57 protein-coding genes, 1 tRNA gene and 2 pseudogenes (2 of these 60 cut by a window edge) are annotated in these 55104 nt (G+C 63.2%); 37 read left to right on the top strand and 23 right to left on the bottom strand.

Features of this window, described 5'->3' with window-relative positions; translation table 11 throughout:
- Positions 1 to 520 carry the 5' portion of an invasion associated locus B family protein gene (locus FJ867_RS23265; RefSeq protein WP_140498608.1) on the bottom strand. The gene continues 110 nt to the left of window position 1, outside the view, so the window shows 520 of its 630 coding nt (coding positions 1-520); the start codon lies at positions 518 to 520; the stop codon falls past the left edge of the window.
- Positions 521 to 745: 225 nt separating this feature from the next.
- Between FJ867_RS23265 and FJ867_RS23260 the strand changes: the two genes are divergently transcribed.
- From FJ867_RS23260 to mgtE, 4 genes are all read left to right on the top strand, one after another.
- On the top strand, positions 746 to 2566 hold the full coding sequence (locus tag FJ867_RS23260; protein ID WP_140625139.1) for an extracellular solute-binding protein: 1821 nt from the start codon (positions 746 to 748) through the stop codon (positions 2564 to 2566).
- Between the two features lie 61 nt (positions 2567 to 2627).
- The gene (locus FJ867_RS23255) at positions 2628 to 3308 is read left to right on the top strand and encodes a DsbA family protein (RefSeq protein ID WP_140818718.1); all 681 of its coding nucleotides are present in this window, start codon (positions 2628 to 2630) and stop codon (positions 3306 to 3308) included.
- 615 nt (positions 3309 to 3923) lie between these two features.
- Positions 3924 to 5828 carry an ABC transporter ATP-binding protein/permease gene (locus FJ867_RS23250; protein WP_181165342.1) on the top strand — a complete coding sequence of 635 codons (1905 nt, stop codon included), beginning with the start codon at positions 3924 to 3926 and terminating at the stop codon, positions 5826 to 5828.
- Positions 5829 to 6118: 290 nt separating this feature from the next.
- Complete coding sequence (mgtE, locus tag FJ867_RS23245; protein WP_140648958.1) at positions 6119 to 7483, top strand: magnesium transporter; 1365 nt, start codon at positions 6119 to 6121, stop codon at positions 7481 to 7483.
- Between the two features lie 52 nt (positions 7484 to 7535).
- Here the strand turns inward: mgtE and gor are convergent, their stop codons facing one another.
- From gor to rpiA, 3 genes are all read right to left on the bottom strand, one after another.
- Positions 7536 to 8927: a glutathione-disulfide reductase gene (gor, locus tag FJ867_RS23240; RefSeq protein ID WP_140818716.1), complete on the bottom strand. Its 1392-nt coding sequence runs from the start codon at positions 8925 to 8927 to the stop codon at positions 7536 to 7538.
- Positions 8928 to 9045: 118 nt separating this feature from the next.
- Positions 9046 to 9642, bottom strand: coding sequence for a DUF2059 domain-containing protein (locus FJ867_RS23235; protein ID WP_140525199.1), 597 nt, complete (start codon positions 9640 to 9642; stop codon positions 9046 to 9048).
- A gap of 21 nt (positions 9643 to 9663) precedes the next feature.
- The gene (rpiA, locus tag FJ867_RS23230) at positions 9664 to 10359 is read right to left on the bottom strand and encodes a ribose-5-phosphate isomerase RpiA (RefSeq protein ID WP_140498616.1); all 696 of its coding nucleotides are present in this window, start codon (positions 10357 to 10359) and stop codon (positions 9664 to 9666) included.
- A 387-nt stretch (positions 10360 to 10746) separates the two neighbouring features.
- On the opposite strand from rpiA, the gene FJ867_RS23225 reads away from it, so the two are divergent.
- The 5 genes from FJ867_RS23225 to FJ867_RS23205 all read left to right on the top strand — a co-directional run bounded on the left by FJ867_RS23225 (position 10747) and on the right by FJ867_RS23205 (position 13455).
- Complete coding sequence (locus FJ867_RS23225; protein WP_140498617.1) at positions 10747 to 11430, top strand: phosphoglycolate phosphatase; 684 nt, start codon at positions 10747 to 10749, stop codon at positions 11428 to 11430.
- 375 nt (positions 11431 to 11805) lie between these two features.
- Positions 11806 to 11880, top strand: a tRNA-Val gene (locus tag FJ867_RS23220).
- Positions 11881 to 12076: 196 nt separating this feature from the next.
- The gene (locus FJ867_RS28830; RefSeq protein WP_181165341.1) at positions 12077 to 12250 is read left to right on the top strand and encodes a hypothetical protein; all 174 of its coding nucleotides are present in this window, start codon (positions 12077 to 12079) and stop codon (positions 12248 to 12250) included.
- A gap of 304 nt (positions 12251 to 12554) precedes the next feature.
- The gene (locus FJ867_RS23210) at positions 12555 to 12812 is read left to right on the top strand and encodes a PepSY domain-containing protein (protein ID WP_140818714.1); all 258 of its coding nucleotides are present in this window, start codon (positions 12555 to 12557) and stop codon (positions 12810 to 12812) included.
- 166 nt (positions 12813 to 12978) lie between these two features.
- Entirely contained in the window at positions 12979 to 13455 is a 477-nt protein-coding gene (locus tag FJ867_RS23205) for a hypothetical protein (protein ID WP_140674673.1), read from the top strand.
- 4 nt (positions 13456 to 13459) lie between these two features.
- Here the strand turns inward: FJ867_RS23205 and FJ867_RS23200 are convergent, their stop codons facing one another.
- Positions 13460 to 15355: a murein L,D-transpeptidase gene (locus tag FJ867_RS23200; protein ID WP_140818712.1), complete on the bottom strand. Its 1896-nt coding sequence runs from the start codon at positions 15353 to 15355 to the stop codon at positions 13460 to 13462.
- A 224-nt stretch (positions 15356 to 15579) separates the two neighbouring features.
- Between FJ867_RS23200 and FJ867_RS29145 the strand changes: the two are divergent.
- Together FJ867_RS29145 and FJ867_RS23190 are read left to right on the top strand one after the other, a co-directional pair.
- Positions 15580 to 15759 (top strand): annotated as a pseudogene (locus tag FJ867_RS29145) (TetR/AcrR family transcriptional regulator); the annotation flags it as partial.
- Positions 15760 to 15831: 72 nt separating this feature from the next.
- The gene (locus FJ867_RS23190) at positions 15832 to 16233 is read left to right on the top strand and encodes a rhodanese-like domain-containing protein (protein ID WP_140498621.1); all 402 of its coding nucleotides are present in this window, start codon (positions 15832 to 15834) and stop codon (positions 16231 to 16233) included.
- A 7-nt stretch (positions 16234 to 16240) separates the two neighbouring features.
- Here the strand turns inward: FJ867_RS23190 and FJ867_RS23185 are convergent, their stop codons facing one another.
- Complete coding sequence (locus FJ867_RS23185; RefSeq protein ID WP_140498622.1) at positions 16241 to 17152, bottom strand: alpha/beta fold hydrolase; 912 nt, start codon at positions 17150 to 17152, stop codon at positions 16241 to 16243.
- A gap of 47 nt (positions 17153 to 17199) precedes the next feature.
- On the opposite strand from FJ867_RS23185, the gene FJ867_RS23180 reads away from it, so the two are divergent.
- A complete protein-coding gene (locus FJ867_RS23180; RefSeq protein WP_140632782.1) occupies positions 17200 to 17652 on the top strand; it encodes a MarR family transcriptional regulator in 453 nt (150 codons plus the stop codon).
- A 21-nt stretch (positions 17653 to 17673) separates the two neighbouring features.
- Here FJ867_RS23180 and FJ867_RS23175 read toward each other — a convergent pair whose 3' ends face one another.
- Positions 17674 to 18285: a pyridoxamine 5'-phosphate oxidase family protein gene (locus FJ867_RS23175; protein WP_140498624.1), complete on the bottom strand. Its 612-nt coding sequence runs from the start codon at positions 18283 to 18285 to the stop codon at positions 17674 to 17676.
- A gap of 63 nt (positions 18286 to 18348) precedes the next feature.
- On the bottom strand, positions 18349 to 18702 hold the full coding sequence (locus FJ867_RS23170; protein ID WP_140818710.1) for a DUF971 domain-containing protein: 354 nt from the start codon (positions 18700 to 18702) through the stop codon (positions 18349 to 18351).
- 197 nt (positions 18703 to 18899) lie between these two features.
- On the opposite strand from FJ867_RS23170, the gene moaA reads away from it, so the two are divergent.
- The 13 genes and pseudogenes from moaA (at position 18900) to FJ867_RS23105 (ending at position 28067) form a co-directional block, all read left to right on the top strand.
- Positions 18900 to 19895: a GTP 3',8-cyclase MoaA gene (gene moaA, locus FJ867_RS23165; protein ID WP_140515385.1), complete on the top strand. Its 996-nt coding sequence runs from the start codon at positions 18900 to 18902 to the stop codon at positions 19893 to 19895.
- 54 nt (positions 19896 to 19949) lie between these two features.
- Positions 19950 to 20423, top strand: coding sequence for a hypothetical protein (locus FJ867_RS23160; protein WP_140818708.1), 474 nt, complete (start codon positions 19950 to 19952; stop codon positions 20421 to 20423).
- Positions 20424 to 20542: 119 nt separating this feature from the next.
- Positions 20543 to 20902 carry a hypothetical protein gene (locus FJ867_RS23155; protein ID WP_140498628.1) on the top strand — a complete coding sequence of 120 codons (360 nt, stop codon included), beginning with the start codon at positions 20543 to 20545 and terminating at the stop codon, positions 20900 to 20902.
- 119 nt (positions 20903 to 21021) lie between these two features.
- A complete protein-coding gene (locus FJ867_RS23150) occupies positions 21022 to 21942 on the top strand; it encodes a DMT family transporter (protein ID WP_140498629.1) in 921 nt (306 codons plus the stop codon).
- Between the two features lie 42 nt (positions 21943 to 21984).
- Positions 21985 to 22077, top strand: a pseudogene (locus FJ867_RS29390) (molybdenum cofactor guanylyltransferase MobA); the annotation flags it as partial.
- 76 nt (positions 22078 to 22153) lie between these two features.
- Complete coding sequence (gene mobB / locus FJ867_RS23140) at positions 22154 to 22663, top strand: molybdopterin-guanine dinucleotide biosynthesis protein B (protein ID WP_140525211.1); 510 nt, start codon at positions 22154 to 22156, stop codon at positions 22661 to 22663.
- Between the two features lie 159 nt (positions 22664 to 22822).
- Positions 22823 to 23608, top strand: coding sequence for an ABC transporter substrate-binding protein (locus FJ867_RS23135; protein WP_140498631.1), 786 nt, complete (start codon positions 22823 to 22825; stop codon positions 23606 to 23608).
- A 74-nt stretch (positions 23609 to 23682) separates the two neighbouring features.
- On the top strand, positions 23683 to 24399 hold the full coding sequence (locus tag FJ867_RS23130) for an ABC transporter permease (protein WP_140525212.1): 717 nt from the start codon (positions 23683 to 23685) through the stop codon (positions 24397 to 24399).
- On the top strand, positions 24396 to 25220 hold the full coding sequence (locus tag FJ867_RS23125) for an ABC transporter permease (protein ID WP_140584428.1): 825 nt from the start codon (positions 24396 to 24398) through the stop codon (positions 25218 to 25220). The genes FJ867_RS23130 and FJ867_RS23125 overlap by 4 nt, the downstream gene beginning before the upstream one ends.
- 110 nt (positions 25221 to 25330) lie before the next feature.
- On the top strand, positions 25331 to 26200 hold the full coding sequence (locus FJ867_RS23120) for an NAD(P)-dependent oxidoreductase (RefSeq protein WP_140686411.1): 870 nt from the start codon (positions 25331 to 25333) through the stop codon (positions 26198 to 26200).
- A gap of 7 nt (positions 26201 to 26207) precedes the next feature.
- Positions 26208 to 26912, top strand: a complete 705-nt coding sequence (locus tag FJ867_RS23115) for a DNA alkylation repair protein (protein WP_140648943.1) — start codon at positions 26208 to 26210, stop codon at positions 26910 to 26912.
- Positions 26872 to 27450 (top strand): GNAT family N-acetyltransferase, encoded by a 579-nt coding sequence (locus FJ867_RS23110; RefSeq protein WP_140525214.1) that lies wholly within the window; start codon positions 26872 to 26874, stop codon positions 27448 to 27450. The genes FJ867_RS23115 and FJ867_RS23110 overlap by 41 nt, the downstream gene beginning before the upstream one ends.
- Positions 27451 to 27497: 47 nt before the next feature.
- A complete protein-coding gene (locus FJ867_RS23105) occupies positions 27498 to 28067 on the top strand; it encodes a DUF3299 domain-containing protein (RefSeq protein WP_140498637.1) in 570 nt (189 codons plus the stop codon).
- A gap of 46 nt (positions 28068 to 28113) precedes the next feature.
- Here FJ867_RS23105 and FJ867_RS23100 read toward each other — a convergent pair whose 3' ends face one another.
- The 4 genes from FJ867_RS23100 to FJ867_RS23085 all read right to left on the bottom strand — a co-directional run bounded on the left by FJ867_RS23100 (position 28114) and on the right by FJ867_RS23085 (position 30618).
- The gene (locus tag FJ867_RS23100; RefSeq protein ID WP_006205209.1) at positions 28114 to 28605 is read right to left on the bottom strand and encodes an Lrp/AsnC family transcriptional regulator; all 492 of its coding nucleotides are present in this window, start codon (positions 28603 to 28605) and stop codon (positions 28114 to 28116) included.
- Between the two features lie 108 nt (positions 28606 to 28713).
- On the bottom strand, positions 28714 to 29331 hold the full coding sequence (locus FJ867_RS23095; RefSeq protein ID WP_224518976.1) for a uracil-DNA glycosylase family protein: 618 nt from the start codon (positions 29329 to 29331) through the stop codon (positions 28714 to 28716).
- 2 nt (positions 29332 to 29333) lie between these two features.
- Positions 29334 to 29945, bottom strand: a complete 612-nt coding sequence (locus FJ867_RS23090; protein WP_140498639.1) for a glutathione S-transferase — start codon at positions 29943 to 29945, stop codon at positions 29334 to 29336.
- A gap of 49 nt (positions 29946 to 29994) precedes the next feature.
- A complete protein-coding gene (locus tag FJ867_RS23085; RefSeq protein WP_140498640.1) occupies positions 29995 to 30618 on the bottom strand; it encodes a thermonuclease family protein in 624 nt (207 codons plus the stop codon).
- 73 nt (positions 30619 to 30691) lie between these two features.
- Here FJ867_RS23085 and FJ867_RS23080 point away from each other — a divergent pair, with 73 nt between their 5' ends.
- Positions 30692 to 32212 (top strand): HAMP domain-containing sensor histidine kinase, encoded by a 1521-nt coding sequence (locus FJ867_RS23080; protein WP_140498641.1) that lies wholly within the window; start codon positions 30692 to 30694, stop codon positions 32210 to 32212.
- Positions 32213 to 32249: 37 nt separating this feature from the next.
- Here FJ867_RS23080 and FJ867_RS23075 read toward each other — a convergent pair whose 3' ends face one another.
- Positions 32250 to 33248, bottom strand: coding sequence for a nicotinate-nucleotide--dimethylbenzimidazole phosphoribosyltransferase (locus FJ867_RS23075; RefSeq protein ID WP_140498984.1), 999 nt, complete (start codon positions 33246 to 33248; stop codon positions 32250 to 32252).
- A gap of 160 nt (positions 33249 to 33408) precedes the next feature.
- Between FJ867_RS23075 and FJ867_RS23070 the strand changes: the two genes are divergently transcribed.
- Both FJ867_RS23070 and FJ867_RS23065 read left to right on the top strand, forming a co-directional pair.
- Positions 33409 to 33642, top strand: coding sequence for a DUF1289 domain-containing protein (locus tag FJ867_RS23070; protein ID WP_140498642.1), 234 nt, complete (start codon positions 33409 to 33411; stop codon positions 33640 to 33642).
- Between the two features lie 13 nt (positions 33643 to 33655).
- A complete protein-coding gene (locus tag FJ867_RS23065) occupies positions 33656 to 34360 on the top strand; it encodes a TIGR02281 family clan AA aspartic protease (RefSeq protein ID WP_140498643.1) in 705 nt (234 codons plus the stop codon).
- 17 nt (positions 34361 to 34377) lie between these two features.
- Here the strand turns inward: FJ867_RS23065 and dusA are convergent, their stop codons facing one another.
- Positions 34378 to 35376, bottom strand: coding sequence for a tRNA dihydrouridine(20/20a) synthase DusA (gene dusA / locus FJ867_RS23060; protein ID WP_140498644.1), 999 nt, complete (start codon positions 35374 to 35376; stop codon positions 34378 to 34380).
- 456 nt (positions 35377 to 35832) lie between these two features.
- The gene (locus tag FJ867_RS23055; RefSeq protein WP_140498645.1) at positions 35833 to 36135 is read right to left on the bottom strand and encodes a DUF982 domain-containing protein; all 303 of its coding nucleotides are present in this window, start codon (positions 36133 to 36135) and stop codon (positions 35833 to 35835) included.
- A 328-nt stretch (positions 36136 to 36463) separates the two neighbouring features.
- On the opposite strand from FJ867_RS23055, the gene FJ867_RS23050 reads away from it, so the two are divergent.
- Positions 36464 to 37921 (top strand): NCS1 family nucleobase:cation symporter-1, encoded by a 1458-nt coding sequence (locus FJ867_RS23050; RefSeq protein ID WP_140498646.1) that lies wholly within the window; start codon positions 36464 to 36466, stop codon positions 37919 to 37921.
- Between the two features lie 53 nt (positions 37922 to 37974).
- Here FJ867_RS23050 and FJ867_RS23045 read toward each other — a convergent pair whose 3' ends face one another.
- From FJ867_RS23045 to tpiA, 5 genes are all read right to left on the bottom strand, one after another.
- Positions 37975 to 38526 carry a DUF1697 domain-containing protein gene (locus tag FJ867_RS23045; protein ID WP_140557176.1) on the bottom strand — a complete coding sequence of 184 codons (552 nt, stop codon included), beginning with the start codon at positions 38524 to 38526 and terminating at the stop codon, positions 37975 to 37977.
- 26 nt (positions 38527 to 38552) lie between these two features.
- Positions 38553 to 40190, bottom strand: coding sequence for a CTP synthase (locus FJ867_RS23040; RefSeq protein ID WP_140525222.1), 1638 nt, complete (start codon positions 40188 to 40190; stop codon positions 38553 to 38555).
- Between the two features lie 212 nt (positions 40191 to 40402).
- Positions 40403 to 41527, bottom strand: coding sequence for a L,D-transpeptidase (locus FJ867_RS23035; RefSeq protein WP_140560957.1), 1125 nt, complete (start codon positions 41525 to 41527; stop codon positions 40403 to 40405).
- A gap of 330 nt (positions 41528 to 41857) precedes the next feature.
- Positions 41858 to 42334 carry a preprotein translocase subunit SecG gene (gene secG, locus FJ867_RS23030; protein ID WP_140525224.1) on the bottom strand — a complete coding sequence of 159 codons (477 nt, stop codon included), beginning with the start codon at positions 42332 to 42334 and terminating at the stop codon, positions 41858 to 41860.
- Positions 42335 to 42505: 171 nt separating this feature from the next.
- On the bottom strand, positions 42506 to 43273 hold the full coding sequence (tpiA, locus tag FJ867_RS23025; protein WP_140557173.1) for a triose-phosphate isomerase: 768 nt from the start codon (positions 43271 to 43273) through the stop codon (positions 42506 to 42508).
- 143 nt (positions 43274 to 43416) lie between these two features.
- Here tpiA and FJ867_RS23020 point away from each other — a divergent pair, with 143 nt between their 5' ends.
- Genes FJ867_RS23020 through glp form a run of 5 tightly spaced genes read left to right on the top strand, consistent with a single transcriptional unit; the run spans position 43417 to position 48841 of the window.
- Positions 43417 to 45309: a SurA N-terminal domain-containing protein gene (locus FJ867_RS23020; RefSeq protein WP_140557172.1), complete on the top strand. Its 1893-nt coding sequence runs from the start codon at positions 43417 to 43419 to the stop codon at positions 45307 to 45309.
- Positions 45306 to 46316 carry an anthranilate phosphoribosyltransferase gene (trpD, locus tag FJ867_RS23015; protein ID WP_140515367.1) on the top strand — a complete coding sequence of 337 codons (1011 nt, stop codon included), beginning with the start codon at positions 45306 to 45308 and terminating at the stop codon, positions 46314 to 46316. The genes FJ867_RS23020 and trpD overlap by 4 nt, the downstream gene beginning before the upstream one ends.
- A 4-nt stretch (positions 46317 to 46320) precedes the next feature.
- Entirely contained in the window at positions 46321 to 47133 is an 813-nt protein-coding gene (trpC, locus tag FJ867_RS23010) for an indole-3-glycerol phosphate synthase TrpC (RefSeq protein WP_140515366.1), read from the top strand.
- 2 nt (positions 47134 to 47135) lie between these two features.
- Positions 47136 to 47636 carry a cyclic pyranopterin monophosphate synthase MoaC gene (gene moaC / locus FJ867_RS23005; RefSeq protein ID WP_140498660.1) on the top strand — a complete coding sequence of 167 codons (501 nt, stop codon included), beginning with the start codon at positions 47136 to 47138 and terminating at the stop codon, positions 47634 to 47636.
- Entirely contained in the window at positions 47636 to 48841 is a 1206-nt protein-coding gene (glp, locus tag FJ867_RS23000; protein WP_140498662.1) for a gephyrin-like molybdotransferase Glp, read from the top strand. Before moaC ends, glp begins: the two co-directional genes overlap by 1 nt.
- A 15-nt stretch (positions 48842 to 48856) precedes the next feature.
- On the opposite strand, the gene FJ867_RS22995 is transcribed toward glp, so the two are convergent.
- Complete coding sequence (locus FJ867_RS22995) at positions 48857 to 49687, bottom strand: alpha/beta hydrolase (RefSeq protein WP_140498664.1); 831 nt, start codon at positions 49685 to 49687, stop codon at positions 48857 to 48859.
- 167 nt (positions 49688 to 49854) lie between these two features.
- On the opposite strand from FJ867_RS22995, the gene FJ867_RS22990 reads away from it, so the two are divergent.
- Both FJ867_RS22990 and kynA read left to right on the top strand, forming a co-directional pair.
- The gene (locus tag FJ867_RS22990) at positions 49855 to 51480 is read left to right on the top strand and encodes an AMP-binding protein (protein ID WP_140818706.1); all 1626 of its coding nucleotides are present in this window, start codon (positions 49855 to 49857) and stop codon (positions 51478 to 51480) included.
- Positions 51477 to 52313, top strand: a complete 837-nt coding sequence (gene kynA, locus FJ867_RS22985) for a tryptophan 2,3-dioxygenase (protein WP_140498668.1) — start codon at positions 51477 to 51479, stop codon at positions 52311 to 52313. The genes FJ867_RS22990 and kynA overlap by 4 nt, the downstream gene beginning before the upstream one ends.
- A gap of 63 nt (positions 52314 to 52376) precedes the next feature.
- Here kynA and kynU read toward each other — a convergent pair whose 3' ends face one another.
- Together kynU and FJ867_RS22975 are read right to left on the bottom strand one after the other, a co-directional pair.
- The gene (kynU, locus tag FJ867_RS22980) at positions 52377 to 53624 is read right to left on the bottom strand and encodes a kynureninase (RefSeq protein WP_140498670.1); all 1248 of its coding nucleotides are present in this window, start codon (positions 53622 to 53624) and stop codon (positions 52377 to 52379) included.
- Positions 53621 to 54298, bottom strand: coding sequence for a TetR/AcrR family transcriptional regulator C-terminal domain-containing protein (locus FJ867_RS22975; protein WP_181168419.1), 678 nt, complete (start codon positions 54296 to 54298; stop codon positions 53621 to 53623). The genes kynU and FJ867_RS22975 overlap by 4 nt, the downstream gene beginning before the upstream one ends.
- Before the next feature lie 466 nt (positions 54299 to 54764).
- Here FJ867_RS22975 and lexA point away from each other — a divergent pair, with 466 nt between their 5' ends.
- Positions 54765 to 55104, top strand: partial view of a transcriptional repressor LexA gene (gene lexA / locus FJ867_RS22970; protein ID WP_140498674.1) — the start only. The gene runs 404 nt beyond the window's last position; only the first 340 of its 744 coding nucleotides appear in the window; the start codon lies at positions 54765 to 54767; its stop codon lies beyond the right edge, outside the window.

The raw sequence follows: 55104 nt of genomic DNA, 5'->3' as shown, positions 1-55104 counted from the left end.
ACTGCTGCAGCGGCGGGCCGTCATAGGCGCCGCTGAAGCCCTGCAGCGCGACCTTGATCGGATTGGGCTGGTTCTGGAAATTGATCGAGGTCAAGGTGAGCGCCTGGCCCTTCTTGAAGGAGGCGACGAGCTGGTCGGTCAGCGGCACTTCCGCCACGCAGCGGTCGGGGAAGCAGACCACATATTCAAGCTTCTGCGTTTTGCCGGTATCGATCTGGAGGCCAATGCCGGCACCAACCAGACGACCGGTCGGAACCGTCACCTGGAAGACCTTGCGGTTCACCTTGCCTTTCAGCTCGATCAGGCTCACGCCGGTGACCAACTGGCCGTTGCCGGCGGTGGTGATGTTCTGCACGTTGCAGATGTCGACGTCTTCCTGCTTTGTGCAAGCCTTGAACCAGCCCTGCGGGATCTGTTGTTGCTGCTGTGCGGAAGCAACGGGAATTGCCGCGCCCAGAAAGCCGATCACGCCAGCGGCCATGACCGACAGGCGGTACGCATTGCTGTTCAGGCTCGTCATGTCGTGCACTTCCTCTCAAATGATCCCGGGGACCCGCTTCTTCGCGCCGTGTGGTCCAGCTACCTGTTGCCGAAATGAGGCAACAGAATGACTTCGGACGGCGTGTTACACTGCAAGCGGTGCCGAATCCAGCCCGCAATCTGCGATTCTTGGCAACGAACATTGGCGGTGCCCCATGCTAGTGTGCGCACCGAATCATCAAGCCGACCCGGTAAGGAGACGGTCATGGGCCGCGTTCTCGTTTGGCTGATCACCGCGACATCATTTTTCGCCCTTTCGCCCCTGCCGGCGGCGTCGGAACCCAGATATGCAATTGCCATGCAGGGTGAGCCGGCCCTGCCGCCCGACTATGCGCATTTCGACTACGTCAATCCCGACGCGCCGAAGGGCGGCAGCATTACCTATTGCGTCGTCGGCAGTTTCGACAATCTCAACCCCTTCATCCTGAAGAGCCTGCGCACCACGGCGCGCGGCATGATGGACACGATCTTCGGCAATCTGGTCTTCGAGCCGCTGATGCAGCGCAATGCCGACGAGGCCTTCACGCTCTATGGCTTGCTTGCCGAGTCGGCCGACATGGATTCCGAGCGCAAGAGCATCGAATTCCATCTCAACCCGAATGCCAAATGGTCGGACGGCCAGCCGGTGACGCCGGAGGACGTGCTGTTCACCTACGATGCCTATACGCAGAAAGGCCGTCCGCCCTACAGCGACCGCATGGCCAGGATTGCCAAGCTTGAGAAGACCGGCGACCACAGCGTGCGGTTCACCTTCAACGACAAGGCCGATCGCGAATTTCCGCTGATCATCGCGCTGACGCCGATCATCCCCAAGCACGCCTTCGACATCGAGACTTTCGACAGGACGACGCTGAAGCCGTTGATCGGCAGCGGCCCCTACAGGATCGCACAGGTGACGCCCGGCCAGCGCATCGTTTTCAAGCGCAACCGGGACTATTGGGGCAAGGATATTCCGGCCAAGCGCGGCTTCGACAATTACGACCAGATCACCATCGAATATTTCCTCAACGCCAATGCCAAGCTCGAGGCGTTCAAGAAAGGCCTTTGCGCCATCGACGACGACAGCGATCCGGTGAAGCGCGAACGCGATCTGGATTTTCCCGCTTTCCATAGGGGAGAGGTGGTTGCCGAAACTTTCGACACCGGTATTCCACCCGTCGTGACCGGTTTCCTGTTCAACACGAGGCTGCCGAAATTCTCGAACCCCGTGGTGCGTCAGGCGCTCGGCATGCTCTACGACTTCGAATGGGCCAACAAGAACCTGTTTGGCGGCAAATACGCGCGAACGATGAGCTACTGGCAGAATTCCGAGCTTTCGGCGCTCGGCCATCCGGCCGACGACAGGGAAAAAGCGTTGCTGGCGCCCTACCCCGGCCGCGTGCCGGCCGACGTCATGGACGGAACCTGGCGGCCGCCGGTGACCGATGGCTCGGGCCAGGACCGAAAGGTGCTGAAAGCGGCTTTCGATCTCCTGAAAAGCATCGGCTACCACCTGCAGGGCGGCACGATGCTCGACCCCGAGGGCAAGCCCTTCGGCTTCGAGATCCTGACCGCCTCGCAGGACGAGGAGCGTCTCGCCGGCATCTACCAGCGCACGCTGGAAAAGATCGGCATCGATGTCTCCATCCGCAGCCTCGACGGCGACCAGATACAGTCGCGCAAGCAGCGTTTCGATTTCGAGGTGCTGATCGGCTCGAGCGGCTTCAACAATTCGCTCTCGCCCGGCATCGAGCAGATCGGGCGTTGGTCATCCTCCGCCGCCAAGGCTGAAGGTTCGTTCAACCTCGCCGGCGTCGCCGATCCCGCGGTGGACGCTGCGATCGAGGCCATGTTGCGCGCCCGCACCAAGGAGGATTACGTCGCCGCCGTGCGCGTTCTCGACCGGTTGCTGATCTCCGGCAACTACATGGTGCCGATGCAGCACAACACGCAGCAATGGATCGCTTACTGGAATTATCTGGACCATCCGCAAAAGACGCCCATATTCGGTTACCAGTTGCCGACCTGGTGGCGAAAGCCGAACTGAGCATAGGCCCAGGAGTGGAAGCCCGGTAAGTGCACGGCGCCCGAACGTTCAGGAGATCGAGATGAGCCAAGCGAATACGATCACCATAGACGTGGTGTCCGACGTCGTGTGCCCATGGTGCTTCATCGGCCAGAAGCGGCTGGATAAGGCGGTCGCCGCCGCCGGCGAGGTGGATGTGCATATACGCTGGCGGCCGTTCCAGCTCGATCCGACCATTCCGCCGGAAGGCAAGGATCGCCGCGAGTATATGCTGGCCAAGTTCGGCAGCGACGAACACATTCGCCAGATCCACGCCCGTATCGAGCCGCTCGGTGAAGCCGAAGGCATTTCCTTCGCTTTCGGCGCCATCAAGGTCGCGCCCAACACGCTTGATGCCCATCGCGTCATCCGCTGGGCCGGTGCGGCCGGGGAGGACGTGCAGAACCGGCTGGTGCGCCGCCTGTTCCAGCTGAACTTCGAGGAGGGCGCCAACATCGGCGATCACGCCGTGCTGGTCGAGGCGTCGCGCGAGACCGGAATGGACGCATCCGTTGTCGAGACGCTGTTGCCGACCGATGCCGATGTCGAGGCGGTTCGCACCGAGATCGCCACCGCGTCGCGCATGGGCATATCAGGCGTGCCATGTTTCCTGCTGGAGGGCAAATACGCGGTGATGGGCGCGCAGGACGTCGACACGCTCGCCGACGCCATCCGCCAGGTAGCCGCCGCCAAGGCGCGTGGCGAACTGGAAAAAGTCGACTGAACCCGACCTTCAACGCAGGATTTTCAAGCAGCCCTCCCCGGGCGTGAGGCAACGCCTGGCCCCGGTGGGTTCCGCGATCGTTGGCTTTGCCGGCGTCGCGGCCTGCCCTGACGCCGCCGGTCCGGTCGATCGATGGTTTGCCCAGCGTCTCAGGTCATTTCCGGACCTCCGGCGTGGACATGCCGGCGAGGAATCAGGCGTCCAGGGCGACGTGTTTTCCGGAATTTGATTAGCCTGCAATGAAAAGCCGGGTTGCCGGGCAGGCCAAGCGGGTCACAAAATCGTGCGAACGCTTTCCCTAGGGGAAGGTAGAGACGTCGCGCCCTGATGCCGCGTAACTAGCTGACATCGTTAGGGTAAATCCGTTGTTCGTCGGCTTTAGCGCGACGCTCGGAAGGCCGGACCTGTTGCCCCGCAGCCACGGCATCCACTTCAATCCCGCTGCCCCCCTATAAAAATTAATGGAAAATGATCAATTGGTGTTACCATCCGTAACAATACTAAAAAGGTTTGGGCGGGATTGTGATTCGGGTCGACAGACCACCGCAACTGTCAGGAACAGATGGACTACACAGCGATGCCGCAAGGCGGTCGCTTCTGACCCCGGTTTCCTCGATGCGCAGCTTCTGGGGCCTGATGCGGGCCTACTGGGTCTCGGACCGGTGGAAGGAGGCCTGGACGCTGACGCTGGTGATCGCGCTGCTCACCGCTCTGTCCAGCAAGGCCGGCGTCTGGTTCGCAGAAGCGTCCGGAGAACTGGTCAACTCGATCGCCTTCTTCCACGACGCCGCCAACACCACCCCTCTCCAGACGCTTTTGGCCAATGCCGGTATTTTGGTGCTGCTGGTCGTGCTCAAGGACGCCGGCTTCACGGGCATCCGCAATCTTGTCTCGGCAACCTTGCACCGCAAATGGCGCGGTTGGCTCGACAGCCGTTTCAACGAGGCGCTGCTGGACGGCAACCACACCCATTTCCACGCCCAGCATGCCTCGACCGGCAATGGCGCGCCGGCCCCCGACAACATCGATCAGCGCGTCCAGGAATCGATCAAGGACATGACCGGTGGCGCCATCGGTCTGGCCATGGGCGTGCTGGGTGTCGCCACCTCGCTCTATTTCGTCGGCCAGAAGCTGCTCGAGACCTCCGTCGAGGTAAAGGGGCTCGAATTCCTCGGCAGCTATGGCAGCGCCATCCTCGCCCTCCTTGCCGTCGCCATCTATGTGCCGCTCAACACTTGGATCGCGGTAAAGCTCGGTGGCATGCTCGAGCGTCTCAATGTCAGGATGCAGCAGGCCGAAGGCAGTTACCGTGGCGAGCTGACGACATTCCTGCGCCGCAGCTTCCATGTCGCGGCCTCGCGGGGCGAAAGCGTTCAGAGGACCATGCATGGCCGCCTCTATGGCGATATTGACGGCACATGGACGCGGCTCAACATCGTCAACACCGTCTACATGTCGTTCGAGCTGATCTACAATTTCATCGGCGCCCGCATTGTCGCCTATGGACCGGGCCTTGTGCCGTTCATCCACAACGGCTTCGACCTGAAGGGCTACATAACCGGCTCCGAACTGGTCAATTCGCTGATCGGCCAATGTTCGTGGTTCATCCATGTCATGCCCGCCATCGCCACCCTGCGCGCCAACAGCCAGCGTGTCACCGAGTTGGCCAATGCGATCGAGAACGTTCAGCACCCCCAGGAATTCTACAGCCAGAGCGGCCGTTCCGACTTCCGCTACGCCAGCCAGAACCCGGTTTTTGGCTTGACCATCCAGAAGCTTGAACTGGCGCATCAGGGCGAGGACGCAACGCCTTTCCTCGTAGCGGCGAACCTGCGCTTCCGGCGCGGCGAATGGACCTTCCTGAAAGGCGAATCCGGCTGCGGCAAGACCTCGCTGATCAAGGCCATCAACGGCCTGTGGCCCTACGGCCGCGGCACCATCGTCTTCCCCGAAGGGGTGAAGAGTTTCTATGCAGCCCAGGAGGTCAAGCTGCAGCAGGTGACCCTGAAGCAGCTGGTCTGCCTGCCGGGCTCCGAGCACGACCATGGCGACGCGCAGGTCGCGTCCGCGCTGCACAAGGCGGGTCTGGGCGACTTCATCGAGAATATGGGCGACGAAAGCCGCGAAGGCAAAAGCTGGGATCAGGTCCTGTCCGGCGGTCAGAAACAGAAGCTGGTGGTGGCCCGCATCGTGCTCCATCAACCCGGGCTACTATTCCTGGACGAGGCGACCGGCGCACTCGATCCGGAGGGCAAGGTTGCCTTCCACCAGGCGATCAAGGACAACTGCCCCGATGTAACGGTGATCAGCGTCATGCATGAAGCGGTGGCGCCGCGATCGGTCACCGGCGCCGAGTTCTACCACTCGATCGTCGCGATCGCGGACGGCGTCGCCACCAAGAAGCCGCTGGTGCCGAGCCTGCCTCCCGAGCTCACCACCATTCTCGCACAGCCGGGGCCGGTGCCAAGGCCGGTCGACGACAAATGGCTGCGTTTTCCGCGCCGGCTGAAGCAGAAGTAGCCGGACTCGCCGCGGCATAGGCCGTCCAGCCATTTTACCGTTTCGGCGCGATACGCTTCAGCGATCACAGTCTCGCGACTGGGGCATGTTGCCCGCATTTTCCTCGATCACCTCGATTGACAGGGCAAGGCGAGCTCCTATGTTGCGCCCGCTCGCAGACATCAAACTCGAACCCGCGAGCGGAAAGGTCACCGCGCCATGCCTGGCGACAGTCACAGTCGAACGCAACCGCCGTCCGCCCTGACGTGACCTCGACGGTTCACGTCTTGCCGGACGGCAAGGAGTGAACCATGAACGATTTTTCCCCCGTAGCGGACGACGAGGCCGTCGCCATCGCCCGCATCCTTGCAAACGACCATGTCGCAGACGTGGTCGAAGCGCTCAACCGCGAGTCGCGCGAAACGGCGACCGAGCTGCTTTGCGAAGTGCCGTTCGAACGGCTGGTCGAGATCTTCGACCAGCCGGAGCTCGAGGGCGCGCCCGAGCTGGCGGAGGCCTTGCCTCGCGCCAAGGCGGGCAAGCTGCTTACCGCCATGTCGGTCGATCGCGCTGCCGACATCCTGCGCGATCTTGACGAACCCGCCCGTTCCGAGCTGCTCGGCGTGCTGGCGCCCCCGCTGCGCGCAACCCTGCTCTCGATTCTCGGTTACCCCGAAGGCAGTGCCGCTTCGATCATGACGACGGAGTTCGTCAGCGTGCCCTCGGACTGGACCGTCGGCCGCACGCTCGACTACATCCGAAAGGTCGAGCGGACGCGCGAAACCGTCTACGCCATCTACATCGTCGATCCCGAGACGCATCTGCTCATGCGCTCGACCGGTCTGCGCCGGCTCATCACCGGCGAGCCTGACGATTCGATCCTGTCGGTGGCGCCGGACCGCGTGCCGGTGACCGTCACGCCTTTGACCGATCGCGAAACCCTGGCGCAGACGATCTCCAAATACGATTTGCTCGCCGTTCCCGTCGTCGATCACGGCAAGATCCTCGGCATCGTCACCATCGACGACATCATCGACACGATGATCGAGGAGACGACGGAGGACGTGCATCGCTTCGGCGGCATGGAGGCTCTGGACGAGCCCTACATGAAGATGAGCTTCCTCGCCATGATCCAGAAGCGTGCCGGCTGGCTGTGCGCGCTGTTCATCAGCGAGATGCTGACGGCCAACGCGATGCAAAGCTACGAGAGCGAGCTGGAAAAAGCGATCGTGCTGACGCTCTTCATTCCGCTGATCATGAGCTCCGGCGGCAATTCCGGCTCGCAGGCGACCTCGCTGGTCATACGCGCGCTGGCGTTGCGCGAGATCGGCCTGCGCGACTGGTGGCGGGTGGCGTTGCGCGAATTGCCCACCGGCCTCCTGCTCGGGGCGATACTCGGCGTCGTCGGCATCTGCCGCATCGCGCTCTGGCAGTATTTCGACTTCTACAACTACGGCCCGCACTGGCCGTTGATCGCCGCGACGGTCGGAGCGGCATTGGTCGGCATCGTCACCTTCGGCTCGCTGTCGGGTTCGATGTTGCCGTTCGCCTTGAAACGCGTCGGCTTCGACCCGGCCAGCGCGTCGGCGCCATTTGTCGCCACGCTGGTCGATGTCACCGGGCTTGTCATCTATTTCTCGGTGGCGCAGGTGATCCTGCGCGGCACGTTGCTGTAGCAGCTCTCCTAGCTGCGTCGCGGCAAGCACCTTGCCGCGGCGCGTTTGTCCGTCAGTCTACGCGCTCGCCATCCTTCACTCGGTAAGTCGGCTTGTACATGGTCACAAGCTCTTCCGCGGCCGTCGGATGCACGGCCATGGTGCGGTCGAAATCATCCTTGACCAGCCCGGCCTTCAGCGGAATGGCGAGAAGCTGCGCCATCTCGCCGGCATCCGGCCCCAATATGTGCGCGCCGAGTACCTTCTTAGACGCGCCATCGACCACCAGCTTCATCAGCATCTTTTCGTCGCGGCCGGACAAGGTGTGCCGCATCGGACGGAATGCCGCGCGATAGATCTCGATGTCGGGGAAGCGCTTGACCGCCTCGTCTTCCGACAGGCCGACCGTGCCGATCTCCGGCTGCGAGAACACGGCGGTGGCGATCGTGTCGTGGTCGGGCGCGGTCGGGTTGCCCTTGAAGGCGGTCTCGACGAAGCACATCGCCTCGTGGATCGCCACCGGCGTCAGTTGCACGCGATTGGTGACGTCGCCGATCGCCCAGATGTTTTCGACGTTGGTGCGGGAGTACGCGTCGACCTGGACCGCGCCGGTCGCGGTCATCTCGATGCCGATGCCTTCCAGTCCCATATTCTCGGTGTTGGGGATGCGGCCGATGGCGAGCATCACCTGGTCGACCGTCAGCGTCTGGCCGCCGGTGAGCAACGCGTCGAGCCGGCCGTCCGGCCGTTTGCGGATCCATTCCGAGACGGCATGGCAAAGGATCTTGATCCCCTTCTTCTCCATCGTTTCGTGCAGCATGCGCCGCAGGTCCATGTCGAAGCGGCTGAGGATCTCCTTGCCGCGATAGACCAGCGTGGTGTCGACGCCCAGGCCATGGAAGATGTTGGCGAATTCGACCGCGATATAGCCGCCGCCTTCGATCATGATCGACTTGGGCAACTGCTTGAGGTCGAAGGCCTCGTTGGAGAAGATGCAGTGTTCGTGGCCGGGCAATGCCGGGTGCGGCGCCGGACGGCCGCCGGTGGCGATCAGGATCTGGTCGGCGGTGACGGTACGGTCCTCGTCCAGAAGACGTACCACATGCGGGTCGACGATCATGGCGCGCGTGTGAAAGGCCTCGCCGCCGGCGCCCTCGACGTTCCTCTTGTAGATCGCCTCCAGACGGCTGATCTCGCGGTCCTTGTTGGCGACCAGCGTGGGCCAGTCGAAACTGGCTTCCGGCACCGTCCAGCCATAGCCGGCGGCGTCGGCGAAATGCTCGGGAAATTGCGAAGCATAGACATAGAGCTTCTTCGGAACGCAGCCTCTGATGACGCAGGTGCCGCCGAAGCGATATTCCTCGGCGATGCCGACGCGCTTGCCGAGCGCTGCGGCGACGCGCGCCGCCCTCACCCCGCCCGAACCGCCGCCGATAACGAAAAGATCGTAGTCGTAACCGGCCATTGCGCGGCTCCTTGAGCTTCGGAAAATGTGAGTGACAGGTAGGCCGCAAACCATCAAAAGAAAAGCCCGGACGAGCCGGGCTTCACAGATGGCCGCAGGGCCGTTTGGAATGGCAGGATCAGTTCTGCGTGTCGTCGGCAGGGGCCGACCCGTCGGCGGGGGCGGCGCCATTCGCAGGCGCAGCCGCATCGGCAGGCGCTGCCGGCGCTTTCGCCTTGGCCGCCGCGGCCAACGTTTCGCCGACCTGCTGGGCGAGGTCACGAGCAAGCCCGTTCTGCCAGATATCGGCCGCTTTCACCAGGTCGCGCGTCACGGCCGGGCCGCTCTCGAGGAGCTTCTTGCCGGAGTCCGAATTGTAGAAGGTCGCGATGTCGTTGAGTTCCTGTTCGGAAAACACCTTCGCATAGGCAAGGGCTGCTTCCTTCTCCAGGTCGGCCCGGCGCGAGGCCAGCGCCAGGGCCTTCTCGCTGATCGTCTTGGCGATCAGCTCCTGCATGTCGGGGTTCTTCTGGATGAGCTGCGATTCGAGGGCGGCGGCGGCTTGCGGCAGGATGTTGTCGAACGGGTCGGTCGCATGGATTGCGGTGACCGCGGCACGCGCCGCCTTCAGGTGCGCTTCCGTGACGTCCTGCGAGAACGCCGGCGAAGAGAAGGCCAAAACGGCCGATGCCGCCAGAAGGACGGAAAAGCGGCGAACCCGGTTATGCAACATCATGGTCGATAGAACTCCCTGTTTTCAGGCGGCATGGACGGTTTGGATGCCATCGCCCCCGGCGATGATGGCCGCTGACGCCAGCCCGATGAAAAGACCGTGCTCGACCACGCCGGGAATGGCGTGGAGAGCATTCGATAGCGCTCTTGTATCCGGAATGCGGCCAAAAGATGCATCGAGGATAAAGTGGCCGCCGTCTGTAACAAAAGCCTGGCCGCCCGTCATCCTCAATGTAACCGGACCGGAAAGGCCGAGCCTTGCAGCCGCCTTGCCGATCGCGATTTCGGTTGCGCGCAGACCGAATGGGTTGACCTCGATGGGCAATGGGAAACGGCCGAGCGTCTCGACCATCTTGGACCGGTCGGCGATGACGATCATGCGAGCGGAAGCCGCCGCGACGATCTTCTCGCGCAGCAATGCGCCGCCGCCGCCCTTGATCAGCGTCAGCGCGGGGTCGACTTCGTCGGCGCCGTCCACGGTGAGATCGAGTTCCGGCGTCTCTTCCAGCGTCGACAGCGGCACGCCAAGTTCGCGGCACAGCGAGGCGGTGCGCTCGGACGTTGGCACGCCGATGATGGTCAGGCCCGTGGCCACCTTGTCGGCAAGCAGCCGCACGAACTCGTCGGCGGTGGTGCCGGTGCCGATGCCGAGCCGCATGCCGTCGGTGACATGGGCAAGGGCCGCCCGCGCGGCTTCGACCTTCAACTGTCTTGCATCCATGCCGCTTTTACCGCCCCGGAACCTGGTGTTTGCGGCTCCTACCATTTTTGCCGGTCCGGTCAAAGCCCTTGCAGCGGCGTAGGTTGATGACGTTCGGCCTCCCGTCAATGGTGTGCCCGCGCGGCCAGCGAGCGATGCGCGAGTAACGTTCATAGGAATTTTTTCTTATATGCCATTGACTGGGTGAAGGCAGTTATGCTACATATTTGCCTATGGTGCAGATTTGCGCCGGGACCCGCCGCACTGGCGGGTTTTTTCATGGCTGGCGGTTCGTCGCGAATGCCCGGTCCGGGGAGCTTGCTTGCCTGAACGAGCCTGCCCGGCGCTTGCCTTGACGCGCCGCAGCCTTTATCGCCTGCCCATTGCATAAACTGCCCAGGATGGATCATGACCCGCCCGATCATCGTGTTTGACCTCGACGGTACGCTGATCGACACAGCACCGGATTTGCTCGACAGCCTGAACCACAGCCTTGCCGCCAGCGCGCTCGCGGCCGTCGACGAAGCCGGCTTCAGGCGCTTCGTCGGCCATGGCGGCCGCGTGATGATCGAACGGGCGCACGCCGCGCAGCAACGGTCGCTCGATGTCGCCGAACACGACCGGCTGCTGAAACTGTTCCTCGACCACTACACCCTCAACATTCCCGGCAAGTCCCGCCCCTACCCCGGCGTCCTCGAGGCGATCGCCCGCTTCGAGAAGGCCGGCTACCTCCTGGCCGTCTGCACCAACAAATACGAGGCCAACTCGCTGGCGCTGATCGAGGCGCTCGGCCTGACCAAACACTTCGCGGCGATTGCCGGACAGGATACCTTCGCCTTCCGCAAACCCGATCCGCGCCACCTCACCGAAACCATCAAGCGCGCCGGCGGCGACCCGCACCGCGCTTTGATGGTCGGCGATTCGCAGACCGACATCGACACCGCGAAAGCCGCCGGCATCCCAGTGGTGGCCGTCGACTTCGGCTACACCGACCGCCACGTGCGCGAGTTCGAGCCCTCGGCGGTAATCTCGCATTTCGACGCGCTGACGCTGGACCTAGCTGAGCGGCTGATCGCCGCGGCGCAACATTGAACGGATAGCGGGCGGCCGGGACAGGTTCAATGACAGTTTCCTGTTTGCGGCGGATGCCTCTAATGATCGAAGTCGGCGCCGCCCCTCATCGCCCTGCCGGGCATTTCTCCCCGCACAGAGACGAGGAGAAGGGTCTGGCCGGAACGCTGGCGCCTCCATTGCAACGTTAAAAATTGGCGAAAACGGCGACACAGCCCCCTCTCCCCGTCTATACGGGGAGAGGATGCCGGCAGGCAGGTGAGGGGCGGCGCCGGCGCTTGAAAGAGTATGACGAAACCTGAAGCGATTGCCCCTTGTGAGAACGCCGGACACCGCCTTGACTTCCCGCACCGCCCTCCCTTATATCGCGGCTCGCTTGGCCTTCGGGCAACGAGCGGGCGATTAGCTCAGCGGGAGAGCACACCCTTCACACGGGTGGGGTCGCAGGTTCAATCCCTGCATCGCCCACCATCCAACTAAACTGATTTGTTGGATGACTAGGCCCCTCCACTTTGTCCAAAAAAGCTACTGGCGCGTAGGCCAAACAGCTTGGCGCCTCGCCCTTATTGATTTTGGGTTTCCGTCACCATCTGTCGGTTTGTTTGTATGCAAATCAGTTGGGCGACGCTATGGTCGCTTCCTCAACGTCAGATTCTCGGGGGAGAACATGGCAGAACACGCCGTTGAAATCGTCAGGGAAAAGTCGTGGTCGGTTCGCGTGACCGTCAATGGCGTCACCACCACCGTCCCATTCTCAGCCGAAAGCTATGCGCGCTCATACGCCGACGGTCAGGCGTTCCGGCTGGGTGTGCAGGTGGCAGAGCTTAAGCGGTCAGCCTGACGCGTGGGGGTTGAGAAGCCCTCCGAAAAATTGCAGGTAGGCGACGAAAGCCGGATCATGTGGGGCGACGGCGAGCGGGCTCGGCCCGTGCGGGCGAGCAGGTATTCGAGAATCGCGATCGATTCGACCATGATCATTCGCCGTCTTGTAGCGCCGGGACAAAGCCGGCGGGGTTGATTGCAAGAAAATCGGGAATTGCTCGAGGGCAGTCACAAAGCCGATGCATAGCCTGGCCATCCATCCCGCCTGGGGAACAAACCTCCCCATCACTGAGTTTCCCCCTGTCGAAACTTGAGGGAAAACCATGACCAGATTTCTCGTGGCGACAAGCGTCGCCGTTCTTCTCGGCTCCGGCCCGGTTCTGGCGGCCGACGAAAAACCGCTGCCGCCGCCCAATGCCAAGAAATTGTCGGACATCATCGACAAGGTCGAGCAGCGCGATGGCTTCCGCTATGTCAAGGAGGTCGACTGGGATGATGGCGCCTATACCGTCACCTACTACACCGCCGACAAGGCGAAGGTCGAAATCACCTATGATCCGGTGACAGCCGAACCCAGATAGCTTCGTCAGGGGAAACCTGCGGGATGGGCAACCCGTTCTACGATCCCTCCCGGCAATGATCACCGGTTCCATCTGAAAATGCCGAGCCTGCGGCGTGAGATGTGCCCGCCCTTGCGCCAATGCACCTTTGATGGCTGATTACAGCGGAGCTTCACGGGGGGTATGCATGGCGACGGCCAGGCATGTGTTGAAACGTATCTTGATGGTGCTTGCCGGCTATCTCGTCGCCGTGCTGGTCGGACTGATTGCCATCGTCGCGATTTACGCTGCGCTGAGCTCCCTGCCCAATGCGCCCCGGTATTTCGACCTCATGGGCGTCTCGCCGATCGCGGCGCTGGTGGTGCCGCCGCTCGGCATGTTCATCTATTTCCTGACGATCGTGCTGACCGGGGCGCAGACCCTGATCTTCGCATTGATCGCCGAATTCTTCTCGTTGCGCGGCTTGCGGCTCCACATGCTCTTCGGCGGTGCGGCGGCGGTCGGCGGCTTTGCCCTGATCTGGCCGAGCGCGCTCGAGGACATGGCCTCGGAGCGCTGGGCCGACATCGGCATCATCGCCGCTGCAGGCCTGGTCGCCGGGCTTGTCTACTGGCTGATCGCAGGGCGCGACGCCGGTTTCCGGCGACCGCTCTCGGCCCGCTGAATTCTCAGCTCGACGGGGAGCGTGCCGCTTCGGTGGCGTCCAGGGCCTGCTTCAACCGCGTGTCCCGGTCGTAGACGTCGTTGAAGTATTCGACCTTGCCGGACATGTCTGGCCATGCGGTGAAATAGGCCACATAGACCGGGATTGTGCGCGTCACATTCTCGGTCGCGTGCCCGTGCTTCAGCTTCTCGGCGATGTAGTCGACCGACGTGCCCAGCACCGCAGCCGCCATGCCGCGCGGGTCCTGCAACCGCACGCAGCCGTGGCTGAGCGCACGCATATCGCGCTGGAAGAACGACTTCTGCGGCGTGTCGTGCATGTAGATGGCGTGCTTGTTGGGGAACAGGATCTTCAATTCGCCCAGCGCATTGGCCTCGCTCGGGAGTTGGCGCACGCTGTAGGGGATGTTCGCGCCATAGCCGCCCCAGTTGACCGCCGAGGATGGAATGCGCTTGCCGCGCGAATCGGTCACCTCATAGCCGGCGCGGTCGAGATAACCCGGATCGCCGCGCAATCTCGGCAGCATTTCGTTGACGATGATCGACTGCGGCACCCCCCAATAGGGATGGAAGTCGACCTGCTTGATCTGGTCGTAGAAGAAGGCGGTCTGGTTGGTGGTCCTGCCGATGACCGCACGGGTTTTCAGCTTTTCCTCGCCATTGTCGATGTAGCTCGCCGTGAAGGCTGGCTGGTTGATGAACACACGCGGGCTGCCGAGGTCGGATGGCAGCCAGCGCAGTTCTTCCAGCGCCACCTGTACCTTGAGCAACCGGTCGGCCTTGGACGTTCCGGCCAGCGACGCGACGGTGCGCGGTCCGATGACGCCGTCGCCCTTCATGCCTGCTTTTTGCTGCACCGCCTTGATGACCGGGACCAGCTCAGGGAGGTAGACGTCGCTGGTGGCGAGCCGCGACAGCACTTCGCCGTAGGCGCCGCCCATCTCGTCGTCGAGATCGCGCGCGATCAGGCTCAGCAGCTTGGGAAGCTCGGGACTGGTTTCGCCCGGCTTCAGCAACAGGTTGGGATCGACGACGATCTCGTTTTCGGCGCTCGCTTGCAGCGACTCCAGCTCGACGCGCAGCGCCTGGTACTCCGGGTTCTGCGGATGCCGCGATTCGAGATAGGTGCGCACTTCCTGGGTGTGCGCCAGCGTCTTCAAAACGCCTTCCATGTCGAGCGGCTTGGCGGGGAAATCATAGTAGCCGGTCATGCGGTTGGGTTCGACGCGGCCGCTTTGGGCATCATGGACATAGCGAAGCACGCGGGCCGACAGCGCCATTTCGAAGCGCACGAACTCCTTCAAACGTGCAGCGGCGTCACCAGTCGGCGCAGCGGCGGTCGGCACGTCGACCGTGTAGTCGGACGGTGCCAGGCCGTAGCTCGCCGCCTCGCCAAGCACCCGCACCGCGTCCTGCGCGCGGCTGTTGGCGTTGGCTCCGGTCACCCAGATGAAATCCGGATTGGCCGAATAATAGGCGATCAGCGCCTTGGCGATATCCGGCTCCGCATAGAGCTCGTAGTCGCTCAGTCCGGCGATTGCCTCGCGAAAGGCGTTGCCGGTGGCTGAGGGCACGAAGGCGGCGTCCTGCGGCGTCGCCGGCTGCGGCGCTGCCGTAAGCGCCGAGAAGTCGACGCGCACGAGCTTGTCGGCTTTGTAGGTGTAGTAGGAAGGGCTGCTGATCTTCACGCTGCCGCCGCCACCACCGCCGGCGGATACGTTGGGGTTCGGCTTGCGCCTTGGTGGCGGAGGAGGAAACTCACCTCGCGGCTCGTGCCTTACGCCGCCGCCGAAAAGCATGTCGAAAAGCCCCTGCGCGCCTGCTTGCGGCGTTCCCAGGGCCAGCGTCGCCACGAGCGCTGCAAGCGGCAACGCGGTAGCTTTGTTTCCCGGCAATTTCATGGTCACCCGCTCCAGCCGCAACCGGCTCCGTTCCGCACGCTCGTGCGTCTTGCCCACCGCATGGCGGATGTAAGACGCGACTATACCGATTCATACCGATTTCGTTAAGCTTTCATAAATTTTGGGGCGGCTGTGGCAGAACGGTTTCACAACATCGTGACGGCCGGAGCGGACACAATCCGCTCTGGCCGTCGAAGCCCAGGGGCGTCGTCAGACCTCGGCGCATGGCCGTGGGCGAATTGCCGAGGAGTTTCGACTGCGAAGCCGCTGCGACCTCTTTCGCGACGGCTCAACACGGCATGTCGATCCAGGCGCGCGACGGTGCTTCGCATGCGGCCCTGCTGGCGACCGCGGAGGGGGCATTGGCGGCCTGGAAGACGATAGCCGGTCCCGACGCGGGATGACAAACGCCGGGCGTTGTGCTCGAAATCCGAACGGACGGAGCGCCAGTCTAAACGGGCCGGGAGGATCGAACGGTGAAAAAGGGTTATCGCGAACTGCTGGACGAGGCGAATGCCGAGATCGAAGTGCTTTCGCCCGAGGAAGCGGCAGCCCTGATCGAGGACGAAGGCACCATCTTTGTCGACCTGCGAGATCCTCGCGAGATTGAACGCGACGGCAGGATTCCCGGCGCGAAACATGTCACCCGTGGCATGCTGGAATTCTGGATCGATCCCGAGAGCCCTTATCACAAGCCGTTCTTCGCTTCGGGAAAGAGCTTCGTGTTCTTCTGCGCCGGCGGCTGGCGTTCGGCGCTCGCCACCAAGACCGCGCAGGACATGGGGCTGTCGCGGGTCAAGCATATCCTTGGCGGCTACACCGCCTGGAAGGCGGCCGGACTGCCGGTGGAACCCGGCGAGAAGAAGAAACAGCCCTGATTGCGGTTCAATGGAGCAGCGACGGCTCCCGCTGCGCGGCCACGAAGCTGACGGCGCGTTCCACCACGCCCTTGTCCGCCAGGATGCGGCGATGGCCGAGCCCTTCGGCCCAGTGGAGCAACACATGGTCACCGGCGCCGGCATAACGCCAGGCATGATCGGCCGAGACTTCGCGATCGTCGGGTGCGTGGATGACCAACGTCGGCACCGGCGCCTGGGCAAGCTGCCGATCGCCGGTGAATTCGTGCAGCGGCCGGCCGGAAAGATATTCGACACGGTCCGCCATGGCGGCCTGCGAGCGCGGACCGACATTGAGCATGCGGCTGAAGTCGGCGAAGATGGCCGGCAATGAACTGGGCGCGGCGATCAGCACCAGGCGCCCGGCCGCCAGCGGCGCAATGTTCCTGATCGATCCGGCGATTGCATTGGCGGCGACGGCGCCGCCGAAGGAATGACCGACCACCGCCGCGAACGGGCCGAACCATTCGCCCGCGATTCGCACCGCATCCACGGCATTGACCATGTTCAACCGCCGGCCATGCGATTGGCCGTGGCCGGGAAGGTCGAGCGAGACGACCCTGTAGCCGGCGGCGCGGTAGCCCTCGATCAGCATGCGCATATATTCGGTGCGCGAGCGCCACCCATGAACGACGAGAACCGTTCCGGCGGACGCCCTGCCTGGCTCCGGACGGAATTCATGCACCATGACGCAGCCGGATCCGGCTTTCAGCCGGTGATGCCGCGCTTCATCCATGAAATCTGCCGCGCGGTCGACGGCACGGCGTTCGCCCTCGCTCAGCACCCTGGCGTTCGGCGTACGGCAGAACAGCTCGAATGCGGCGCGCCCGGTGAGGCGGGGGGCGACATGTTCGGCGGCCCCGAATACACCCCGGATGACCTTCAGTCCGAATGATGCCATAGTGGGAATCCATCCATACGTTCAAGCATGAACATAATAGTTCAAAGATGAACAATAAACAAGAGCTGCCCTGGGACAACCTGCGGTTTCGCAACTGGGTCGCGGTTGCGCGCGCCTGCCATGTGCTGGAGCGCACGCTTGCCGTGAAGCTCGCTCCGCTCGATCTGAAACCCGCGCAGCTCGATGTTTTGATGAATCTCTACCGCCATCCCGGCATGTCGCAGCACGATCTCGCCCGCAAGCTGCTCGTCGGCCGCTCCAACGTCACCATGCTGTTGCCGCAGCTCGAGGCTCGCGGCCTGCTGCGCCGCGAAGGCGACGAGAAGGACAAGCGCATCCTGCGGCTGGCCCTCACCGAAGCCGGCGAGGCGCTGCTGATGCAGGCGCTGAAGGTGCACATGGCGCTGATCGAGAAAGCGATGAGCCAGTCGACGCCGGAGCAGTGCGACATGATCGGCGAGCAGATGCGCAAGATCTACGAGGTGTTGAAGGACGCCTGACCGCCATTGCGGTCCAGCGGATCACCACATCGTCTTTTTTGCCCGCTCCGGCCATTCCTTGTCATAGGTTTCGCCGTCGATGTTCCTGCGGCTGGTGATCTCCAGGATCTTTCCTGGCGTCGGCAGGGACTTCGGATCGACATGCCTTTCCGGGTTCCACAGTTCCGACCGCACGATGGCGCGGGCGCATTGGAAATAGACCGTATCGACATCGATGACGCTCACCGAGCGTGCCGGCCTGCTGTCGACCGTGAACGACGCGCAAAGCGCGGCATCCGTGGTGATGCGCGCGCGGCCGTTGATGCGCAGCGTCGTTCCGGAGCCCGGCACCAGGAACAGCAGCCCGACGCGGGGATCGCGAATGATGTTTTTCAGCGAATCGGCGCGGTTGTTGCCGCGCCGGTCCGGCATCATCAGGGTTTTCGGATCGACGATGCGCACGAAGCCGGCGAGATCGCCGCGCGGCGAGCAATCCAGCCCTTCCGGCCCGCTGGTCGCCAGCGCGACGAAGGGCGAGGCCTCGATGAAGGCGGCGTATTCGGGAATGACGTGGTCGAGTTCCTTGACCACCGAGGCTTCGCCGGGCAGGCCATAGAACGCTTCAAGCTGTTCGACGGTGGTTATGATGGACATTGTCTTGTCTCCCGATCCGCCGCCCCTACTCCCGCTCCATGACATCTTGACGACGCCCGCCGGCTAACGGTCGCGGCTGAGACCCTTTTGTGCCAGCTCGGCAAGATAGGCATTCCAGCGCGCATCCTTCTCGTGGCCCAGCGTGTGCAGGTAATTCCAGGTGAAGATACCGGTGTTATGGAAATCATCGAAGGTGATGCGCACCGCGTAGTTGCCGACCGGTTCAATTTTGAGGATGGTGACATCGCGCTTGCCCGGAACGGTCACCCGCTGGTCCGGCGAATGGCCCTGCACCTCGGCCGACGGCGAGGCGACGCGCAGCAGCTCGGCCGGCAGCTCGAATGGCTGGTGGCCGGGAAAGGTCACGGAGAGCAGTTTGCGGTCTTTGGAGACCCGCAGTTCCTTCGGCGCCGTCATGGTGTTTTCCCGTTTCGAACCGCCCTTCCCTACGCCGCTTCGCCGGATTGGAAAAGCCCGTACCAGGCAGCCGACATCCGGTGTCGGTCGGGGAATGTTACCAAAGATCGAGAGCGGCTATCTTGAACGACAAGCCGGATCGTATCACATAGCGATATATAACGCTGTCGTTCACAGCCACGGGAAACGCTTCACGCATGGACATGATCGATCCTTTCGGCCGCACGATCAGCTACCTGCGGGTGTCGGTCACCGACCGCTGCGATTTCCGCTGCACCTATTGCATGGCCGAGGACATGGCTTTCCTGCCCAAGAAGGACCTGCTGTCGCTCGAGGAACTCGACCGGCTGTGCAGCGTCTTCATCGCAAAAGGCGTGCGCAAATTGCGTCTCACCGGCGGCGAGCCGCTGGTGCGCAAGAACATCATGCACCTGGTCCGTCAGCTGTCGCGTCATCTCGAAAGCGGCGCGCTGGAAGAACTGACGCTGACCACCAACGGCTCGCAGCTTTCGCGTTTTGCTGCCGAGCTCGCCGATTGCGGCGTCAAGCGCATCAATGTTTCGCTCGACACGCTTGATGCCGACAAGTTCCACGCAATCACCCGCTGGGGCCATCTCGGCAAGGTCATGGCCGGCATCGATGCGGCGCAGGCGGCGGGGCTGAAGATAAAGCTCAACGCCGTGGCGCTGAAGGATTTCAACGACGCCGAATTGCCTGAGATGATGCGCTGGGCGCATGGCCGCGGCATGGACCTGACCGTCATCGAAACCATGCCGATGGGCGAGATCGACGCCGACCGCACCGACCAGTACCTGCCGCTGTCGCTGCTGCGCGCCTCGCTGGAGCGCCAGTTCACGCTGACAGACGTCCCGTTCAAGACCGGCGGTCCGGCCCGCTATGTCCATGTCGCGGAAACCGGTGGCCGGCTCGGCTTCATCACGCCGATGACCCATAATTTTTGCGAGAGCTGCAACCGCGTCCGGCTGACCTGCACCGGCACGCTCTATATGTGCCTGGGCCAGGAGGATGCCGCCGATCTCAGGGAGCCGTTGCGTGCGTCCGAAGGCAACGATCTGGTCGGCGCGGCGATCGACGAGGCGATCGGGCGCAAGCCGAAAGGGCATGATTTCATCATCGACCGTCGCACCAGCCGCCCCTCCGTGTCGCGGCATATGAGCGTCACCGGCGGCTGATTTTCCCACGGATCTGGTGCAGGATCGCTTCCGGCTGGCTGCTGGAGGAATGGAATGAAGTGCGCGCGCTCGGTATTGGCATTCGTTGCGGCGATCGCGGCAATCCCCTCGGCCGCCGCTCCTTTCACCTACACCAACGAGCGATTCGGCACGGTCTGCACCTTTCCCGATGATGTTTTCACCGACCGCCAGCCCGAACCGGACAACGGTGACGGCCAGCAATGGCTCGCGCCCGACGGCGCCAGCCTGATCTGTTCCGGCATCCTGAATATCGACAACGACACGCCGAGACACTTCGTCGCGACCGAGAAAGCCAGCACGGAGGCGGGTTACAAGGTCACCTACAGCAGGACGGGAAAGGACTGGGCCGTGCTTTCGGGGCTGAAGGCCGGGAACATCTTTTATGAGCGCCGCCTGTTCGGCAAGGACGGCGTCATCCGCACCGTCTGGATCGAATATCCGCCGGCCGTGAAGCCGAAATACGACCCGCTGGTCGGCGCCATCGCCGCCAGCCTCGAGGGACCGTGACTATTGCGGCCATGCCGCAATAAATCTCCGCCGGCGGATGCCCGCCTGATTTACCCCAGCCGTTTTCGCGCCTAGCCTTCCATCCGGTAGCGGCTTTCGCTCCGTTGGGGGAAAACATTATGCGCAAATTCATCTTTTCTGTTGCCTTGCTCGGCCTCGCCGCCATGCCGGCGGCGGCGCAATCCATCGGCGGCACTTACGATGTCGCCGGCACCAATTTCGATGGTTCGGCCTATGGCGGCGAAGCAACCATCACGCTGACAAGCGGCACGACCTGCACGATCCATTGGGAAACCGGCGGCTCGTCCTCGGACGGCATCTGCATGCGCAACGACAACGCCTTCTCGGCCGGCTATGTCCTGGGCAAGGAGATCGGCCTTGTCGTCTACAAGATGGATGACGACGGCTCGCTGCACGGCCTGTGGACGATCGCCGGCAAAGACGGCAGCGGCACCGAGGTGCTAACGCCGAAGAAGTAAGGCCGGTCATCCGCGGTTGAAATTCTGGGCCGCGATCAAGGCCGTGGCCCAGCCCTTTGTCGTTGCTGTTTCGGTCCCGGCTGCTACAGGCTTTTTTCAAAGCAGAACCGGTAGAGATCTTGCCCCTTTCTCCCAATCTTCGCGGTGCGTTGTTCATGGTGGTGGCGATGGCCGGCTTCACCCTCAATGACGCGATCACCAAATATTCGTCGCAGTCGATGAACATGGCGCAGGTCATGCTGATCAGAGGCGCATTTGCCTCGCTCTTCGTCGGCCTGCTTGCCTGGCAGCGCGGCGCGCTGGTCCGTCCGCGCTCGATGCTGCAGCCGCTGGTGGCACTGCGCGTCCTTGCCGAGGCCGGCGCGACGGTGACCTTCCTGGTCGCGCTTGCCCATTTGCCGATCGCCAGCGTCTCGGCCGTCCTGCAGGCACTGCCGCTGGCCGTGACAATGGGCGCGGCCCTTGTCTTGGGCGAGGCGGTCGGCTGGCGCCGCTGGCTGGCGATCGCCGTTGGATTTGCCGGCGTGCTGGTCGTGGTGCGCCCGGGCTTCGAGGGGTTCAGCATGTTTTCGCTCGTGGCGCTGGCCAGCGTCGCCTGCTGCGCAGTGCGCGACCTCGCCACCAAGCGGATTCCGCAGGCTATCCCCACGCTGCTCGTCTCCACCGCAACGGCATTGGCCATGACCATGGTCGGCGCGCTGCTGCTGTCGCCGATGGGCGGCTGGACACCGATGACGGGAAAAGCCACTGCGCTGCTGGCGCTCGCAGCGGTGCTGGTGCTCATCGGCTATCAATTCATCATCATGGCGATGCGCTCGGGCGAGATTTCCTTCATAGCGCCGTTCCGCTATACGGCGCTGCTCTGGTCCATTGTGCTCGGCCTGCTGGTCTTCGGCGATGTCCCCGACATGACGATGATCATCGGCGCCAGCACAATCGTGGGCTCCGGCCTTTACGCGCTTTATCGTGAGCGCGTCGTCGGCCGGCGCAGGATCGTCGCGGAAAGCACTGGTCCTGCCATGGCCCCGGACGGCATATAAGAGGCTCGCGGGGAATTTTCGCGAAGGCGCACGGGCTCGATGATGGTGAGAGATATTGCGGGATTGATGCTGGCCGGCGTTCAATCCAGACGCAGGGGCGGCGGCGACAAGACCTTGCTGCGGCTCGAAAGCGGCTGGCCACGGCGGCCGATCAACATCAACATGCCCGACGATCTTGCCAAGGCGGCGCGGTTGCTGCAGAGCATCTGAGATGAACAAGCGCCTCTTCGGCATCACCGGCTGGAAGAACTCCGGCAAGACGACCCTGACTGAGAAACTGGTCGCGGAACTCGTTGGGCGCGGCTGGACGGTTTCGACCGTAAAGCACGCCCATCATGATTTCGACATCGACAAGCCGGGCGCGGACAGCTTTCGCCACCGGCAGGCAGGAGCCATGGAAGTCGCCATCGTCTCCGCCAATCGCTGGGCGCTGATGCACGAATTGCGCGGCGAGGATGAGCCGGCGCTGGAAGCGATCCTGTCGCGGCTTGCGCCGTCCGACATCGTGCTGGTCGAAGGCTACAAGCGCGAAGCCCACCGCAAGATCGAAACCCGGCGCCTGGAGGCGAAGGACCGGACGCCGCTTTCGGCGGGTGACCCCGGGATCGTTGCCATTGCGGCCGACTTCGCCATCGAGGACAAAAGCCTGCCGGTGTTCGATCTCGACGACGTGAAATCGATAGCCGACTTCGTCGAGCGCGCGACCGGCCTCGTTGCTTGAGAAGTAACGTAACGGCAGAAGGACATTGCCGATTTTCGTGGTTTTGCAGTTGCTTTTTTCTTGGAAAGAGTGGGAGTATCGGGCCAGCGGGCGGTCAAAAGCACCGCCCCCACAGAGCCGTTTCGGAACGACGGCCGGGACCATAAAGAGAGGATCATTATGCGTATTGCACTGCGTATCGCGCTCGCCGCTTCGGCCGCGCTGCTGACGCTCGGCGTAGCCCAGGCCCAGGAAAAGACCCTGAGGATCGGCACCGAGGGCGCTTATCCGCCCTTCAACAACCTGACTTCCGATGGCAAGCTCGTCGGTTTCGACATCGACATCGCCCAGGCGCTCTGCGATGAGATGAAGGTCAAGTGCACCTTCGTTGCCCAGGATTGGGACGGCATCATCCCGGCGCTGCAGGCGGGCAAGTTCGACGCCATCGTGGCATCGATGTCGATCACGCCGGAGCGTGCCGAGAAGGTAGACTTCACTCACAAATACTACAACACGCCCTCGGCGCTGGCCGTCCCGAAGGATTCGACGCTGAAGGGCGTGACCAAGGAGGACCTCGCCGGCAAGAGTATCGGCGTGGCCACCACGACGACCCATTTCAACTATGCCTCGAAGACTTACACCGACAGCACGATCAAGGGTTATCCGAGCAGCCCCGAGGAACAGGCGGATCTGGCCAACGGCCGCCTCGACGCCATCGAGGATGATATCGTGGTGCTGCAGCAGTGGCTGGATTCGCCTGACGGTGCCTGCTGCAAGATCCTCGGCCAGCCCTCGCCGCAGCCGGTCGAGATTTTCGGACCTGGCGCCGGCATTGCCGTGCGCAAGGGCGAGACCGATCTGGTCAACAAGCTGAATTCCGCCATCGACGCCATCAGGGCCAACGGAAAATACAAGGAAATCAACGACAAGTACTTCAAGTTCGACGTCTACGGCGCCGAGTCCTGATAATCACCTCCAAGGGCGGCAGGGTCTCCCTGCCGCTTTACCCGATCTGGGAGCTCTGGAGATAACACCACTCGATGCCAGCCCAAAGCATATGGACACTTCTCAGTTGGGGACCCAATGGCTGGCTTGACGATATCGCCTATGGCGCGGTGGTCACCATCGCGCTGGCGCTCGCCACGCTTCCGATCGGCCTGACGATCGGCTTTTTCATTGCCTGGGCAAAGCAATCCGAAGAGCCTTCGCTGCGGCTGGCCGCGAACATTTACACCACCATGTTTCGCGGCCTTCCGGAGCTGGTGACGCTCTTCCTGTTCTTCTTCGGCATGCCCATCCTGCTGCAATACATCATCCGCTTCTTCAGGCCCGAGGCGACGATCGATGTCGACAGCTTCATCGCCGGCATGATCGTGCTCTCGTTGATCTTCTCTTCCTATGCCAGCGAGGTATTCCTTTCGGCCTTTCGCGCCATTCCGAAGGGCCAGTATGAGGGCGGCTATGCGATCGGTCTGTCGAAGTGGCTGACCATGCGCAAGGTGATCCTGCCTCAATTGCTGCGCATCGCCTTCCCCGGTCTCGAGAATTGCTGGCTCAGCCTGCTCAAGGACACAGCCCTGGTCTCGGTCGTCAACCTCGCCGAGACCTTGCGCAATGCGGGCGTCGCGGCGCGCGTCACCAAACATTCGTTCCTGTTCTACAGCGTCGCGGCGCTGGTCTTTCTCATCCTGGCAATCCTGTCTTCGATCGCCACCGGCTTCATCTTGCGGTCGCTCGGACAGAGGGAAGCGCGATGAGCGTCACCGACACCATTGCCGTCGAACGGCCGCCGCCGCCGGCGCGCGGCTGGCCGCGTGCCCGTATCGTGGGATACGCACTCGTCGGCCTCTGGATCCTCTTCGGCTTCGGTATACTGGCCTATCTGGTCTCCGCGTGGAACGGCGAGTTCTTCGCACGATATGCGCCGGCCTATCTGCAGGGACTTGGAACCACCCTGTCGCTGGTGGCGGTGTCGATGGTGGCCGGCGCCATCCTGTCGCTGCCCGTCACCTATGGCCGCATGTCGAACAACCGGTTGCTGTCGTGGCCCGCCTATTGCTACGTCTATTTCTTCCGCGGCACGCCGCTGCTGGTTCAGGTCTATCTGGTCTATTACGGGGTCGGTTCTTTCCGCGTGCAGCTCGAATCGGTCGGGCTATGGTGGTTCTTCCGCGACGCCTTCAACTGCGGCGTGTTCGCCTTTGCGCTCAACACGGCCGCCTATCAGGCCGAAATCCTGCGCGGCGCCATAGAGAGCGTTCCAAGGGGCCAGTGGGAAGGCGCCGCTTCGCTCGGCCTGCACAAGCTGCAGACGCTGCGCAAGGTCATTCTGCCCCAGGCGATCATCGTGGCCTTGCGACCCTACGGCAATGAACTCGTTCTGATGATCAAGGCCTCCGCCATCGTCGCCATCATCACCGTCTACGACCTGATGGGCAATGCGAAACTCGCCTACGCCAAATCCTTCGACTTCCAGGCCTATGTCTGGGTGGCAATCGTCTATCTGGTGATGGTCGAGATCCTGCGCCACGGTGTCGAATGGATCGAGCGCCGGATCACCATTCACCTGAAACGGTAAGCCTACCTGATCTGTGCCAGTCGATGGCGCGGCGCGCGGCTTGACGAATCCGCCGCATGGCCTAGACCTTCCGCAACTGCAATCTCTGCTCCCGTCGGAAGGAACAAGCCATGGCATCGGTGGCATTTCTCGGTCTTGGCGTCATGGGCTATCCCATGGCCGCGCATCTGAAGAACAAGGGCGGCCACGACGTCACCGTCTACAACCGCACCAGGGCGAAGGCCGAGCAATGGGTCGCCCAGCATGGCGGCGCTCTCGCCCTGACGCCGGCACAGGCTGCCGAAGGCAAGGACTTTGTTTTCTCGTGCGTGGGCAATGACGACGATCTGCGTTCGGTGACGACGGCAAAGGACGGTGCCTTTCAGGCCGTGAAAAAGGGCGCCGTCTACATCGACAACACCACGGCATCGGCCGAGGTCGCGCGCGAGTTGGCCGAGGCCGCACAGGAGCGCGGCTTCTCGTTCCTCGATGCGCCGGTCTCCGGCGGCCAGGCCGGCGCCGAAAACGGCATTCTGACCGTCATGGTCGGCGGCGATCAGGCAGCCTTCGACAAAGCCAGGCCCGTCATCGACGCCTATGCCCGGATGATCGGGCTTATGGGACCGGCAGGCGCCGGCCAGCTCACCAAGATGATCAACCAAATCTGCATCGCCGGGCTGGTGCAGGGACTGTCCGAAGGCATCCATTTCGGCAGGAAGGCCGGGCTCGACATCGAGAAGGTCATCGATGTGATCTCCAAGGGCGCAGCGGGCTCGTGGCAGATGGAGAACCGGCACAAGACGATGAATGCAGGCAAATACGACTTCGGCTTCGCGGTCGACTGGATGCGCAAGGATCTCGGCATCTGCCTTGATGAAGCCGACCGCAACGGGGCCAGACTGCCCGTGACGGCGCTCGTCGACCAGTTCTATAAGGACGTCCAGGCGATGGGCGGCAGGCGCTGGGACACATCCTCACTGCTGGCGAGGCTGGAAAAGTAGAACGCAAATGTCCCTGCCCTGCCCGAGCTGGAGCGCGGACGACATCGTCGCTCACCTGCGCTCGATAGGCACGCAGGAAAACCGCGCCGGCATGGCCCGGTTCGGCATCAACACCGCGACGGCGCTTGGTGTAGGCAATTCGGATTTGCGGCCGCTGGCGCGCAAGCTGAAGCGCAATCACGAGCGGGCGCTTGCCCTGTGGGACAGCGGTGTTCGCGAGGCGCGGCTGGTGGCGGCGTTCACCGGGGAGCCGAAAAGGATCACGGCCGAGCAGTGCCGCCGCTGGGCCGGCGATTTCGATTCCTGGGAGATCGTAGACAGCGTTTCGGATCTCTTTGCTGAAACGCCGTTCCGGCGTGAGTTGATCGAGGAGTTTGCTGCCGACGAACGCGAGTTCGTGCGCCGCGCCGGCTTTGCCATGGTGGCGTGGAGCGCAGTACATCTGAAGCAGGAGCCGGACGCGACGTTTCTCGCCTATCTGCCGTTGATCGGGGCGCATGCCGGCGATCCGCGCAATTTCGTCAGGAAGGCGGTCAGCTGGGCGCTGCGGCAGATTGGCAAACGCTCGGCGGCGCTGCATGCCCCTGCCCTTGCGCTAGCGCAAAAGTTGGCCGGATCATCCGACAAGACGGCGCGCTGGATCGGCCGGGACGCCGTGAAGGAGTTAACGGATGCCAAAAGGCTGGAACGGCTCACCTCCAGAAAAAGCTGATCTTGCCGATATCCGGTTCACGGAGGTGACGCCGGCAACACGCGGCGACTTCGAGATATTGTTCGAGCAGCCGGGTGCGCCAAAATATTGCTGGTGCATGGCGTGGCGGCAGTCCGTCCGCGAGCACATCCCGAATGATGAGAAAAAGCGCCAGATGATGGCACTTATCGATGCCGGCAGGCCGGTCGGCATCCTCGCCCAGATCGACGGCAAGACCGTTGCCTGGTGTTCGGTCGCGCCGCGCGAAACCTACCGAAGGCTTTCAAAGCGGCAGGACGACAGCGAGACGGGGGTATGGTCGATCGTCTGCTTTTATGTGCCAAGGGCTTTGCGCGGCCGCGGTTTTGCTTCCGCATTGCTCGATGCGGCCATTGACCACGCGTTCGCCAAGGGGGCGCATATCATTGAGGCCTATCCGGTGGGCGAGGCATCGCCGAGCTACCGTTTCATGGGGTTTCGCGACATGTTTGCGGCGCGCGGCTTTCACGACGCCGGCATGACCGGTTCTCGCCGGCATGTAATGCGGCTCGAGCGTTGACGTCGCCGGTGGCGGTGTCTTTACTCGAACGCAAAGGAAAACGTCCGATGACCAAACGTCTCATAGCCATGGCAGCGTTCGCAGGCGCAATGTCGGCATTTACAGCCGCCCTCGCTTCGGCCGAGACCACACACATATTCTGGAAGGATCTGCGCCCGGCGACCCAGGCGGTTGCCGAAGAAGCTGGCCTGCCGATGATCGCGGCAAAATTGCCCGATCGCGGCGAGACGTTATCCCTCGGCCTGCAGGACAAGACCATACAAATAGCCGGCTATGCGTTGCCGGTCGATCGCGAAGGCGATCTTGTCTATCAATTCCTACTGGTGCCGTGGACCGGCGCCTGCAGCCACATGCCGACACCACCACCCAACCAGATCGTCCTGGTCACCCCGGCTCAGCCCTACAAAATATCGCGGGCCTACCAGCCGGTTTCCGTAACCGGCGCGCTGAAACCAGGCATGGAGAAGAGCCAGCTTTTCATCCTGGACGGCGTCTCGGTCATCCAGTCGGGCTATACCGTGCGCAAGGCAGACGTGACCGGCGTCGACACCGTGCCGGACACAATAACCCTACCGGTCAACTCGCCTTGGACTTTCCTCAACAAAAAGAAGAACTAAGCAAGGCGAGCTTGCGTGACCTTGCATGCACCAAGGCCACGCGCGCTCAGGCCGCGTTCGCGCCCGATTCCTTGTCCAGCACCATGTAATCGAGCGGGATTTCGGTCGTGTACTTGATCTGCTCCATGGCGAAGGAGGACGAGACGTCGCGAATCTCGATCTTGGCGATCAGCCGCTTATAGAAGGCATCATAGGCTGCAATGTCGGGCACCACGACACGCAGGAGGTAGTCGACATCGCCGCTCATGCGGTAGAACTCGACCACCTCGGGGAATTCCTGGATGACTTCGGAAAAACGCCGCAGCCATTCATGGCTGTGCGAATTGGTGCGGATCGAGACGAAGACGGTGACCCGCACATTGACCTTTTCATGATCGAGAATGGCGACACGCCGCTTGATGACGCCCTCTTCCTCGAGCTTCTGGATGCGCCGCCAGCAAGGGGTCGTCGACAGTCCCACTTTCTTGGCGACATCTGCGACCGCGAGCGTCGCGTCCTCCTGCAGGAGGCGGAGAATTTTTCGGTCAAGGCGGTCCATTGAAAGCTCCTGAAGGAATGGATTGGCCATAATCGGCGTTATTATAGGCTTCCACAAGAAAAAAATTCTGCTGATTGGCGGAAAAGCCGGTGGTTTCTTGCTGAATGTCTAACCGAGGCGATAGCGGATTTCCGACCTGAGGAAAGGCAGCAAATCCATTTCAAACCAGGGATTCCGCTTCAGCCAGCCGGTGTTGCGCCAGGACGGATGCGGCAGCGGCAGCACCTTCTGGCCAGCGGATTTCTCCCAGATGGAGCGCCAGTCCCTCACCGTTTCCGTCAGGGACGGGCGCCGCGCGGCACCCATGTGCCAGGACTGCGCGTAGATGCCGATCGTCAGCACCAAGTCGATCTGCGGCATGAGCCCCATCAACGGCGCGCGCCAGGCCGGCGCGCATTCACGCCTTGGCGGCAAGTCGCTGCCCTTGGCGTCCTGGCCGGGGAAACAGAAGCCCATCGGCACGATAGCGAACTTCTCGGTGTCGTAGAACTCCTCGCTGGTGACGCCGAGCCAGTCTCGCAGCCGGTCGCCCGAAGCATCGGTGAACGGCATGCCCGACAGATGCACCTTGGTTCCCGGCGCCTGGCTGGCAATCAGGATGCGGGCATTCGACGAGGGTCGCAGCACCGGGCGCGGTTCGTGCGGCAGTGGCCGGCCGATCGGATTGTCGACGCAGATGCGGCAGGCGCGAACCGTCGCGGCGAAGCTTTCGAGTTCCGCAGTCATCCTCAGGCCGCGGCACTCGGCCGGCTCGAAACCATCCGATACCAGCGCAACACATTGCTGCACTCGTCCGGCACCTTGATGCGCGCCGGTTTCATAAAATCGATGGCGATCATCCCGGTGATATCGGCGATCGAATAGGCGTCGCCGGCGGCGAATTCGCGGGTTCCCAGCTCGCCGTCGAGAAGTCGCAGGAATTCGATTGCCTTCGGCTTGTTGGCCTCGCCCCACTCGGGAATCTGCGGGATCTCCCATTCCTTCATGGCCGGATGGGTGTGGCGGAAAGCTTGCGCGACGCAGGTCAGCAGGTTGAATTCCATCCGCCTTTGCCACATCTCGACCTGCGCCTTGCCGAGCGCCCCGCGACCGAACAGTGCGGGCTCGGGATTGAGTTCCTCGAAATAGCGGCAGATGGCGACGGACTCGGTGATGACGGTGCCGTCGTCAAGCTCCAGCACCGGCAGTCGCCGCAGTGGATTGCGCGAGCTGACCGCCTGTTGCCTGTGTTCCAGCGCGCCCATGTCGACGGACACCAGCGGAACCGCGATTCCCTTCTCGGCCAGAAAAACGCGAACCCGCCTTGGGTTGGGCGCCCGGCCGCCGTCGAAGAGCTTCATTCGATCCTCCAGTTCTTGCCGGTGACGGCAGGGTTCAGCTTCCGCCGGCTTACCAGAAGCGGAAAATCTCTCGCACGGCATCGGCGATGGAGGCGAGCGTGCCATGTTTTCTCTCGACGGACTCGCCATGGTGGCTGTCGCGCCAATCTTGCGGCTGGTCGAATGTACCTGCCCAGATGCCGGCCCTTGCCGCGCGCGCGATGGCTTCCTCGCTCTCGTAATCGCCGAAAGCGACCGCCCAGCCTGCCTCGACCTGTGCGCGGTTGAGATCGGTATCGCCCGCCTTGCAATCGCCGAGCAGCCGGCCGTAACGATCGCGCTGCCAGCCGCTGCAGATGACGGGCCTGCCGGCGATCAGGCGCACCAGAGATTGGCGCGCAAGCGTGCCACAGGAATAATCGGCGCCGTTCTTGCGGCAGGTCTGGGTGTATTCCGGCGCGTCGATGCCGCGCATGCGGATGCGTTCGGCCCCGAGCGTGATCGAGTCGCCATCATTGATGATGGCGACGCCCTGTGTCTTTCGCGTCTCCACGCGATCGAGGCGCGCCGCAAGCACGATCAGCAGCCCCAGAACGATGACCGTCAGCCCATAGTCCAGCAATTTGCGCCATGGGGTTCGCGGGCGCGGCGCAGCGTACCGCCGGCGCGGTCCTTGCGACCAGGAACGGCTCATATGGCAAACGGTTGGTTAATCATTCGAACGTAGCTTAACACCTTGAAATGCCGCCCGCATAATTGAAGTCTTCATGCCTTTGCAACGCTCGAACACAGCGGACAAATTCATTGTGGACCGCAGGAAACGCCATCGCAACAGCGATGTCGCGCGCGCGGTGCGCAAGACGCGCGACCGTCTTTCGCAACAGGCCGGCAATCCGGATTTCGATCGCGAACTGCTGAGACTCCATGCGCGCGCGATGACCAGCGGGGCCATTGCCATTCCGCTGCTCGTCCTGGCGATCGCCGCGCTTGGCCGGCTGGCCGGCATCGGCAATGAGATCATTCTCTGGGCGCTGTTCACCCTGACCTGCTACACGATGTTGGCTTTCATGGCGCGCCGCGTCGAACGCGTGGAAGCGTCCGATCTTAACCCGTTGCAAACCCAGAGAGAATTCCTGTTCGCACATTTCCTGTGCGGCCTCGGCTGGGGCTGGTTCGTCTGGCTCGGCTGCGGTGCCTGCGCGGTCGACCAGTTTCAGGTGGTCAAGGCCGTGGTGCTGCTGCTTGCCATGGCCGGAACCGCTATCATGGCCTCATCCCTGCGCGGGGCGTTGCTGGCGACTTTCGCTGTTCCGGTGACGCTTTACGCCTACGCCGAAATAAGGCTGTGGATGCCGGTCGGGGCGATCATGGCCGTACTGCTCGTTCTTTCGCTGCCTTTCTTTGCCTATATCGCGCGGAACCTCAACCGCTCCTCCCTGATGCTTTTGTCGTTCCGCTCCGAAAAGGACGCACTGATCGCCGAAGTCGAGACCGCGAAATCGATGTCGGACGAGGCGCGGCGGCGCGCGGAAGATGCCAATCTGGCCAAATCGCGCTTTCTTGCCTCGATGAGCCATGAATTGCGCACGCCGCTCAACGCAATTCTCGGTTTTTCCGAAGTGATGTCGAACGAAGTGCTGGGGCCGATGAGCAATCCCACTTATCGCGACTATGCCCATGACGTGCACGAATCCGGCCAGCATCTTCTCGACCTCATCAACGAGATCCTCGACCTGTCGCGCATCGAGGCCGGCCGGTACCAGCTCAATGAAGAGCCGGTGATGCTGCTCGGCATTGTCGAGGATTGCTGCCACATGATGGAGTTGAAGGCGCGCAACAAGGATATCCGCGTCATTCAGGATTTCGAACATGCCTTGCCGCGCCTGTTCGCCGACGAGCGCGCGGTGCGCCAGATCACCCTCAACCTCTTGTCCAACGCGATCAAGTTCACCGCTACCGGCGGCGAAATCCGCGTGCGCGTCGGCTGGACGGCCGGCGGCGGACAATACATCTCGGTCAGGGACAACGGCCCCGGCATACCGGAAGACGAGATCCCGGTAGTGCTTTCGGCCTTCGGCCAGGGTTCGATCGCCATCAAGAGCGCCGAACAGGGCACCGGACTTGGTCTGCCGATCGTGCAGGGCCTGCTCGCCATGCATGGCGGCGAATTCCAACTTCATTCCAAGCTGCGCGAAGGCACAGAGGCGATTGCCATCTTCCCGCTGAGCCGGGTAATGGAGGAACTCCCGGCCCTGCCGACCGCGGCGGTCGCGGCGCGTCGGCGTTGACGCGCCTCATGCGTGGAATGAGCGACGAATGCTCGGCCTAGCCGCGAACGGCCGCGGCCATGCCCGAACTGGTCAGTGCCGCTGCCTTGATTAGGCCGGCGGCAAGTGCCGCGCCTACTCCCTCGCCGTGGCCGACGCCGAGGTCAAGCAAGGGGCGAAGGCCAAGGCGCTCGGCGGCCTGCGCATGCGCGGGCTCCGGCGACAGGCCGGCGAGCAGGCAATGATCCAGTGTCGCAGGATTTGCGGCATGCAGCACCGCCGCCGCGGCCGTTGCCGCAACTCCGTCGAGCAGCACGGGGATTCTCTGCATCCGTGCCGCAAGGATGGCGCCGGCTATCGCCGCGAACTCACGGCCACCGAGCCGGCGCAGCACCTCCAACGGTTCATCGAGATGGCCGGCGTGGAAAGCCAGCGCCGCATCGACCACCTCCGCCTTGCGCGCCTGCATCGCCGCATCGGCGCCGGAGCCCGGGCCGACCCAATCGGTGCCCTTGCCGCCCAACACGGCCGCGAACAGGGCCGCGGCGACGGTGGAATTGCCGACGCCCAGATCGCCGAGGCAAAGCAGGTCGGCGCCGCCGGCGATCGCCTCCATGCCGAAGGCCATGGTCGCGGCGCAACCCCGCTCGTCGAGTGCGGCATCCTGCGTGATGTCGGCTGTCGGAATATGCAAGGCGAGATCGAAAACCTTCAGCCCGAGGTCGTTGGCGACGCAGACCTGGTTGATCGCTGCACCGCCGGCCGCACACAGTTCGACGGCGTTGGCGGTCGCCGCCACGACTCTCGGCGAGACGCCGTGCCTGACAACACCATGGTTGCCGGCAAAGACCGCGACCAGAGGCCGCGTCACTGCCGGCGGCGCACGGCCGCTCCATGCTGCCAGCCAGGCAGCGATATCCTCGATGCGACCAAGCGAGTTCCTTGGCTTGTCCGCCTTGGCGAACAGCGTTCGCACACGGGCCTCGGCTGTCGTGTCGGCCGCCGGCAGGTTGGCCAGCAGGTTACGGAAATCGTCGAAGGGCTGTGCTCTGGTCATGTCGTGGAAATCGTCCTTGCAGATGGCAGCGGCATAGCCGCCCTCGTGCGCCGGCACAACCTCCCGCGCCTGATGTAAAAGCGGCCGCGAGCGACGCATTCCCGAGGGCTTGCAAAGGCCATGCCGTTGCACCATGTGGAAGTCAGCCAAGGAAACATTCATGACGGCCATCGAATCCCCATGCATTCTGGTCTGTTCGATCGATATGAAGACCGGTTTCTGTTTCGGGTGCGGCCGCACCCGGGACGAGATCGGCGCCTGGATCGACATGACGGCGCAGGCGCGCCGTAACGTCATGGCCCAACTGCCTGCAAGGCTGGAGACGGTCGAGCGCCGGCCGCGCCGCGAAACCCGCCGCACCCGTATGGCACGGGAACGCGACGCGCTCTCGTGAACGGATTGCCGACATGAACCGCCTGTTCTGGATCCTGATGCTCGTCATCGGCGTCGGCGCGGTGCTGCTGATGTTCAACGATTCCGCCGGCAATACGCTCGGCGTCGAGAACGATGATTTCGGCCGGTTGATCTGGCTGGGCGCCTTCGGCGCGCTCATCGGCGCCGGCCTTCTAAGGTCGGGCCGCCCGCTCAGCGCCATGGCGCGCAATCTCGGCGCGTGGGCGGCGATCGCGCTCGCGCTGATCGCCGGCTATCAATATCGCTACGAATTGCAGGATTTCGCCAACCGGGTAACCGCTGGCCTTGTTCCCGGCAGCCCGCTGGCGCTGGGCATCGAGGACGGCCATGCCACCGTGACGCTCGACAAGGCCGACAATGGCCATTTCGAGGCGCGCATCCTGATCAACGGCGCGCCAGTGCGCACGGTGGTCGACACAGGAGCGACCAGCACCGTGTTGACGTCGCAGGACGCCCAGGCAGCCGGGATCAATCCCGCCGCTCTCGATTTCACCATACCGGTCTCGACCGCCAACGGCACGGCGCGCGCCGCGGCTGTGAAAACCAACGAACTGGCCATCGGCGGCATCGTGCGAAAGAATATGCCGGTGATGGTCGCGGCACCCGGTATGCTTGGCCAGAGCCTGCTCGGCATGAACTTCATCAGTTCGCTGTCCGGCTTCGACGTGCGCGGCGACCGGATGACCCTCCGGGATTGACGTTCGGCGAAAGCGGTTCAGGCGGCCTTGTCGACCGCCCCGCTGAGGTCGACCGCAGCGAACGCCGTCTTCAGCACCTGCGGCCCAGCGCCGGGGCGCGTTGCATCCGTGGAGAGGATCTGGCGGTAGCGGCGCGCACCGGGCAATCCATGGAATAGCCCGACCATGTGGCGGGTGACATGACCGAGCCGCCCGCCCTGTTCGACATGGCGTGCGGCGTAGCCGGCCATGACGTCGATCAGCGCGGCGAAATCGAAGGGAACGGTCCGCTCTCCATAAAACATGGAATCGACGCCGGTCAGAATGCCTGGAGTATGGTAGGCGGCGCGGCCGAGCATGGCGCCGTCGAGGTGCTGGAGATGCGTCTGCGCCTCTTCAAGCGATTGAATACCGCCATTGATGCCGATGAATTCGCTCGTTTTTCTCGTCTTCAGCCGATAGACGCGACCGTAGTCGAGCGGCGGGATGTCGCGGTTTTCCTTGGGGCTCAGCCCCTCCAGCCATGCCTTGCGTGCATGCACCCAAAGGGCGTCGGCGCCGGCCGCGAAAACGCCGTCTGCAAGCGCATCCAGCGCCGGCTCGGGATCCTGCTCGTCGACGCCGATGCGGCATTTGACGGTTACGGGAATGGTCACGGCCGCCTTCATCGCCGCGACACAGTCGGCGACGAGGTCAGGCACCTTCATCAGGCAGGCGCCGAACGTACCGGACTGGACGCGGTCCGACGGGCAGCCGACATTGAGGTTGATTTCCTCATAGCCGAAAGCCTGGCCGATGCGCGCCGCCTCGGCCAGCTTCCCCGGATCGGAGCCGCCGAGCTGCAGCGCGACCGGATGTTCCGCCTCATCAAAACCAAGCAGGCGCTCGCGCGCGCCCTGGATGACCGCGTCCGCCACCACCATCTCGGTGTAGAGCAACGCACGGCGAGTCAGCTGGCGATGGAAGAACCGGCAATGGCGGTCCGTCCAATCCATCATCGGGGCGATTGCCACCTTATGCTCTTGGTATCTCGACATTTTTTGCGTCAATTGGTTGGTTGATGCGGGCGGTATGGCCACCAATCCTCATATCGGCGACATATGCGAAGTAGGCAAGCCCCTCGCTCGAGCAGTAAGTCTGAAGGCGGTCCTTCTGCGCCTGCCAAATCCTATGGCCTGAAGTGCTGTCTTCTCGTTTTTTTCGAGTGCTGGGCGAAATCGCTCCAAGAAATCGGAAGCTTGCACCCCCTTGCTACACCGCAGGAGAGCGGCACGCCGTTTTGCGACCTGGTCGATAGTCTTTCAACTGCGGCGAACAAGACGGGGGACCGCCTTTCCAGGATTGGCTGCTTTCCGAAGTTGCCGACCACAAGCAGGTGGTGGCCATCCTGGGCCGCGCCGCATTAGGCGTTCGCCGACGCCATGGCAAACGGACAAACAGTCGATCGGCGCCGGGGGTCGGCGCCGATTTTCGACTACAGCCGGTTCAGAACGTTACCGCCGCAGCGCGTACACGCGCCCAGCTGGCTCGCTGCCCACCGACAAGGCCATGTCGTCATCCAGAAGCCGCGTGATCCGGGCGAAGCCGGTGAACGCCTTCCTGGCTTCTTCAGCCGACATCTGCCCCGACAGGGCGGCCGCGCAGCAGTTCAGCGCGCATTGATAGACAGGGCCACGTCGCCCGGTCGGCCATTTACGCAAAAACATCATGGCCTCGGCAACACTGTCGATTTCCTCGATAGGGTGTCCCTGCCCGCGTGAAATCCGCACGGGCGAAAAAAAATGCAAATAGTCCATCATATCCTCCCGCTCGGTCGCGACGTGTTCGACCGAACCCCATCAAACGCGCCATCATCCACTTGGTTCCATAAAAAACGTACGCTTGGCAAAAAAAGGGCAGGTTTGCCCGTCGCGGCTCCGATGTCGTCGCGCCGGCGCTTGAAAGCGCCACGAACCCGACTCGCCGATCAGAGGGCAAGCATCATGCCGCGCGACAATGGCGATCCCCATTGAATATCTTTAAGGCCAAAGCCGGCAAATCAGCCGATTGCCCCTTCCCTCGCGTCAGGCGTAACCTTGACGGTCAACGCGTGAGGGCGCGTGCTGCAAGAAGGGGACAATTGCAATGACGATACAAGGCGCATCGCCGGATCTATATAACGAAGATCTCGCACCGGCCAAGATACGAAACTGGGGACCATTCTCGATCTTCAACGTCTGGACGTCGGACGTGCACAGCCTCTGGGGTTACTATCTCGCCGCCAGCCTTTTCCTGTTCTGCGGCGGTTTCGTCAACTTCATCATCGCCATCGGCATCGGCTCGCTCGTCATCTACGCGCTGATGAACATGGTCGGCTATGCCGGCGTGAAGACCGGCGTGCCTTACCCAGTGCTCGCCCGCGCCTCGTTCGGCATATGGGGCGCCAACATACCGGCGCTGGTGCGCGCCATCGTCGCCTGCTTCTGGTACGGCGCACAGACGGCGGCCGCTTCCGGCGCCATTGTCGCGCTGCTGATCCGCTCGCAATGGTTCGCCGATTTCAACGCCAACACCCATTTCCTCGGCCACTCCGGGCTGGAAGTGATCTGCTTCGTGGTCATCTGGGCGCTGCAGCTGCTGATTATCCAGAACGGCATGGAGACGGTGCGCCGCTTCCAGGATTGGGCCGGGCCAGCCGTGTGGGTGATGATGCTGATCCTGGCCGTCTATCTCTGTGTCAAAGCCGGGACCTTCGCCTTCACCAGTGACATTCCGATGGAGGTGCTGCTCGAAAAGACCAAGGATGCGGGCGTGCCAGGTACGCCGGGATCGTGGACGTCGCTGTTCGCCGTCGCCGCGATCTGGGTGACCTATTTTTCGGCCCTCTATCTCAACTTCTGCGATTTCGCCCGCTATGCACCGGACAAGGCATCGCTGCGCAAGGGCAATATCTGGGGCCTGCCGATCAATCTCATCCTGTTCTCGCTGGTCGCTGGCGTCACCACCATTGCCGCTTACGACGTCTATCACGAGGTGCTGCTGCACCCCGACCAGATATCGGCGAAATTCGGCAGCTGGTTCCTGGCCGCGCTCGCCGCCTTGACCTTCGCGGTGGCGACGCTCGGCATCAATGTCGTGGCCAACTTCGTCTCGCCGGCCTTCGACTTCTCTAACGTCTTCCCGCGCCAGATCGACTTCAAGAAGGGCGGCTACATCGCGGCACTGATCGCGCTCGTGCTCTATCCCTTCGCGCCTTGGGAAGGCAGCGCTGCGTCCTTCGTCAACATCATCGGTGCGACGATGGGGCCGATCTTCGGCGTCATGATGGTCGACTACTACCTGATCCGGAAGGGCGAGGTCGACGTCGAAGCGCTTTATCGCGAGGACGGCGAGTTCCGCTTCCAGGGCGGCTGGCATGTCAATGCCTTCATCGCTGCCGGCATTGGCGCCGTCTTCTCCTCGATCCTGCCGAACTTCACCAACTGGCTGCCATCCTGGTGGGGCGTCTATGGCTGGTTCTTCGGCGTCGGGATTGCCGGCATCATCTACTACGTGCTGCGCACCGCGGCCGTGGGTGCCGGCGCCAAGACGGCGAAGGCCTGAAATGGGGCAGTAGGCAGGAAAGGTAGGGAAAGCAGACGGCTTCCCCCTACTGCCTACTGCCTACTGCCTACTCCTACCATCTCGGCCAATCGGCGCACCGTGTTCCAGTTGCGCGACGTACCGACGCCCAGGCGTTTGTGATTGGCGGCCGCGAGCAGCCGTGAACTCGGTCGTGCCCGCGAAAAGACGACCCAGATGTCGCCGCCGCGTGACATCACCTTCTCATCGGCGGCGGCATAGGTCTCGAGCGCCGCCGCCGCATCATCGGGCACGGGCTTGCGCATTATCCGGACCGCCACCTGGTCACCGGTCTCGGCGGATTCAGCCGGAAACGGATTGCCGGCCGCGAGCCTCAGCCAATCTTCGGCAGCGCGCACGATGATATCGACATGGCGGCCGAAAGCTTTTTTGAAGGCGGCTTCCAGACGCTGCTCGAGACCGGCGACGTCCGTCGCCGGCGCCTCGAAGACAAGATTGCCCGTCGCCACGAGCGTACGGACATTCTTCAGCCCGAGGCCTTCCGCCATCGCCCTCAGGTCGGACATCACGACCCGGCGCCCTTCTCCCAGGACGATGCTGTAGAGAAGGGCGACATAGGTCTGCATCGGTTGCCGAACCCCGCCTGGCGCGCCTATACCAGGCGCGATTGTTCGACCGCCGCCTCGATGAAGCTGGCGAACAGCGGATGCGGGTCGAGCGGCCGGCTCTTCAGCTCGGGGTGGTATTGCACGCCGATGAACCAGGGATGGTCGGGGTATTCGACCGTTTCGGGCAGCACGCCGTCGGGCGACATGCCGGCAAACACCAGGCCGCAATCCTCCAGCCGCTGCTTATAGTCGATATTGACCTCGTAGCGGTGGCGGTGACGCTCGGAGATCTGCGTGTCACCATAGATGTCGGCGATCTTGGAACCCTTGGCGAGCTCGGCCTGATAGGCGCCGAGCCGCATCGTGCCGCCGAGATCGCCGGTTGCCCGGCGCTTCTCCAGCATGTTGCCCTTCAGCCACTCCGTCATCAGGCCGACGACCGGCTCCTGGGTCGGGCCGAACTCGGTCGAGGAGGCCTCATCGACTCCGGCCAGGGACCGCGCCGCCTCGATACAGGCCATCTGCATGCCGAAGCAGATGCCGAAATACGGCACCTTGCGCTCACGCGCGAACTTCGCCGCCAGGATCTTGCCTTCCGAGCCGCGCTCGCCGAAACCGCCGGGCACAAGGATGCCATGCACCTTTTCCAGCCAGGGCGTCGGATCCTCCTTCTCAAAGATTTCCGATTCGATCCAGTCGAGCTTGACCTTGACGTGGTTGGCCAGACCGCCATGCGACAGCGCCTCGATCAGCGATTTGTAGGCGTCCTTGAGGCCGGTATATTTGCCGACGATGGCGATGGTCACCTCGCCTTCCGGATTGTGGATGCGGTTGGACACGGCCTGCCACGGCTCCATGCGCGGCTTCGGCGCGGGGTCGATGCCGAACGCGGCCAGCACTTCCGAATCGAGCCCTTCCTTGTGGTAAGCCATCGGCACGTCGTAGATGTGCGGCACGTCGAGCGCCTGGATGACCGCGCTCTCCCTGACATTGCAGAACAGCGACAGTTTTCTACGCTCTTCCTTGGGAATGGCCCGGTCGGCGCGGACGAGCAGGATGTCGGGCGCGATGCCGATACCGCGCAGCTCCTTGACCGAATGCTGGGTCGGCTTGGTCTTCAATTCGCCCGCGGTCGGGATATAGGGCATCAGCGTCAGATGCACATAGACGGCGTTGTTGCGCGGCAGGTCGTTGCCGAGCTGGCGGATCGCCTCCAGGAAAGGCATCGCCTCGATGTCGCCCACGGTGCCGCCGATTTCGCACAGCACGAAATCATAGTCGTCATTGCCGTCGAGGACGAAATTCTTGATCTCGTCGGTGACGTGCGGGATGACCTGCACGGTGGCGCCGAGGTAGTCGCCGCGCCGCTCGCGCTCGATGATGTTCTTGTAGATGCGGCCGGTGGTGATGTTGTCCTGCTGGTTGGCGGAACGGCCAGTGAACCGCTCGTAATGGCCAAGATCGAGATCGGTCTCGGCGCCGTCATCGGTGACGAACACCTCGCCATGCTGATACGGCGACATCGTGCCCGGATCGACATTGAGGTAGGGATCGAGTTTTTTGATGCGTGCGCGATAGCCCCGCGCCTGCAAGAGAGCCCCTAGGGCCGCTGCGGCAATGCCTTTTCCAAGTGAGGAAACCACGCCGCCTGTGATGAATACATATCGCGCCATGGGAGTCATCGCTTAACGCGGCCGGATTGATTCCGCCAGAGAAAAAACCGCCGCTAAGGCTTTTTCCCAAGAAGGCGCTCGAACCGTGATCCGAAAATGGGATCCGGTTTTCGGATAGGCCCATGTCGAACGGGCTGGCCCGTTCCACTGGAACGCGACCAAGAGCGAGGCAAAACAAAAGGGCCGGCTGAACCGGCCCTTTTGGCAAGCTGCTGCAAACGTCAGATGATGACGACCTTGGTGCCGACCTTGACGCGGCTGTAGAGGTCCATGACGTGCTCGTTCATCATGCGGAAACAGCCATTGGAAGCGCTGGTTCCGATCGACTGCGGCGCGATGGTGCCGTGGATGCGCAAATGCGTGTCCTTCTTGCCGTCATAGAGGTAGATGGCGCGGGCGCCGAGCGGATTCTGGCCGCCGCCGGGCATGCCGTCCTTGTACTGGGCATAATGCTTGGGCTCGCGCTTCTGCATGTCCAGCGTCGGGATCCAGCGTGGCCACTCCTGCTTGTCGCCGACCGCCACGGTGCCCTTGAACTGCAATCCTTCGCGGCCGACCGCGATGGCGTAGCGGCGGGCGGTGGACGATGATTCCACCAGATAGAGCCGGCGGGCACTGGTATCGATGACGATCGTGCCGGCCTCGTAACCGGTGAATTCCACGTCCTGTGGCACGAACTCCGGCTTTACCTTGAACGGCTTCTTGGCGTTTTTCCTGGCGAGCGCCGAATCCAGCGCACGGGTCTCAGGCAGATAGTTGATCGAGGACGATGCCATCTGGCCGCCAAACAGTCCGGCGAACAGGCCGCCGCCGGTGCGCTGCTTCTGGCCAGGCAGCTCGCTGCGCAATTCGCCATTATTGCCGGTCAGCGCAACGTTCATCACCTCGGCCGATTCCGGTTCGGCCGAAGGAATCGGCTCGATCGGCGTCAACGGCTCGATGATCTTCGTGACATTCTTGGCCGGCTTGGCCGCGGCCACTTCGGTCGCCGGGGCAGTCTTGCCTCTCTTGGCCAGGAACGCCTGCCGTTCCGCCTCGGCCTTCGCTTTCGCCGCTTCGCGCATCGCCATCTTCCTGGCTTCCAGCGCCTTGGCCTTGGCGGCTTCCTTGTCGGCAACGATCTTGGCCTCGATCTTTTTGATCTGGGCGAGATCGTCCGGTGTCGGATTTTTCTTCTTCTTGAGAAGCCTCAACTGCGCCGCATCGCTCTTGGCTGCGACGTTGATGGCGTCGGTCTTGCCGACCGACTGATTGGCGGCCAAATTGGCTGGCACGCCGGCGAAAGCCGGGGAGCTCATGCCGAGTGCGGCGCAAAGTCCCAGGAAGATGAAGCTGCGAAGCTGCATGGCGAAGATCCGATCGTTCAATATTTGTTGCCCACGGCGTCGCCCGGCGTCCCCCAAGGACACCGAAAATGCCGCGCGCAATCTATAGTCGAATAAGCGCGGGCGCCTCAAGCGCGAGGCCGCTGCACTTCCCGTCGAATCTTCGTGATGCCGCCGCATTTGCCGCGACTGTGGTCAAACGACAACAGATCGGCTGAGTGTAAGAGATCAGAGCGGGCCGAGGGCCCGGCAGCGAGAGCCGGAACCGAGCGCAGTTCGGTTGTAACGACGCAGAATGCCGGCGTTCGCACGCCGGCGCTCCCTGTCAGATAGCCCTTGAACGAACCCGGATTACTGGTTCGGCACCTGCGGGGCCGCGGGCGCGGTGCTGGCGCCGTTGGTCGCCGGCGACGTCGAGCCGGCGGCGGGCGGCGCGGCCGGAGCGTTGGCCGGGGGCGTTGTCGCGGCTCCGTTGCCGGAAGGCGGCGTCGGCGCCGCGTTGCCTGAAGGCGGCGTCGGGGTGGTCGTGCCAGGCAATTGGTTGAGTACGCCCTTGCCGGCGCCGTCCGATGTTGCGGGAACGCGGTCGAGAATGTCGATCGGCTTCTCGCCGTAGCGGGCAATGATCGACAAGGTCAGCGACGTCACGAAGAAAGCGGCCGCCAGAATCGCCGTCGCCCGAGTCAGCGCATTGGCGGCGCCGCGCGCCGTCATGAAGCCAGATCCGCCACCAATGCCAAGGCCGCCGCCTTCGGAGCGCTGCAGCAGCACAACGCCGACAAGGGCCAGAACGACCATGAGATGGATGACGATCAGTACGGTTTGCATAGTTTATCCTGGCAATGCCCTGCCCGGCCGCGGACACGACCGGGGAATTGGAGGCGGCTCAATACAATGCTTTCACGGCATTTCCAAGCCCGTGGCCGGAATATGGGAAGCAAGGCGTCCTTTACAACGATTTCCCGTGCGCCGCGCCCGCTTCGGCGCCGCGCGAAGTCATCAGGAGATGCTGCGATAGGCGTCCGCGATGCCCAGGAAGTCGGCCGCTTTCAGGCTGGCCCCGCCAACCAGCGCGCCGTCGACATTCCTGACCCCAAGCAGTTCCACTGCATTGGACGGCTTGACCGAACCGCCATAGAGAATGCGCATCTTGCCCGCGGCGGTGCCGAGTTTCTCCGACAGTTTTTCGCGAATATGCGCATGCGCCTCGGCTACATCGGCGACGGTCGGCGTCAGGCCGGTGCCGATCGCCCACACCGGCTCATAGGCAATGATCGTGTTGGACGCGGTAGCGCTTGCCGGCACCGAACCGGCAACCTGGCGTGACAACACGTCCAGCGTCGCGCCCGCTTCGCGCTCCTGCCGCGTCTCGCCGATGCAGACAATGGCCACAAGCCCGGCGCGCCAGGCTGCGGAGGCCTTTGCCTGAACTGTGGCATCATCCTCGCCGCGCTGTTCGCGGCATTCGGAATGGCCGACGATGACGTGGGTCGCGCCCGCATCCTTCAGCATCTCCGCGGAGATGCACCCGGTGTAGGCGCCGCTCTCCTTGGCGTGGCAATCCTCACCGCCGGCATGAACCGGCGTACGCGACAGAATCTCGGCGGCATGGGCGAGCAAGGTCGCGGGAACGCAGACCAGCGCCTCGGTGTCTGCGTCGAGCCCGCTCATGAAACCGTTGCCGATCATCCTGAGTTCGTTGAGCGAGGCGCTGGTACCGTTCATTTTCCAGTTGCCTGCGACGAGCGGGCGAATTCCTGGCGTCATCGTTTGCTTCTCCGGGTGACATTCGGCTGGCGTTCTCACTACCAAAATCAAGCCACAAAGCAATCGACAGTGGACCGGAAGGGCGCTATTGCGCTTGTTTCAGACTCGGCGCATCCGAAAATGCGCATAAATCGGAAGTAACGATGCTTGGTATATTGAGAAGCGCGGCGGGCACCTGGGTCGCGAAGTTACTGCTTTCGCTGCTGGTGGTCAGTTTTGCGGTCTGGGGCGTATCGGGACGGCTGATGGGTGGCCTTGCCGGCCACGACTCCGTCATCACGGCCGGCGGCACCAAGGTGTCGATCAACGAATACCGCCTCGCCTATGACCGCCAGCTCGCCGTCATGTCGCAGCAGTTCGGTCAGCGCCTCACCCACGAACAGGCAAAGGCGCTCGGCGTCGACAACCAGGTGTTGGCGCAGCTTGTTTCGGGCGCGGTCCTCGACGAACAGGCTCGCAAGCTCGGCCTTGGCCTGTCCAAGGACCGGCTGGCGGAACTCACCCGCGAGGATCCGGCGTTCAAGGGCCCCGGCGGACAGTTCGACCGGAGAGCCTTCGAATACAGGCTGCGTGAGGTCGGCATGCGCCCGGAGGATTATTTGAAGAATCGTGCCCAGGTCGCGGTGCGCCAGCAGATCGTCGAGGCGGTTTCGGACGGCCTCAAGGCGCCTGACACCTTCTTCAAGGCGGTGGCCCTGTACCGTGGCGAGGATCGTACGGTCGACTATCTGGCCTTGCCGAAGGCGCTGGTCGAACCCATCGAGGCGCCGAGCGACAGCGCGCTGCAGGCCTATTTCGAGGTCAACAAGAAGACCTATGCCGCGCCCGAATACCGCAAGTTTTCCTATGTCAGGCTCGAGCCGCAGGACATCATGGATACAAGCTCGGTGACCGACGCCCAGGTCAGCGACGACTACAACAAGAACAAGGCGCGCTACACCACTCCCGAGATGCGCACCATAGAGCAGCTTGTGTTCAAGACGCCGGACGAGGCCAAGGCCGCGCTCGATTCGTTGAAGTCCGGCGCAACCTTCGACAAGCTCGTCACTGCGGAAGGCAAGACCCCGGCCGACACGCTGCTCGGAACGCTCGCCAAGGACAAGATCGCCGACAAGGCGGTCGCCGACGCTGCTTTTGCGCTCAACGTCAATGAGGTCAGCCCTGTCGTGCAGGGTGCCTTTGGTCCCGTGCTGCTGCGCGTCACCGAGATCAAGCCCGAAGTCGTGAAGCCGCTGGCCGAAGTGTCGGACCAGATCCGCAAGGACCTGGCGCTGGGCGAGGCAAACCGCATCCTTCTGGACGTGCATGATAATTACGAGGACAGTCGCGCCGCCGGCAGTTCGCTGGCCGACGCCGCCGCCAAGCTGAAGCTGAAGGTCGTCACTGTCGACGCGATCGATCGCAGTGGCCTGCGGCCCGATGGCTCCATCGTCAAGGATCTGCCGGAATCGCCGGCCCTGATCAAGGCTGCCTTCGATGCCGAACCGAATACTGAAAACGAGGCGCTGACCACGGCCGATAACGGCTTCATTTTCTATGAAGTGGCTTCGATCACGCCGGCCCGCGACCGCACGCTGGACGAAGTTCGCCAGAAGGTCGTTGCCGACTGGACCGCGGCCGAGACGGCCAAGCGGCTGACCGCCAAGGCGCAGGAGCTGGAAAAGCGGCTCAAGGCCGGCGCAACGCTCGACGTCATTGCCGGCGAGCTCAAGCTGGAAAAGCAGACCAAGCGTGGCCTGAAGCGCGAAGCCGACGACGCCGATTTCGGCAAGGAAGGTGCAGCGGTGATGTTCGGCGTCGGCGAAGGCGGCACCGGCCTGATCCCCTCTCCCACCAGCGACGCGCAAATCCTGTTCAAGGTCGCCGAGGTGTTCGAACCCGCCGGGGCCGATGCCAGTTCGGTGCCCGAGGACGCGCGCAAGTCCTTCACCGCCGGCATGTCGGACGATCTGCTCGACCAGTTGGTGGCGCAGTTGCAGACGCAGTACGGCGTCCGCGTCGACCAGGCTGCCGTTGCCCAAGCCTCGACAAGATGAGCGCGCTGAAAACCCATATCGCCAAGGTCGCGACCGGCACCGCCCTGTCCTTCGACGAGGCGCGCGAGGCCTTCGACATCATCATGTCGGGCGATGCTACGCCCGGCCAGATCGGCGGCTTCCTGATGGCGTTGCGTGTGCGCGGCGAGACGGTGGACGAGATTTCGGGCGCCGTCGCCACCATGCGCGCCAAGATGCTTCGCGTCGACGCACCTGTCGGCGCCATCGACATCGTTGGCACCGGCGGCGACAATTCGCACTCCGTCAACATCTCGACGGCATCCGCTTTCGTCATCGCCGCCAGCGGGGTTCCGGTCGCCAAGCATGGCAATCGCGGGTTGTCTTCGCTGACCGGTGCGGCCGACGTCCTGACCGCGCTCGGCGTCAAGATCGACCTCACGCCGCAGGCCATCGGCCGCTGCATCCACGAGGCTGGTGTCGGCTTCATGTTCGCGCCGGCACATCACCCGGCGATGAAGCATGTCGGCCCGACCCGCGTGGAGCTCGGCACCAGGACCATCTTCAACTTGCTCGGTCCGCTCTCCAACCCGGCCGACGTGCGCCGGCAGATGGTCGGCGTATTCATGCCGGAATGGATCATACCGGTGGCCCAGACGCTGAAGGCGCTGGGCACCGAGCATGCCTGGGTCGTTCATGGTGATGGCTACGACGAGATCACCACCACGGGTGAAACGCATGTCGCCGAACTGATCGGCGGCGAGATCCGCACCTTCACCTTGACGCCCGAAGCGGTTGGCCTGACCCGTCACACCAAGGAAGAACTGCGCGGCGGCGACGCTGCCTACAACGCCGAGGCGTTGCGCGCTATGCTGGGTGGCGCCGTGGGCGCTTTTCGCGACACCGTGCTGATGAACGCCGGCGGCGGCTTGGTGGTGGCGGGCAAGGCGACGACGCTCGCCGACGGCATGGCGACGGCAGTGCAAGCCATCGACAGCGGCCGGGCGCTGCAGGTGCTCGACCGGCTGGTCGAGATTTCGAACGGTTAGACAGATGTCGGACATCCTGCGCAAGATCGAGGCCTACAAGCGCGACGAGATCGCGACGGCCAAGGCGCGCGTGCCGCTGGCCGAGATCAAGGCGCGGGCGAAAGACACTGACGCGCCGCGCGGCTTTCTCACGGCGCTTGAGGCGAAGCGCAGATCCGGCGGCTTCGCTCTGATTGCCGAGATCAAGAAGGCAAGCCCGTCCAAGGGCTTGATCCGCGCCGACTTCGATCCGCCAGCGCTCGCGCGGGCCTATGCAAAGGGCGGCGCCGCCTGTCTTTCGGTGCTGACCGACGCACCGTCTTTCCAGGGCGCGCCGGAATTTCTCACCAAGGCAAGAGCCGCCGTCACCCTGCCCGCGCTGCGCAAGGATTTTCTGTTCGATCCTTATCAGGTCCATGAAGCTCGCGCCTGGGGGGCGGACGCCATCCTGATCATCATGGCCAGCGTAGATGATGATTTGGCGAGCGAGCTTGAAGCGACGGCATTCGAACTCGGCATGGATGCGCTGATCGAGGTCCACGACGAGGCCGAGACGGAGCGCGCACTGAAGCTGTCGTCGCAATTAATCGGCATCAACAACCGTAATCTGCGGACATTCGAGACCCGTCTCGAAACCTCGGAACGACTGCGGGCGATGATTCCGGGCGGTTACTTGCTGGTCAGCGAAAGCGGCATCTTCTCTCATGACGACTGCCTCAGATTGCAGAAGAGCGACATCGGCACCTTCCTGGTCGGCGAAAGTTTGATGCGCCAGCAGGATGTGACCGCGGCAACGCGCGCGCTGCTCACCGGCAAGGCAGCGGCCGAGGCCGTCTGACGATGACGGCCGCCCTCACCCATCTCGGCCCGCAGGGCCAGGCCAACATGGTCGATGTCGGCGGCAAGGACGAAACGACGCGCACCGCTGTCGCCGAGGGTTTCGTCTCGATGCGGCCCGAGACGCTGAAGATGATCCTGGCCGGCAATGCCAAGAAAGGCGATGTGCTGGGCACCGCGCGCATAGCCGGCATCATGGCAGCGAAGAAGACGCATGAGCTGATCCCGCTCTGCCATCCGCTGCTCTTGACCAAGGTCTCCGTCGACATTGAGCCCGATCCTGCCCTGCCCGGACTGAAGATCGTTGCGCTGGCGCGCGTCACCGGCAAGACCGGCGTCGAGATGGAAGCGCTCACCGCGGCTTCGGTTGCCTGCCTGACCATTTACGACATGGCCAAGGCGGTCGACCGTGCCATGGTCATCACCGGCATCCGGTTGGTCGAAAAGACCGGCGGCAAGTCGGGCGACTACAAAGCCGCTGGCGAAGATGGGGCGGTCGCCTGATGGCGCTGCTTCCGGTCGCAGCAGCGCTCGAACGCCTGCTGGAGGGTGCTGCGCCGCTTGCGAGCGAAAGCGTTTCGCTCCTCGAGGCCGTGGATCGCGTTCTCGCGGAACCGGTGGTGGCGTTGCGCACCCAACCGCCCTTCAACGCCTCTGCCATGGACGGATACGCGGTCCGCGCTGTCGATGTCGCGTCCGTGCCGTCCCGGCTTTCGGTGATGGGCGTGGCGGCGGCCGGGCGCGGCTTTGACGGCGCCGTCGGCAAGGCGCAGGCCGTGCGCATCTTCACCGGTGCTCCGCTGCCGCAAGGCGCAGACACCATCGTCATCCAGGAAAACGTTCGTGACCTCGGCGGCGGCAGCATCGAGGTGGTCGAACCGACGGCCGAGGGGCGCAACATCCGCCGCTTCGGGCTCGATTTCTCCGAGGGCGACATCCTGCTGGAAAAAGGCCGCGTGCTCGATCCGGCAGCACTGTCGCTTGTCGCCTCGGCCAACCATCCCCGGGTGGGCGTCGTAAAGCGGCCGCTGGTTGCCATCATCGCCACCGGCGACGAGCTGCTGCCGCCCGGCAGCGAACTCGGCCCCGACCAGATCATTTCGTCAAACGCCTATGGCGTCGCCGCCGCCGCGCAATCGGTCGGCGCGCATGCGCTTGATCTCGGCATTGCCGCTGATCGCGAGGAAGCCATCGCGGCGCTGGTCAGGAAAGCGGTCGCGGCCGGCGCTGATGTCGTCGTCACGCTTGGCGGCGCCTCGGTCGGCGACCACGATCTGATCCATGACGTGCTGACCGGCGAAGGCATGACGCTCGGTTTCTGGAAGATCGCCATGCGTCCCGGCAAGCCGCTGATGTTCGGCCGCCTCGGCGACATCAGGTGCATCGGCCTGCCCGGCAATCCGGTGGCGAGCCTCGTCTGCTCGCAACTGTTCCTGAAACCGCTCCTGGCACGCCTCGGCGGCCGCGATTTCCGGCAAGATATTCGTCAGGCAAGGCTGGGCGCCGCCATGCAGGCCAATGATCTGCGCCAGGACTATGTGCGGGCGGTGGTCAGGCAAGAGGCCGGCATGCTGGTGGCAACCCCTTTCAGCATCCAGGATTCCTCGATGCTGAGGATACTGGCCGACGCCAACGGACTGATCGTGCGCGAACCGTCTGCGTCCGCCGCGGCTGTAGGAAATGCCTGCAGCGTTATAATGCTGAGGTGAAGTTTCGCCGTTTTTCTACTCCGCAAGCAAAGTTCGTGTCAGCGGATGGACCGGATCAGCCAGGCCTTCGACAATGTCGTAATGATGTCGGTCCGGCTCGACCACCGCGCTCGTGACGGCACCAAGCCCTGTCCAGATATTGGCCAGCAAGGCGTTCTGGCGCAAGAACTCGGACCGCTCGCCGCCTCCGGCCCAGCACGTGACGCGAGCGCCATCCATGGGCCGCAGCAGCGCCGGGCTTTCCGTCAGCGCCTCGGCTTCATCGATTTTCAGCGCCGCGTTCATGCCGGTGCGCATAAGCGGACGCAGGTCATGCAGGCCCGAAATCGAAACGACGTGGCGTACGCGCCTTGCCACGCCGGCCGCCAGGGGCGTTGATGTCGCCGCCATGCGGCTGGCGAGATGGCCGCCGGCCGAATGCCCGGTCAGCATAAGCGGTCCCCCGACCATCGCCGCCGCCTTGCCGATCGCCGCGCCGATCTCGTGGGAGATGCCGGCGATGCGTATGGCGGGGCAGAGCGTATAGGACGGCATCGCCACGGCAAAGCCGCTGTCAACCGAGCCCTTGGCGAGATGCGACCAGCTATCCTTGTCGGACTCCAGCCAGTAGCCGCCATGGATGAACACGACGAGCCCCTTGGGTGCCCCGGCGGGAAGGAAGAGATCGAGCCGGTTGCGCGGCCTGTCGCCATAGGCGATGTCGAGCTGAGCCCTGCCCTTTGCCGCAAGCGCATCGCGAAATGCCTGCGCCGGTTCGACCCATGCAGCTGGCCAGCGATCGCTGCCGGCGATGTTGGCGCCGTTGGCGTAGGCATTGTCCCAATCGGCAATGCGATGTTCGAGCATCGGCACCCTCCCCCGGACGGCATCGTTTCAGCCGATAGCAATGGCGATCGACAGCGGCAACGTCAATGCTCCGGGGGCAAAACATTTTAGGCTTGAAACAAATTTCGACTGGTGCGATCCTGTGCCTTGTTCAGCGATGGGCGTGAGGCAGACAGGGGCAGCCGAAAATGCTTGGGCCATCAGCGCATATCGACACGTTCACGCGCGATAACCTGCCGCCGCCGGATCAATGGCCGGACTTCCTGCTCGACGGCTTCGACTATCCCGAACGGCTCAATGCCGGCGTCGAACTGACCGACAGGCTGGTCGAGAAAGGGTTGGGCGACCACACCGCGCTGATCGGCAACGGCCGCCGCCGCACCTACAAGGAATTATCCGACTGGACGAACAGGCTGGCGCATGCGCTGGTCGAGAATTACGGCGTCAAGCCAGGCAACCGGGTGCTGATCCGCTCGGCCAACAACCCCGCAATGGTGGCCTGCTGGCTGGCCGCCGCCAAGGTCGGCGCCGTCGTGGTCAACACGATGCCGATGCTGCGCGCCGGCGAACTCGCCAAGATCGTCGACAAGGCCGAAATCACCACAGCGCTGTGCGACACCAGGCTGATGGACGAGATGACCGCCTGCGCCAAGGACAGCGCGTTCCTCAAGCAGGTCATCGGCTTCGACGGCACCGCCAACCACGACGCCGAACTCGATCGCGCCGCCCTCGACAAGCCCGTGACGTTTACCGCGGTGCAGACCGGGCGTGACGACGTCGCCCTGCTCGGCTTCACCTCAGGCACGACAGGCGTGCCGAAGGCGACGATGCATTTTCACCGCGACCTCCTGATCATCGCCGACGCCTACGCCCGCGAGATCCTGCAGGTGACGCCTGACGACATCTTCGTCGGCTCGCCGCCCCTGGCCTTCACCTTTGGCCTTGGCGGGCTCGCCATCTTCCCGCTGCGTTTCGGCGCCGCGGCGACGCTGCTGGAACAGGCAACGCCGCCCAACATGGTCCACATCATCGAAACCTACAAAGCGACGATCTCCTTCACCGCGCCCACCGCCTATCGCGCAATGCTCAAGGCCATGGACGAAGGGGCCGATTTATCGTCGCTGCGCGTCGCCGTTTCGGCCGGCGAGACCTTGCCCGCGCCGGTCTTCGAGGAATGGACTGAGAAAACCGGAAAGCCGATCCTTGACGGCATCGGCGCCACGGAAATGCTGCATATTTTCATCTCCAACCGCTTTGATGACATGAAGCCTGCCTCCACCGGCAAGGCCGTTGGCGGCTATCAGGCGCGCGTCGTCGACGACGAAATGCGCGAAGTGCCGCGCGGCACCGCGGGCAGGCTCGCGGTGCGGGGACCGACCGGCTGCCGCTACATGGCCGATGCCAGGCAGAGCGACTATGTCCGCGACGGGTGGAACCTCACCGGCGACACGTTCTGGCAGGACGAGGACGGTTTTTTCCACTTCGCAGCGCGCTCCGACGACATGATCGTCAGTGCCGGCTACAACATCGCCGGCCCAGAGGTCGAAGCGGCGCTGCTGGCGCATGCCGATGTCGCCGAATGCGCGGTGGTCGGCGCCGAGGATGCCGAGCGCGGCCAGATCGTCGAGGCTCATGTGGTGCTCGTGAAAGGCGTGGCGCCAGACGCAATGACCGTCAAGCGTCTGCAGGATCACGTCAAGGCCACGATCGCGCCCTACAAATATCCGCGCTCGGTAAAATTCATCGCCGCTTTGCCCAAGACGCAGACCGGCAAGATCCAGCGCTTCCGGCTGCGCGCGGAGAAGATCAATTGAGCAAGCCCTACGACCCGTCCGCCGAGGGCGCGGAAATGTCGTTCAAGGAGCGCATGTCCTACAGCGACTATCTGCATCTGGAAAAGGTGCTCGAGGCGCAGGAGCCGCTTTCGTCAGCCCATGACGAGATGCTGTTCATCATCCAGCACCAGACATCGGAACTCTGGATGAAGCTCGCGCTGCACGAAATCGGCGCCGCAATCCGCTCCATCCGCGCCGACCGTCTCGAACCGAGCTTCAAGATGCTTTCGCGCGTCGCCCGCATCTTCGAGCAGCTCAACAATGCCTGGGACGTGCTGCGCACGATGACGCCCAGCGAATACACCGAGTTCCGCGACGCGCTTGGCCAGTCCTCGGGCTTCCAGTCGTGGCAGTACCGTGCCATCGAGTTCATGGCCGGCAACCGCAATCTCGCAATGCTCGGACCGCACAAGCACCGGCCGGACCTCAGCGAGAAACTGGAGGCGATCCTGGCGCAACCGTCGCTCTACGACGAGGCGCTGCTGCTGCTCGCCCGTAACGGCTTCGACATCGGTGCCGACGCAAGGCGTACGGACTGGCGCGAAACGCGGACCGAGAACGAAGAGGTCCTTGTCGCCTGGCAGATCATCTACCGCGACCCGCAGCGCTACTGGATGTTCTACGAACTCGCCGAGAAGCTGGTCGATTTCGAGGATTATTTCCGCCGTTGGCGCTTCAACCACGTCACCACGGTCGAGCGCATCATCGGTATGAAGCGCGGCACCGGCGGCACATCGGGCGCGTCCTACCTGAAGAAGATGCTGGAGGTGGAGTTGTTCCCGGAGCTGTGGAAGGTCCGCACCCGGCTCTGACGTAGCTTTGCCGACTGCATATCGTTATCCCGAACCCACTGCGCTTTTCTGAGCGACAGGCTCTTAAGTCACCGCCGCCTTGACGGCGAAACGCGCCTCCTGCCACGCGTCCGTGCGCAAAATGTCTTCCAGCACCTCGACAGCCTGCCAGACATCGACATAGCCGACATAAAGCGGCGTAAAGCCGAAGCGAATCGTGGATGGCGCGCGGAAATCGCCGATCACGCCGCGCTCGATCAAGGCCCGCATCACCTGATAGCCATGCGGGTGGAGGAACGAAACCTGGCTGCCGCGCTCATTGCCATCGCGCGGGCTTTCGAGTTCGAGGCCGTAGGCGCCGCATTTTGCCTCGACCAGTTGGATGAACAGATCGGTCAACGCCATGCTCTTCCTGCGCACCTCTGCCATGTCGACGTCGTTCCAGACATCGAGCGCCCCTTTGAGCGCGCGCATCGACAGCACAGGCTGCGTGCCGCAGAGAAACCGGCGGATGCCTGTGCCGACAGCAAAACCCTGTTCGAAGGCGAATGGCCGCGCATGGCCCCACCAGCCGCTGAGCGGCTGGCGGACATCGCCATGGTGGCGCTCGGCCGCGTAGATGAAGGCCGGGGCACCCGGGCCGCCATTGAGATATTTGTAGGTGCAGCCAACGGCGAAATCGGCATTCGAACGGTCGAGCTCGACGGGCAAGGCGCCGGCGGTATGGCAGAGATCCCAGACAATCAGCGCGCCGGCATCATGTGCCGTCCGCGTCAGCGCGGCCACGTCGCGCAACTGCCCGGATTTGTAGTTGACGTGGTTGACCAGGATGACCGCGACCCGCTCGTCGATCAGTTCTTCTATGGTCGGCGCATCGACACCCTCGAGCCGCAGCACCGTGCCCGGCCGCGTCGAGGCAACGCCTTCGGCCATATAGAGATCGGTCGGAAAGCTGTCCCCCTCGGCGACGATGACTGACCTGTCCGGCCGCATCCCGAGTGCCGCATGCAGCACCTTGTAGATGTTGATCGAGGTGGTATCGCAGACCACCGTCTGGCCGGCGGCGGCCCCGATCAGGCGCCCGAGTTGGTCGCCGAGTTCGACCGGCATGTCGAACCAGCCGGCGGTGTTCCAGGCGCGGATGAGATCCTGCGCCCACTCCTGCGTGGCGGCCTTCTGCAGCTCGCCGAACACGGCGGGCGAAGCGGCGCCCAGCGAATTGCCGTCGAGATAGATCACCCCCTGGGGCAAGGTGAAGCGGTCACGCATGGCACGCAGCGGATCCGCGGTGTCCATTGCCTCGATCGCTGCGAGATCGGGAATTTTGCTCATGGTCGCGATGTTCCTCGGTGAGAAGAGCGCCCTGGAAACGGGCCGGCTGTTTTGCCGCCCGGGCAAGGGCTGGCCGCATAGACGCGCAAGAACAGGGTGAACGCCCGGTTCGATCTTTGCTCGATTTCCGCCCGAGGCAGTTCCTCGAGCACCCCAACGATCCGGCGAACCTGGAGATCGCCGATCAAAAGACTGATGTAGATGTCGGCGGCTTCGGCAGGATCGTCACAGGCGATCAGGCCGGCCCGACTTGCGGTTCGAAGCAGGTCGCCAACAAGCGGCATTATGGTATTGCGGCCGAATTGCGCGATCGATTGGCCAAGCGTGCCTGTATCGTTGACGTCGCCGGCCGCGGCGCGATTGAGCGCCACCGCCTTGTCGCCCGTCACGAGGGTCAGCAGGACTGGCCCGAGCAAGTTCAGGGTTTCGAGCGGATCGCGCGCCTGGTGAAGGGCGTCCTCCAGCAGCTTCCTTGCCTCTCCCGCATTGGCTTCGATCAAGGATCGAAACAGGGTCTGCTTGTTGCCGTACCAGTTGTAGAGGGTTTCGTTCGAGGCCGATGCCCGCTTGGCGATAGCAAGCAGGGAGGCGCTCTTGTAGCCGGTTTCCCGGAGCACCGCATAGGCGGCCTCCTCTATCCGTTCGCGTCGCGCGGCCTGCTTCGGCGTGATCATTGGTGTTCCTCTTCGAAAACCGTACATTATTATACGGTTTCGTCAAGCGAACGGGAAGCAAGGAGCGAGCGAACGCAGCCCATCGCGACCAGTGGTGGTGTCTGGCCGTTTTCCGGCGGAAGTTGGCATTTTGGTTTCGTTTCGTTCACGAGCCGCAGGGGTTTCTAATCCGCCCAAACGCACCCCGCACCTGCCGGTCACCCAGCTTGCAGGCTTGTGCCAAGAGTGGAGACCGGTCGGGCCACAGGCCATTAACCAAAATAGTTTCAAAGGGCCCGGGAGCGCATTGACGACGGACCGCGCTGGCAGGATGCTGGCTGCGGGAGGGCATTTCGTTTCCGTCGCCTTAAGAAATTCATTAAACTTTAAATGGTTGCGGAACACAACTGGAACAGATAGTGTTTGTTCTGGGTTTGTTTTCTGATTCTGGTTCCAGACCCTTCGTGCAATGCCTTTGGGGGCCGCCATGCTCACGCGCAAGCAACATGAACTCTTGATGTTCATCCATGAACGGCTGAAGGAAAGCGGCATTCCGCCGTCCTTCGACGAGATGAAGGAAGCGCTGGACCTCGCCTCCAAGTCGGGAATTCATCGGCTGATCACGGCGTTGGAGGAGCGCGGCTTCATTCGCCGCCTGCCCAACCGGGCGCGCGCGCTGGAGGTGCTGCGCCTGCCGGACTCGATCGCGCCGGGTCTTAACGCGGCAAAGAAGTTCTCCCCGAGCGTCATCCAGGGCAGCCTCGGACAGGGCAGCAGCCCTAGCCGGCAGATCAAGCCGGCGACGTCTTCGCGTCTGCCCGCTGCCG

Source organism: Mesorhizobium sp. B2-5-3, assembly GCF_006441005.1.
Lineage (GTDB): Bacteria > Pseudomonadota > Alphaproteobacteria > Rhizobiales > Rhizobiaceae > Mesorhizobium.
This window is presented reverse-complemented; position numbering and strand designations above follow the sequence as displayed.

Excerpts from the sequence above, each read along its gene's own strand:
- rpiA (WP_140498616.1), bottom strand. The coding sequence starts at position 10,359 with ATGGATGCAAGACAGTTGAAGGTCGAAGCCGCGCGGGCGGCCCTTGCC.
- FJ867_RS23225 (WP_140498617.1), top strand. The coding sequence starts at position 10,747 with ATGACCCGCCCGATCATCGTGTTTGACCTCGACGGTACGCTGATCGAC.
- FJ867_RS23100 (WP_006205209.1), bottom strand. The coding sequence starts at position 28,605 with ATGGACCGCCTTGACCGAAAAATTCTCCGCCTCCTGCAGGAGGACGCG.
- gor (WP_140818716.1), bottom strand. The coding sequence starts at position 8,927 with ATGGCCGGTTACGACTACGATCTTTTCGTTATCGGCGGCGGTTCGGGC.
- FJ867_RS23075 (WP_140498984.1), bottom strand. The coding sequence starts at position 33,248 with ATGACCAGAGCACAGCCCTTCGACGATTTCCGTAACCTGCTGGCCAAC.
- FJ867_RS23130 (WP_140525212.1), top strand. The coding sequence starts at position 23,683 with ATGCCAGCCCAAAGCATATGGACACTTCTCAGTTGGGGACCCAATGGC.
- mobB (WP_140525211.1), top strand. The coding sequence starts at position 22,154 with ATGAACAAGCGCCTCTTCGGCATCACCGGCTGGAAGAACTCCGGCAAG.
- FJ867_RS23235 (WP_140525199.1), bottom strand. The coding sequence starts at position 9,642 with ATGATGTTGCATAACCGGGTTCGCCGCTTTTCCGTCCTTCTGGCGGCA.
- kynU (WP_140498670.1), bottom strand. The coding sequence starts at position 53,624 with ATGAGCAAAATTCCCGATCTCGCAGCGATCGAGGCAATGGACACCGCG.
- FJ867_RS23260 (WP_140625139.1), top strand. The coding sequence starts at position 746 with ATGGGCCGCGTTCTCGTTTGGCTGATCACCGCGACATCATTTTTCGCC.
- FJ867_RS23175 (WP_140498624.1), bottom strand. The coding sequence starts at position 18,285 with ATGTCCATCATAACCACCGTCGAACAGCTTGAAGCGTTCTATGGCCTG.
- FJ867_RS23045 (WP_140557176.1), bottom strand. The coding sequence starts at position 38,526 with ATGCAGACCTATGTCGCCCTTCTCTACAGCATCGTCCTGGGAGAAGGG.
- FJ867_RS23080 (WP_140498641.1), top strand. The coding sequence starts at position 30,692 with ATGCCTTTGCAACGCTCGAACACAGCGGACAAATTCATTGTGGACCGC.
- FJ867_RS23255 (WP_140818718.1), top strand. The coding sequence starts at position 2,628 with ATGAGCCAAGCGAATACGATCACCATAGACGTGGTGTCCGACGTCGTG.
- FJ867_RS23055 (WP_140498645.1), bottom strand. The coding sequence starts at position 36,135 with ATGGACTATTTGCATTTTTTTTCGCCCGTGCGGATTTCACGCGGGCAG.
- mgtE (WP_140648958.1), top strand. The coding sequence starts at position 6,119 with ATGAACGATTTTTCCCCCGTAGCGGACGACGAGGCCGTCGCCATCGCC.
- dusA (WP_140498644.1), bottom strand. The coding sequence starts at position 35,376 with ATGTCGAGATACCAAGAGCATAAGGTGGCAATCGCCCCGATGATGGAT.
- trpC (WP_140515366.1), top strand. The coding sequence starts at position 46,321 with ATGTCGGACATCCTGCGCAAGATCGAGGCCTACAAGCGCGACGAGATC.
- FJ867_RS23115 (WP_140648943.1), top strand. The coding sequence starts at position 26,208 with ATGTCCCTGCCCTGCCCGAGCTGGAGCGCGGACGACATCGTCGCTCAC.
- moaC (WP_140498660.1), top strand. The coding sequence starts at position 47,136 with ATGACGGCCGCCCTCACCCATCTCGGCCCGCAGGGCCAGGCCAACATG.
- FJ867_RS23105 (WP_140498637.1), top strand. The coding sequence starts at position 27,498 with ATGACCAAACGTCTCATAGCCATGGCAGCGTTCGCAGGCGCAATGTCG.
- FJ867_RS23085 (WP_140498640.1), bottom strand. The coding sequence starts at position 30,618 with ATGAGCCGTTCCTGGTCGCAAGGACCGCGCCGGCGGTACGCTGCGCCG.
- FJ867_RS22995 (WP_140498664.1), bottom strand. The coding sequence starts at position 49,687 with ATGCTCGAACATCGCATTGCCGATTGGGACAATGCCTACGCCAACGGC.
- FJ867_RS23135 (WP_140498631.1), top strand. The coding sequence starts at position 22,823 with ATGCGTATTGCACTGCGTATCGCGCTCGCCGCTTCGGCCGCGCTGCTG.
- FJ867_RS23120 (WP_140686411.1), top strand. The coding sequence starts at position 25,331 with ATGGCATCGGTGGCATTTCTCGGTCTTGGCGTCATGGGCTATCCCATG.
- FJ867_RS23050 (WP_140498646.1), top strand. The coding sequence starts at position 36,464 with ATGACGATACAAGGCGCATCGCCGGATCTATATAACGAAGATCTCGCA.
- FJ867_RS23035 (WP_140560957.1), bottom strand. The coding sequence starts at position 41,527 with ATGCAGCTTCGCAGCTTCATCTTCCTGGGACTTTGCGCCGCACTCGGC.
- tpiA (WP_140557173.1), bottom strand. The coding sequence starts at position 43,273 with ATGACGCCAGGAATTCGCCCGCTCGTCGCAGGCAACTGGAAAATGAAC.
- FJ867_RS23210 (WP_140818714.1), top strand. The coding sequence starts at position 12,555 with ATGACCAGATTTCTCGTGGCGACAAGCGTCGCCGTTCTTCTCGGCTCC.
- FJ867_RS23185 (WP_140498622.1), bottom strand. The coding sequence starts at position 17,152 with ATGGCATCATTCGGACTGAAGGTCATCCGGGGTGTATTCGGGGCCGCC.
- FJ867_RS23090 (WP_140498639.1), bottom strand. The coding sequence starts at position 29,945 with ATGAAGCTCTTCGACGGCGGCCGGGCGCCCAACCCAAGGCGGGTTCGC.
- FJ867_RS23170 (WP_140818710.1), bottom strand. The coding sequence starts at position 18,702 with ATGACGGCGCCGAAGGAACTGCGGGTCTCCAAAGACCGCAAACTGCTC.
- FJ867_RS22990 (WP_140818706.1), top strand. The coding sequence starts at position 49,855 with ATGCTTGGGCCATCAGCGCATATCGACACGTTCACGCGCGATAACCTG.
- FJ867_RS28830 (WP_181165341.1), top strand. The coding sequence starts at position 12,077 with ATGGCAGAACACGCCGTTGAAATCGTCAGGGAAAAGTCGTGGTCGGTT.
- secG (WP_140525224.1), bottom strand. The coding sequence starts at position 42,334 with ATGCAAACCGTACTGATCGTCATCCATCTCATGGTCGTTCTGGCCCTT.
- FJ867_RS23125 (WP_140584428.1), top strand. The coding sequence starts at position 24,396 with ATGAGCGTCACCGACACCATTGCCGTCGAACGGCCGCCGCCGCCGGCG.
- FJ867_RS23020 (WP_140557172.1), top strand. The coding sequence starts at position 43,417 with ATGCTTGGTATATTGAGAAGCGCGGCGGGCACCTGGGTCGCGAAGTTA.
- FJ867_RS23160 (WP_140818708.1), top strand. The coding sequence starts at position 19,950 with ATGAAGTGCGCGCGCTCGGTATTGGCATTCGTTGCGGCGATCGCGGCA.
- FJ867_RS23250 (WP_181165342.1), top strand. The coding sequence starts at position 3,924 with ATGCGCAGCTTCTGGGGCCTGATGCGGGCCTACTGGGTCTCGGACCGG.
- FJ867_RS23200 (WP_140818712.1), bottom strand. The coding sequence starts at position 15,355 with ATGAAATTGCCGGGAAACAAAGCTACCGCGTTGCCGCTTGCAGCGCTC.
- FJ867_RS23205 (WP_140674673.1), top strand. The coding sequence starts at position 12,979 with ATGGCGACGGCCAGGCATGTGTTGAAACGTATCTTGATGGTGCTTGCC.
- FJ867_RS23110 (WP_140525214.1), top strand. The coding sequence starts at position 26,872 with ATGCCAAAAGGCTGGAACGGCTCACCTCCAGAAAAAGCTGATCTTGCC.
- FJ867_RS23180 (WP_140632782.1), top strand. The coding sequence starts at position 17,200 with ATGAACAATAAACAAGAGCTGCCCTGGGACAACCTGCGGTTTCGCAAC.
- FJ867_RS23095 (WP_224518976.1), bottom strand. The coding sequence starts at position 29,331 with ATGACTGCGGAACTCGAAAGCTTCGCCGCGACGGTTCGCGCCTGCCGC.
- trpD (WP_140515367.1), top strand. The coding sequence starts at position 45,306 with ATGAGCGCGCTGAAAACCCATATCGCCAAGGTCGCGACCGGCACCGCC.
- FJ867_RS23040 (WP_140525222.1), bottom strand. The coding sequence starts at position 40,190 with ATGACTCCCATGGCGCGATATGTATTCATCACAGGCGGCGTGGTTTCC.
- FJ867_RS23070 (WP_140498642.1), top strand. The coding sequence starts at position 33,409 with ATGACGGCCATCGAATCCCCATGCATTCTGGTCTGTTCGATCGATATG.
- moaA (WP_140515385.1), top strand. The coding sequence starts at position 18,900 with ATGGACATGATCGATCCTTTCGGCCGCACGATCAGCTACCTGCGGGTG.
- FJ867_RS22975 (WP_181168419.1), bottom strand. The coding sequence starts at position 54,298 with ATGATCACGCCGAAGCAGGCCGCGCGACGCGAACGGATAGAGGAGGCC.
- FJ867_RS23155 (WP_140498628.1), top strand. The coding sequence starts at position 20,543 with ATGCGCAAATTCATCTTTTCTGTTGCCTTGCTCGGCCTCGCCGCCATG.
- FJ867_RS23065 (WP_140498643.1), top strand. The coding sequence starts at position 33,656 with ATGAACCGCCTGTTCTGGATCCTGATGCTCGTCATCGGCGTCGGCGCG.
- glp (WP_140498662.1), top strand. The coding sequence starts at position 47,636 with ATGGCGCTGCTTCCGGTCGCAGCAGCGCTCGAACGCCTGCTGGAGGGT.